Raw genomic sequence first — 57,671 nt, forward strand, 5'->3', positions numbered from 1 at the left:
ATATTATGCCTCACACTGAATGTATTGCGGGTGAAGAGCAGAAAAAATTTAATGTTCGTGATATTGCGCAACTGGTGCATCAAGGACAAGACTTAATTGTACAAGTGGTTAAAGATCCTTTAGGAACAAAAGGTGCTCGCCTTACCACCGATATTACATTGCCTTCTCGCTATTTAGTGTTTATGCCTGGTGCGTCTCATGTAGGCGTTTCTCAGCGAATTGACAGTGAAGAAGAGCGTGAGCGCTTAAAGCAACTCGTTGAAGAATATTGCGATGAAAATGGCGGTTTTATTATTCGTACCGCTGCCGAAGGTGTTGGCGAAAACGAAATTAAGCAAGATGCCGCTTTTCTTAAACGCCTATGGAATAAAATCATTGAGCGTAAGAAAAGAAATAAAACCCGCATTCAAATTTATGGCGAATTAGCTTTAGCACAGCGTATTTTACGTGATTTTGCAGGTTCTGAATTAGATAGCATACGAGTTGATTCTAAATTGACCTACAATCAACTACAGGAATTTATTGGTGAATATATTCCTGAATTAACCGCTAAACTTGAATTACACCAAGGTAATCAGCCTATTTTTGATCTCTATGGTGTAGAAAGTGAAATTCAACGGGCTTTAGAGCGCAAAGTTGAATTGAAATCAGGCGGTTATCTGATTATCGATCAAACAGAAGCAATGACCACTATTGATATCAATACAGGGGCATTTGTTGGTCATCGAAATTTAGAAGAAACTATTTTTAATACTAATATTGAAGCAAGCCAAGCCATTGCCCGTCAATTACGGTTACGTAATTTAGGCGGTATCATCATCATTGACTTTATTGATATGAATAATGATGAACATAAACGCAGAGTATTGGCATCACTTGAGCAAGCACTAAGTAAAGATAGAGTGAAAACAACGATTAATGGCTTCTCTCAACTTGGCTTAGTCGAAATGACACGTAAAAGAACGCGGGAAAGCCTTGAACATGTGCTTTGTGATGACTGCCCAACTTGCCAAGGGCGAGGTACGGTAAAATCAGTTGAAACAGTTTGTTATGAGATTTTACGTGAAATAGTGCGTGTGCATAAAACGATTGATGCAGATCGCTTCTTAGTTTACGCCTCCTCAGTAGTTGCAGAAGCATTAAAAGGCGATGAATCACATGCATTAGCAGAGGTTGAAATTTTTGTCGGTAAACAAGTGAAAGTGCAAACTGAGCTACTCTATAGTCAGGAGCAATTTGATGTGGTGATGATGTAATGGATTCGCCTTCCTAATGAATATGATGGCAGAAAGGAGACAAAAATGAAGCGGTTGCCTAAATACCTGTTAGTGATAACAGTTTTTTGCCTCATCGTTTTTGCCTTGGTATTAAGCGGATTTCGCTACTTTCTGCCACGCTTAGATAGTTATCGCCCTGAAATAGAATCGTATCTAACGAAGCAACTCAATAGCCCTGTCTCAATGACAAAGATCATGGGAGAGTGGCAGAATTTTGGCCCTGATATTCAAGTGGAAGGGCTGAATATTGCCAATAAAGATGTGAACGTTACGGCAGAAAAAGTCACTTTTTCTTTTGACGTATGGCGTTCATTATTCGCTTTTCGCCTTCATTTTCGTGAACTGACCTTTGAACAGTTATATGTTAATTACCATAGTCCTATTTTTACTGGGCAAAGTGGGGATATAACGTTAACTGAACCTGATGATATCTCTTCAATTTTCCTTGAACAGTTTGATCGTTTTAAACTGATTGAAAGCCGTTTTGTTTTTTTAACCCCTTCAGGAGATACCAGTACATTACATGTGCCTGAATTGATGTGGTTAAATCAGAAAAATCGTCACCGTGCTCAAGGTGAAGTCACTCTTGATACACCAATTAATCATTATGGAGGTTTAAAGGTACGCCTTGATCTCTATACCACAGAGAATGGTTTGATCGATAACGGTAAAGTATTTCTTACCGCAGATGACATTGATATCTCACCTTGGCTTAGTCAGTGGGTAAAAAATAATAGTGGCGTAGGTGAAGCCAAAGCGAGTTTGTCTAACTGGATTGAAATTACTCAAGGGCGTATTACTGGAAGTCAGTTGCAAATTCATCAAGGTGAAATGGACTGGAGTAGTGATGGAACCTCGCACGTATTAAATGTTGAAGACTTAATATTACGTATGAGAAGGCAAGAAAATGGTTGGCTTGCGGATATTCCTTATACTCGAAAAATTACTATGGATGGTGAAGAGTGGCCCGATGGCTATTTAGCGGTGCTTTATCAACCAAAAGAAAAACAGCATGATGAAGCATGGCGCATTCGTGCCAAAAATATTGAGCTAGATAGGTTATATGCTGTATTGCCACTATTCTCTTTTTTAACACCCGATTTTGTTCGTCAATGGCAGTATCGCCAATTTTCTGGTGTGGTTAATGATTTTGCATTGGATCTCACACCTGAACACTTTGAGCAAAGTGCAATTAATCTCTCTTGGGAAAATGTAGGTTGGAAGCGTTGGCAAGAGATCCCTTCAGTACAACATTTCAGTGGGCAATTAAAAGGCAGTATGCAACGCGGTGAACTTAATTTCACCCTAGCAAACAGTGAAATAGATACTGGAAAATTGTTTAAAGCACCGTTGAATATTGAAAAAGGGAAAGGCGCGGTTTATTGGACTCATTCTGGGGATGACTTATCTCTTTGGAGTGAAGGATTAGATATTCAAGCTACATCAGCATGGGTAGCGGGTGATTTTCGTTATGAGAAACAAGGTGAAGATCAGCGGCTTTCTATACTCTCAGGTGTCAGAGTCACAAATGCAGGAGATGCATGGCGTTATCTGCCAGAAGAGTATGTGGGTAAAGAGTTAACACAATATCTCTCAGATGCGATTATTGCGGGTAATATCGATAATGGAACCTTTATTTTCCATGGTGACCCTGCCGATTTTCCTTTTGATAATCACAAAGGGTGGTTCCAAGTTTATGCCCCTGTTAAACACGCAACCTTTAAATTTGATAGTGAATGGCCTGCATTATTTAATCTGGATATTAATCTAGATTTTAAAAATGATGGTTTATGGATGTCTTCTGCACAAGCGAAAGTGGGTAAAGCAACAGCCACGAATTTAAGTGCAGTGATTGAAAGTTATCGACAAGAAAAGATCTTAATTAATGCGGATATTCAAGCCACAGGTGACGAGCTGAAAGAGTATTTCTTAGATTCCCAAATGGCGAGTATTGGTCATACACTTGAAGAGCTTAAAGTCGCAGGAAAAATTGACGGTACATTGAAATTAGATATTCCCTTTGGTGGTGAAGATGTGATTGCTTCTGGTGATATTAATTTAAAAAACAATGATGTCACATTGAATTTTATGGATACCACCTTAAAGGGCGTTAGCGGACAATTTCGTTATCACAATGACAAACTTGAGAGTGATACATTAACGGCTAATTGGTTTGGGCAGCCTCTCGCGTTCTCATTTACAAGTCACAATGATACGGATAATTATCAAGTTGATGTCGGCTTAAAAGGCCAATGGGATATTCAAAAAATTCAAGGTTTACCTAGCGATATTCAACAGAAATTTAGTGGCGTATTCCCATGGAATGGCAACGTTAATGTTAAGATCCCCGAAAAAGGTGATGTTGATTATCAAGTCGATTTAACCGGGAATATCAATGCATTAATCAGTAAGTTAACAGCGCCTGAAACACAAGACTTAAAAAATTCACCGCCTATTGTGATTTCTGCAAAGGGTAACAGTGAAACCTTAACCGTGAATGCCAGTGCTGAAAAACAGTGGAAACTTAATAGCCAGTGGGCATTAGGAAAACAGTTACGTTTGTTACAAGGCAATGTTGTTTCTTCTTCTATTAAATTACCAGAATTGAGCTCACAACAACGTTTAACTATCGCTCTTAAAGGATTAGAGGGTGATAAATGGTTGCCGACATTAATGGCTTTTTCATCTTTAACGCCATCTGAAAATAAAGTTACTTTTCCTGATAATGTGCATATCAGTTTGCCTAATTTAAATTTTGCAGGGCAAAAATGGAATAATCCTCAAACTGAAATTATGCGTGTTAGTGAAGGTGTAAAATTTGCATTTTCAGGAAGTGAATTACGAGGTGATGTGTTTATTCCTGAAGCATCGACACCTTGGCAAGTGAATATTCATTATCTCTATTTTAATGGTGCCTCTTCTGCCCAAGAAGACAAACCACTAAAAATGGCAAATGTTTCTGATCCTAAGGCATTGAAATTTTCCGTAAAAAACATTCCTTCTATTGATTTTGAGTGTCGAGAATGTTGGGTAAATGGTCTGCTTTTAGGGCAAATTCAAGGATCATTAAAGCAAAATAATGGCGCATTACTTTTAACGGGCGGTAAATTAGAAAATAGTAGTGGTGAATTGTCGGTTAATGGTGTGTGGTCTGAAGATAATGCAGGTAATAATACGACAAAGTTAACGGGGAAATTAAAAGCCGAAGAAGTTGATGAAATGGCCGCTTATTTCGGTTTTATTATCCCGATTATTCAATCCCCACTTGCTACCGATTTCTCGTTACAATGGCGAGATACGCCGTGGAATTTTGATCTTGCAACGTTAAATGGTGATATTAAATCTGTTTTAGGTAAAGGGCGGATAGAAAAAGTGAATGTCGGACAAGCGGGCAAGTTACTTCGCCTTGTGAGTTTCGATGCACTTTTACGTAAATTACAGTTTGATTTTAGAGATACTTTCAGCGAGCATTTTGAATATGACTCGATTAAGAGTGAAATTACGATCAATCAAGGTATTATGAATGCTGATAGTGTCAGAGTTGATGGTGTTATTGCCGATATTGCAATAAGTGGGAAAGTTGATTTACTTGAACGTAAAATGGACCTACAAGTTGTGGTAACGCCAGAGATTTCAGCAACAGTCGGTGTTGCTACTGCATTCGCTATAAACCCAATTGCAGGCGCCGCAGTGTTTGCGGCATCAAAGGTTCTGGGGCCACTTTGGAGTAAGATTTCAGTTATCCGTTATCATGTGACCGGAACAATGGAACAACCCAAAATTGACGAAGTACTGCGTCAGCTTAAGGAGAATCAGGCGTTATGAAAAAAGTTAATGTCGCACTTTTGCAACTTTGTAGCGGTAAAAACACAAAAAATAATCTGGCGCAAATTGAGCAACAGATTAAGCAATTACCCGATTCAGTGAAGCTTGTATTAACACCTGAAAATGCGTTACTTTTTTCAAACTCAAAAGATTACCATAAACACGCTGAAATTCAGGGTGATGGACCTTTACAAAATGCTATCGCTAAAATGGCTCAGCGTTATAACGTATGGATCTTAGTTGGTTCTATGCCATTGATTAGTCGAGACTCCCCAGACCAAATTACCAGCAGTAGTTTGGTGTTTGATGATGAAGGTGTTATTCGTGCGCGTTATGACAAAATCCATATGTTTGATGTCAGTATTGATGATGAGCAAGGCGAATATAATGAATCTTCTATTTATCAACGAGGCGAGCGCCTAACAGTCGTTGATACTCCAGTTGGGAAATTAGGTTTAACAATCTGTTATGACTTACGCTTCCCTGGTATTTTCCAAGCATTAAGAGAAAAAGGGGCAGAGATAATCTCTGTACCAGCGGCTTTTACCCGTTTAACAGGAAAAGCGCACTGGGAGCCTTTATTACGTGCTCGTGCTATTGAGAATCAGTGTATTATCTTAGCGCCAGCACAAGTGGGTACACATGATACGCGCCGAACTTGGGGTCATACCATGGCGATTGATGGCTGGGGGAAGGTCTTGAAAAAGAACCCTGATGCTGTTAGCGCTCTAACGCTGAATATTGGTGTCGAAAGTCTACACGGTATGCGTGAACAGATACGGGTTGTAAAACATAACCGCTTTCGCCCGAAACTGACCCACTTAATCAAAAAAGTTAAGGATAAAGAAGAATTATGAGTTTAGCTGTTGTCAGCGAAAGTCTGTTGGAAGCAAACAAACTTAGTTTAGATGATTTAGCATCAACACTAGAGCAGCTTGCACAGCGTCAAATTGATTATGGTGATCTTTATTTTCAGTCAAGTTATCACGAGGCTTGGATCCTCGACGATCAGATTATTAAAGATGGCTCTTACAATATTGATCAAGGTGTTGGCGTTAGAGCAATTTACGGTGAAAAAACCGGCTTTGCTTATGCAGACCAATTAACGCTTAATGCACTTAACCAAAGTGCTCATGCTGCACGAAGTATTGTTCAGGCTCAAGGTAATGGTCGTATCCATACTTTAGATGCTATTCAACATTCTCCGCTATACAGCTTAAACGATCCTCTGCAAAGCCTCTCTCGTGAAGAGAAAATTGCGCTATTGCATGAGGTAGATAAAGCCGCTCGAGCTGAAGATAAACGCGTTAAACAAGTTAATGCGTCATTAACGGGTGTTTATGAGCATGTGCTTGTTGCTGCAACCGATGGCACGTTAGCCGCCGATGTGCGTCCTTTAGTTCGTCTTTCAGTGAGTGTGCTGGTGGAAGAAGATGGCAAACGTGAGCGTGGCGCAAGTGGTGGCGGCGGCCGTTTTGGTTATGACTATTTCTTAACTAAAGTGGATGGTGAAAGCCATGCAATCACTTATGCCCGTGAAGCAGTACGTATGGCATTAGTGAATTTATCAGCGATTGCAGCACCCGCTGGAACAATGCCTGTGGTATTGGGCGCGGGATGGCCGGGTGTGTTATTGCATGAAGCTGTCGGTCATGGTTTAGAAGGTGATTTTAACCGTCGTGAAACCTCTGTATTTTCAGGTCGCATTGGTGAGAAAGTCACTTCTGAGCTTTGTACGATTGTTGATGATGGTACTCTCGAAGGTCGCCGTGGCTCTGTTGCTATTGACGATGAAGGTGTACCTGGGCAATACAATGTCTTAATCGAAAACGGCATCTTAAAAGGCTATATGCAAGATAAGATGAATGCACGTTTAATGGGTGTTGCACCAACAGGAAATGGTCGTCGTGAGTCTTATGCACATCTTCCTATGCCTCGTATGACAAATACCTATATGTTAGCAGGCAAATCTTCACCAGAAGAGATTATTGCCAGCGTTGATCGCGGTATTTACGCGCCAAACTTTGGTGGTGGTCAGGTTGATATCACATCGGGCAAATTTGTTTTCTCAACCTCAGAAGCTTATTTAATCGAGAATGGAAAAATAACAAAACCAATTAAAGGGGCAACTCTGATTGGTTCAGGTATTGAAGCCATGCAACAGGTTTCTATGGTAGGCAATGATCTCGCTTTAGATAAAGGGGTTGGCGTTTGTGGTAAAGAAGGACAAAGCCTCCCTGTTGGTGTGGGTCAACCAACGTTGAAACTTGATAAGATCACTGTGGGCGGTACTGCTTAATTTTTGTGATAGTTATTTATATGTACTAATTAAACTCCATCTTTTGATGGAGTTTTTTATCTCAGCGACAGTAAAGGTGCTAATTTATGGGTAAACGTTTATTACCAGTTATTATTGTTATTGCTGTTTTATTTGGTGTGCTTTATAAAGGTTTACTTCCTGAAACGAAAGTATCCTCCTCTACATCGTCAGTTTCTGTTCCAACATCATCGAACAATAACAGCAATAAACCAGCGCAAATTTCACTCTCTATTGATGAAAAAACACAAGCCAATGCAGTGGCTAATTATTTACAACGTCATCAACAGTTACCGAGTTTTTATCTCACTAAAAAACAGGCAAGAGAACAAGGTTGGAATGCGAAAGAAGGTAACTTATGTGAAGTTTTACCGGGAAGGGCAATCGGAGGCGATCGCTTTATGAACCGTGAAAAACAGCTACCAGAAGAGACAGGTCGCCAGTGGTATGAAGCCGATGTGAATTATCACTGTGGTCATCGTGGTAGTGATAGATTGCTTTATTCAAATGATGGGCTGATTTATGTTACCACCGATCATTACCGTACAATGACAAAGGTTGCCCCTTAATGAAACAGGTTATCTTCGATTTTAAAATACTGGTAGATAGAGATGCCTTTTATCATGATTTTGCACTGCAATTTCAGTTAGATGATAAATTTGGCGATAACCTAGATGCACTATGGGATGCGTTAGTGGGGGAAATAGAATTGCCGGTCAGTATTGTTTTCAAGCATTTACCTCATCATTCCCGTGATTTTCAACCTTTGGTGGAATTGATGCAAGAAGCACAAAATGAGCTTGGTAAAGACGTTTTAAGCTTTCATTGTGAACATAAAACGCAAAAGTAATTCAGAGTAGAAAATATGCCCTGAAAATCGCAGTGAGACTGAATTTACACTGCGTTTTCAGGATGATCAGGTTTTATGCTGATTCTGATAAATCTTTTAGATATTGAAATAGTAAGCGGAATGATTTTGGAGGCTTATTCGCTTCTTTTTCTTTTTTCGCATTACGGATAAGTGTGCGTAATTGTTGGCGATCAGCCATTGGATAAAGCGCAACAACTTCTTCAATCACTTCATTGCCACCTTCAACAAGGCGAATTCGCAGATCTTCTAGTTTGTGTAACACTAAGATCTGTTGGTTGTGGCGGTTTTTTAGTTTATCAAGCGCTTGGCGGATCGGATCTTCGTCCACATTGCGCAGTAGTTTTCCAATATATTGAATTTGGCGACGGCGTGCTTCACGCTGTACTTTTTGTGCTAATTGAATAGAGGCTAATAATTTCTCATCTAATGGTACACGCTCTAATTCTTGTGCACTTAATTCAACTAATTCAGTACCCAGTTTTTTGAGTGCTTCAGCATCACGTTTAATTTCACTTTTGCTGACCCAGATGATTTCGTCCTCTTCTTCCTCTTCTGACGATGTATCGTCAAATTCAGGATTGAGGTAATGCCACTCTTCAGGCTGCTTTGCCATAATAAAAATTCCTGTTGCAGAGTAAGCCGGGAGTGTGATTTGGTGAATGACCAAAAGCCCGACGGGTGATAACATTCATATATCTTCTATTGTAACTGGGAAAATCGCTTGTTGACCACCTGTCAATTGATTTACTTTGCTAAAAATAAGTAAAAAGTGGTGTTCTCCTTAGGAAAAATGGTTCTCAATGAATAATTCAGATCAGGTAAAACAGCTTGAAGACGCCGTCTCACTCGCATTAGAGCTGGCAGCAAAACAGTGTGATGGTGCTGAAGTCGCTATTAATAAATCGACAGGTATTAGTGTAAGTACGCGTTATGGTGAAGTTGAAAATGTTGAATTTAACAGTGATGGGGCTTTAGGCATTACGGTTTATCAACAACAACGTAAAGGTAGTGCATCTTCAACAGATTTAAGTCCTGATGCGATTAAGCGAGCTGTACAAGCTGCTGTGGATATTGCACGCTACACTTCAGTTGATCCATATGCAGGGCCTGCTGATCAAGAGCTATTAGCGTTTGATGCACCTTTCCTTGATCTTTACCATCCTACCGAAGTTACGGCAGATAAAGCGATAGAATTAGCATCAAGAGCAGAAAAAGCCGCTTTAGATAGCGATAGCCGTATTATTAATACCGAAGGAGGTAGCTTTAATAGCCACAGTGGAACCCGTGTATTTGGTAATAGCCTTGGCTTATTAAAAAGCTATTCATCTTCACGCTATTCTATGTCGAGTTGTGTTATTGCTCGTGATGGTGAAGATATGGAGCGCGACTATGCTTACACTATTAGTCGTCGTTTTGATGATCTAGAATCACCTGAATGGGTAGGTCAAGAGTGCGCTCGCCGTACTTTATCTCGCCTTGCACCTCGTAAACTACCAACCATGAAAGCCCCCGTTATTTTTGCAGCAGATGTTGCGACGGGTATTTTTGGTCATTTGGTTGCAGCAATCAGTGGCAGCATGATTTACCGTGAATCTTCTTGTTTACTTGATAGCTTAGGTAAGCAAATTTTCCCTCAGTGGCTAAATATTCAAGAACGTCCTCACTTAATGAGAGGTTTGGCGTCAACACCGTTTGATAGTGAAGGTGTGCGTACAACCAATGCTGAAATTATTAAAGATGGCGTATTACAAGAGTGGTTATTAACCACGTATTCAGCAAGAAAATTGGGTTTAAAAAGCAATGGTCATGCTGGTGGTATTCATAACTGGTATATCCCAGGACAAGGTTTATCGTTTGATGCACTGTTAAAAGAGATGGGAACAGGCCTTGTTGTTACTGAATTGATGGGGCAAGGTGTCAGTACAGTAACGGGTGATTATTCTCGTGGTGCGAGTGGTTTTTGGGTTGAAAACGGTGAAATTCAATATCCTGTAAGCGAAGTGACTATTGCAGGTAACTTAAAAGATATGTGGGCAAATATTGCCACTATGGGTGATGATATTGAGACGCGCAGTAATGTTCAGTGTGGCTCGTTATTATTACCAGAAATGAGTATTGCAGGTGAGTGAGTTTTAGACACTTATCGCAACCTTTAATCTCAGCCCGCAATGGGCTGAGATATCGCGTTTATCTGTGTGCTTTTCAATTTGAGAAGATAAAATAAGACGCGAACCTTCAGCTATGTTTAACGGTGTAATTCACCCGCAGCTTCAGGTTGGTATAGAATTTCTAATACTTTAACCTTGGTTTCAAGGCCATTTGGCAGTTTCCAACTGATCTCATCATCAATCGCTAAACCCAGTAGCGCAGCACCCATTGGTGCCATAACGGAAAGTTCAGTAGTGCTGTCTTTTAATGAAGCGGGATACACTAAAGTACGAGTACGCTCTTCATTATTTTTTAAGTCCATAAAACGGACTTTGCTGTTCATTGTGACAATATTAGCAGGGATATCAGCTGGTGTAACAATGTCAGCACGATCTAATTCTTCATTCAATGCTTCAGCAATCGGGCTATCTGCAAATGCCGGTTGTTCAAGTAATGAATCTAAACGTTCTGCATCAAGTTCGTTGATGATAATTGTTGGCTTTGTCATACCACACTCCAATTTATTCCAATGCAAAACAACACCCCCACGGGTGAGGTGGGGGTGTTGTTAAACTCATATAAGAGATAATAGGCGGTTCTGTATAAAAAAGAAAGAGACAGTGATCACAGTCTCTTTCGGGTTATTTAGTTAAGAAATGCTAATCTATTGTTTTCTATTACGATTATTCTTCATCAAACCCCGATTCAAATAATGCGATAATAGCATCAATAGCTTCATTTTCATCACCACCAGTGACTTCTATATCAATTTGACTGCCTTGCTCTGAATCTAACATCAGCATAGCAATCACACTATCCGCTTGTGCTTCAACCCCTTCGTTGTTGCGTAAAATGACGGTTGATTGAAATGTTTTGACTAAATCAAACAACTTCATTGCAGGTCTTGCATGCATACCGAGTCTATTTTTAATCGCAACTTGCCGATATTGGGTCATTTGCGTTTTTCTAGTGTTCTATGGCGTGATTGTACGTTTTTCCCTCTAGAGCGAAAATAGTCTGCGAGTTGCTCAGCAACATAAACAGAACGGTGTTTACCCCCCGTACAACCAATCGCAACCGTCAAATAACTACGGTTATTGGTTTCTAACATCGGCAACCAAAGTTCGAGATAGCTTCTAGTTTGATAAATAAAGTTATGAACTTCGGTGTGTCTATCTAAAAACGCTGCGACAGGGCGATCTAGACCTGTCATTGGGCGCAGTTTCGGATCCCAATGTGGATTCGGTAAGAATCGCACATCAAAAACATAGTCTGCATCAATAGGAATACCATGCTTAAAGCCAAACGATTCAAAGACCATCGTTAGCTCACGTTCACGTTTGCCTAATAAGCGGGTACGCAGCATCTCTGCAAGCTCATGAACTGACATTTCAGATGTGTCAATGATGAGATCCGCGCGTGATCGTAATGGCTCAAGCAGATCACTTTCGGTATCAATGGCAACTTCTAATGAAAGATTCTTGGTTGAAAGAGGGTGAAGACGTCGAGTATCACTATAACGACGAATTAAGGTATTTCTATCTGCGTCTAAAAATAAGAGTTGTGGAGAGTATTCAGCGGGTAAACTTTCCAGCGCTTTTTCGAAGATCTCCGGCGACTCTGGCATATTTCGGACATCAATACTGACTGCGGCAGCAGAAGCATCACGTTCAGCCAGTGTTTTTGCGAGCTCAGGTAAAAGATCAACAGGCAAGTTATCAACACAATAAAATCCCATGTCTTCAAGCGCACGCAAAGCGACTGACTTACCTGAACCAGAGCGTCCGCTGACTATCATCAGCACCATGAGGTAGCTCCCCTATAATTTCCCAGTGATGAATATCATTCCACTGTATGCTATTCGCGTCCTACTAAACCCGTAGGGGTTATTCTGTGATAATCTGATAAAGCTCTTCATCACTTTGTGCGGAGCGTAGTCGGCGACATAAATTTTTGTCTGCCAACTGTTTTGCAATCAAAGACAGTGTGTGTAAATGTTCCTTACATTGTGTTGCAGGAACGAGTAATGCGAACAACAAGTCGACAGGTTGATTATCAATAGCGTCGAAGGCAATAGGTTCGCTTAGGTGAAGAAACACACCAACTACTTTTTCTGTTTCATCACTTTCAATACGTCCATGAGGGATAGCTAAACCGCCCCCAATCCCTGTTGTACCGACTTTTTCACGCGTCAATAAGGCTTCAAATATCAGTGTTTCGGGTAAATTAAGTGCTTTTGCCGCATTTTCACTGATAATTTCTAACGCGCGCTTTTTACTCGTGCAATGTACATCATTATGCGTACATGCCAGAGAAAGTACGTCGCTAATATTCATCTTTGTATCGTTGTTCATTGTCTTATTCACTTAGACCAGCAAACCAGATGCCACAACGTGACATCTGGTTTTTCGTTACTGATATTGATTAGGCGTTGGCTTAAACCGAGTCATAAACAACGCAGTAACTTCGCCGATTGTATCCCCATTTCACAATGGGAAATGAATTAATGTTGTCTCAGTTTATCTTTGTGTTTGGTTAATTGACGAGCCAGTTTATCCATTAATCCATCAATTGCTGCGTACATATCTTCTGCTTCAGCAGAGGCATGCAATTCACCGCCATTAACTTGAATGGTCGCTTCCGCGATTTTATTAACTTTCTCGACTTTCAGGATAACCTGAACGTTATTAATTTTGTCAAAGAACTGAGGTAATTTCGCGCTTTTTGCTTTGACGGTATCACGCAGAGCATCGGTTAATTCAATATTATGACCAGTGATTTGAAGTTCCATAGTGTCTTCCTTCTCAATTATGCTCAAACCAACTCTTTGCGTTGATTTGAAGGCGGGATGGATAATGACTCTCTATACTTCGCAACAGTGCGTCGAGCAACTTGTATTCCAAGTTCTGCGAGCATATCAGCCAGTTTACTATCACTAAGTGGTTTCGCTGGATTTTCTGCTGCGATTAGTTTCTTCACTAAAGCCCTGATTGCTGTTGAAGAGGCTTCGCCCCCGCTATCAGTATTCACATGGCTAGAGAAAAAATACTTCAATTCGAAAATTCCTCTTGGGCAATGCAAAAATTTTTGCGTTGTCACTCGAGAAATGGTGGATTCGTGCATTTCAACCTGTTCAGCAATGTCTGCTAACACAAGGGGTTTCATATGCTCTTCACCCAATTCGAAAAATGCCTGCTGTGTGTCAACAATGCAATGAGCGACTTTTAATAATGTCTCATTACGGCTTTCTAAACTTTTTATCAGCCATTTGGCTTCTTGTAAATTGTCTCGAATAAATTTTCCATCGCTTTCATTTTGAGTCGATTGACCCAATGCTGCATAAGTCTCATTTATTCGTAGGCGAGGAATGCTATCTGTATTTAACTCAACTTGCCAGCGTTCACCTGATTTTTTTACCAGTATATCTGGAATAACATACTCTGACTCGCCTGTATCAATACTTAATCCGGGCTTAGGATCAAGAGACTGGATCATCTCAATAACAGATTTTAGTGTCTCTTCGCGTAATTTCGTTTGACGCATCAATTGACGAAAATCACGGTTACCTAACAACTCTAAATATTGGCTAATGACTAACTGCGTTTCTTTAAGATAGGGTGTTTCCGTTGAAAAAGCGGATAGCTGAATCAAAAGACACTCTTTTAAATCACGAGCAGCAACACCAATAGGATCAAAGCGTTGAATACGTTTTAATACGGCTTCGACTTCATCAAGCTCTAATTCATCATCGCCCATTCCAACAAGGATGTCATCTGTTGTGACAGTTAAATATCCTGTTTCATCAATAGCATCGATAATACTTATCGCAATTGCTCTGTCTGTATCTGAAAATGGAGTGAGATCAGCCTGCCATGTTAGGTAATCTTGCAATGAGGCAGTTGTTTCACCTTGATACAGTGGAAGCTCATCATCAGTATAGTCATTACTGGTGCCAGAAGGTGTGCCTGCGGTGTAGATCTCTTCCCATTGCGTATCTAAAGGGAGATCATCAGGCATCTCTTTTTGCTCTAAAGCATCCAGCGTGTCGAACTCTTCAACTTCGTTTTCAGTTGTTGTTTCTGTTGTAGAGTCTGACTGATTTTCTGTATGAGAGGTATCATCTGAAACGGGATCTTGTTGATCGTCGTCTTGTTCTAGAAGTGGATTAGACTCAAGCGCTTGCTGAATTTCTTGTTGTAATTCAAGCGTCGAAAGTTGCAACAAACGAATAGCCTGTTGTAGCTGTGGCGTCATTGCCAGTTGCTGACTAAGACGAAGTTGCAGACTTTGTTTCATAATAATGCGATGAGTCCTTTGCTGTTGTCATCCATGACAGAGTAAAAGTGAATCAAAGATTACAGGCGGAAGCCTTCACCTAAGTAAACACGTTTAACTTGCTCATTTTCAAGAATTTCTTCTGGTGAACCATGAGCGATAAGGTGACCTTGGCTGACGATATAAGCACGTTCACACACATCTAATGTTTCACGAACGTTATGGTCAGTAATCAGTACACCTAATCCATAATCACGTAGATGCTGGATAATTTTTTTAATATCTAATACCGAAATAGGGTCAACACCGGCAAAAGGTTCATCTAATAAAATGAATTTAGGGTTTGCTGCCAATGCTCGCGCAATTTCAACGCGACGGCGTTCACCCCCTGATAATGATTGCCCTAAGCTGTTACGTAAGTGGCTGACATTAAACTCTTCTAGCAGCTCTTCTGCTCTATCTTTTCGTTCTTCAGGCGTTAAATCATGGCGAATTTCTAAGATCCCCATAATGTTGTCATAAACGCTTAAGCGTCTAAAAATAGACGCCTCTTGAGGAAGATAGCCAATGCCTTTACGTGCTCGTTCATGTAACGGTAACAGCGTAATGTCTTCATCATCAATTGTAATACTACCTGCATCACGAGCGACAATGCCAACAACCATATAGAATGTGGTTGTTTTACCTGCACCATTTGGCCCAAGTAAGCCGACAATCTCACCTGAATTGACGTTCAGGCTTACATCACCGACAACGGTGCGCCCTTTGTATGCTTTCGCTAAATTTTCAGCTTTTAACAGCGCCATAAAGTGTTACTTACCTTTGTTGTTAACACCAGGGCCTTTCTCTTGCAACTGGGAAGGCAGTAAAACAGTAGTCACTTGTTTACCTTTACCGCTAAAAGCTTCCATTTGCTGAGTTGGGACGAGATAAGTGATCTTATCACCGGTGATATTACTGTCTAATTGTTCAAGATAGGCTTTACCCGTTAAGGTCATTAACTCTTTATCCATTTCATAGGTCATTTTTTCGCCACGACCTTTGATAGGTTTACCATCATCTTGTAACTGATAAAAAGTCACTGGGTTACCAAATGCTTCGATTACGATCCTTTTGGAGTCACCGCCTGGGCGTGTGACAACAACTTTATCTGCACGAATATCGATAGATCCTTGTTTGATCACAACATTTTGTGTAAAGGTTGTGACGTTTTTTTCTAGATCAAGCGATTGTTTCTCTGAATTCACAACAATAGGTTGTTGTGTGTCATCTTTAAGCGCCATCGCAGGTACACTTATCGCTAAAAGTGTACCAATAATCAGTGTATTACGGATTTTTTGATTCATTAGGGATCTCATAATAGGTGTTTACCTTTTCAATCAGCTCTGCACGTTTCTCGCGCAGATTGCCTCGCATTTTTAAGCCGACTGATTTCAGTCCGACGCCGATAATAGTCACTTCATCATCAGAGGAAACATCCTGTGTATCCAAATTTGCGATAGCATTGTCTGTGCTTATTCTCTGTAGTTGAGAGTCATCCGTTAAGCTATCAATTTGAACATCGCCATAAAGATAGAGCATTTTACTGTTTGTTAGCTTGGCTTTATTTGCGCGTACTGTCCATGTTGCATCCCCTGTCGGTGAATAGGTGGTTAAGACAGGGTTAGTAAACCATGTAAACTTTTGCTGAGCATAATTTTTGACATCATCAGCAACAAGTTTATATCCGAGTATACCCGTTGGCTCGTAAACAAAAGATATCGATGATTTGGATTGATAGGTTGGCTGACCATCATCAACAATCTCACCATCACCGAATTCAGTGTTATTAGTGTAGTTCCAGCCAATCAGCCCAAGGGCGATAATGGCAAGAATTAAGGTAAACCAGGATTTTAATTTATTCATTCTGTATCGTTATACGTTAAATCGAAAGACCTTTAGCTTCTTCAAGCCGACCTTGCGCTAAAAGGATTAAATCACACAATTCTCGTACTGCACCACGACCACCCGCAATGCGGGTTACATAATGAGCACGAGGTGTAAGTAATGGATGAGCATCAGCCACGGCGACAGAAAGTCCCACTTTTTCCATTACAGGTAAATCAATCAGGTCGTCACCAATATAGGCTGTTTGTTCAGGTTTAAGGTTTAGTGTATCTAACAGTTGTTGATACGCCAAAAGCTTATTATGCTGACCTTGGTAAAGATATGTAATGCCAAGGGTTTTAGCACGATCTTCTAACAGTTTAGACTGACGACCTGTAATGATAGCAACCTCAATGCCAGATGTAAGCAAGCAACGGATGCCATACCCATCACGGACATTAAAGGCTTTTAATTCTTCGCCATTGTTGCCCATATAAATGAGTCCGTCTGACATCACACCATCAACATCACAAATCAGCAATTGGATTTTTTCTGCTTTTTTGATGATTTGTTCACTTACTGCACCATAACAAGTTTCTATCATTGTATTCATTTTTATCCTTCGAACGTTATGACTATCTTATACAACACCAGCCTGTAATAAATCATGCATATGTAAAACACCTAACAGGATATCACTATCTTGTTCTGTTACTAATAGCGAGGTGATGTGTTTTGCTTGCATTAAATTCAGTGCTTCAACCGCCAAACAATCTGGGCGAATACGAATACCGCCTCTTGTCATAACATCTGAGATTTTTGCATTGTTTAGATCTATCCCTAAATCAAATATTCTTCGTAAGTCACCGTCAGTAAAGATACCGTTAATCAGCATACTGTCATCGCAAATGACGGTCATACCTAATTTTTTACGGGTTATCTCGACAAGTGCTTCACGTAAAGTGGCATCTTTGGTGACACGCGGAATATCTGCCTCTTTATTCATTAAATCACTGACATGAAGGAGTAATTTACGGCCTAATGCACCGCCAGGGTGAGAAAGCGCAAAATCTTCAGCGGTAAAACCACGGGCACGTAAAAGTGCGATAGCTAGCGCATCCCCCATAACTAAAGTTGCAGTTGTACTGGTTGTTGGGGCAAGCCCTAAAGGACAGGCTTCTTTAGGCACTTTGATACAAAGATGAATATCAGACGCTTTCCCCATTGTACTTTGAGGAGTGCGTGTCATACAAATCAGTGTTATCTGTTTACGTTTAAGTACCGGAATAAGCGCGAGGATCTCGCTGGCTTCACCTGAGTTTGAAATCGCTAGAACGATATCTTTTTCTGTCACCATACCTAAGTCGCCATGACTTGCTTCACCGGGATGAACAAAGAAAGAAGGTGTTCCTGTGCTGGCAAATGTTGCTGCGATTTTATGCCCAATATGCCCTGATTTACCCATACCCATGACAATAACACGACCTTGACAGTGGAAAATTTTTTCACAGGCAAGAGTGAAGTCATCGTTGATGTATTGTTCTAGTTCAGCTAACCCATCACGCTCAATATGAAGGACTTTTTTACCCGCTTGCTGAAAATCAAACTCGGTCATTTTTTTGTACCATTTATTTTAGGTTAAGAGAGAATGTGCAACGCACAACACCGTAATATAAACAATAAAGCAAACTAACAAGAATATCCCTTTTCCTCGATTAAGACGTTGTTTACGACCTAATGAAAAGAGAGAAAACAGTAAACTGGCAACACCAAGGACCGCAAAGCTAAAATAAAATGTATTGAGATTAAATGTGCTTGGTGAGAGTAATGCAGGCATTCCCAACACAAAAGTTAGATTGAAAATATTAGCGCCTATAATATTCCCTAATGCTAATTCATTCTCGCGTCTTAGTGCTGCCACAATGGTTGTTGCTAACTCAGGTAGGCTTGTTCCAATAGATAGCAAGGTTAAACCAACAAAAAATCCACTAAGATGATACTGTTGCATTAAAATAAAGACATTATCTAATATCATTTGGGTCGCAACTGGGATAATAAGTAAAGCAATAACAACCCAAAAAAGTGCAACAGAATTACGAGGATTTGTCTGTAATTCAAAACGCGTTAAGGTTTCTAAAGGTAATACGTGACGCTCTTGTGTTAGTGTTTTGTGCATCGTTTTTATCATTAGAAAAATCGATGCAAAACCAATAAAAAAGAGCAATGTACCTTCTCTAAGCCCTAAGTTTCCGCTAGAAACAATAATACCAACGAGCATGATGACTATAATCATCAAGGGAAGCTCTTTTTTTAGCACTGCGGATTGAATATTCATGGGATAAATCATCGCGCCAATACCCGCGATGAGGAGAAGGTTGGTGAGTGTAGAGCCAATGGCTGTTCCGATAGCGATATCAGGCAAGTTATGAACAGCGGCATCCGTTGAAACAAAAAGCTCAGGCAGTGAAGTACCAGTACCTACAATTAAGATACCGATAACGGCTGGCGGAATTTTTAACGATTGCGCAAAAACGCTCGCACCATAAACTAATCGGTCTGATGCATAAACGAGTAACATCAACCCAAAAATTAAAAGAGACAAAGTAATCAACATGCCATCAGTTTTCCAACAATGAGCGAATAAAGAAAAAACCAATAAGACAGGGCTGATAAAAAAACATATTGTCAAAAGGTTTTGCTAATTAACCATATTTTGACTAGCCAAGCACGAAAAGTAAAATTAACCGTGCAATAAATTGCTAAATAGTGGTGATTTCTTTGTAACATGGCGAATGACCTGCCAAAATAGCGTAAAAATTTGTTTATGCAGACAGGCTTGAGGATGTTTTATTCATGAACGCACAATCTGACAATCTAATTGAAGTGCGCAATATGAACTTCACTCGCGGTAGCAGAAAGATTTTCTCTGAGATCAATCTTGTTGTGCCGAGAGGTAAAGTAACTGCGATTATGGGCCCTTCAGGGATTGGTAAAACAACCTTGTTACGCCTAATGGGAGGACAAATCCTTCCAGATAGTGGTGAAATTTGGTTCGATGGCGACAATATTCCTGCGCTATCACGCTCTGCGTTGTATCAGGCAAGAAAGAAAATGAGTATGCTTTTTCAATCAGGCGCACTGTTCACAGACATGAATGTGTTTGAAAATGTGGCATTTCCATTAAGAGAGCATACAAATTTACCTGAAGCATTGATCCGTACAACGGTGATGATGAAACTTGAAGCCGTGGGTTTACGTGGTGCTGCAAGTTTAATGCCTTCTGAATTATCAGGGGGAATGGCGAGAAGGGCAGCATTAGCAAGAGCTATTGCGCTTGACCCTGAACTGATTATGTTTGATGAGCCTTTTGTAGGGCAAGATCCTATCACAATGGGTGTGCTTGTTAAGTTAATTGATGAGTTAAATCATGCGCTTGGTGTGACTTGTGTTGTTGTTTCGCATGATGTGCCCGAAGTATTAAGTATCGCAGATTACGCCTATATTGTTGCGGAGCAGAAAGTGATTGCTCAAGGCAGTGCACAAGAATTACAGGATAATCCAGATAGGCAAGTAAGACAGTTTTTAGATGGTATTGCTGATGGCCCTGTACCTTTCCGTTTTCCTGCGGGAGATTATCAGGACGACCTATTAGGACGAGGAAATTAGTACGTGGTAAATTTATTATCTCGCATTGGTGCTAGAGCATTGGCGATTTTTGCTACCTTCGGGAGAGCCGGTATTATGCTCTTTCGCGCATTAGTGGGTAAGCCTGAATTTCGTAAACAGTGGCCTTTGTTAATGAAGCAACTGTATAACGTTGGTGTCCAATCCTTATTAATTATCATGGTGTCTGGGCTGTTTATTGGCATGGTGTTGGGATTACAAGGCTATCTTGTTTTAACCACCTTTAGTGCTGAAGCTAGTCTTGGCATGATGGTCGCACTCTCTTTATTAAGAGAATTAGGCCCAGTCGTTACGGCATTATTATTTGCAGGTCGTGCTGGCTCAGCCTTAACAGCTGAAATTGGCTTAATGAAAGCCACAGAACAAATTTCTAGTTTAGAAATGATGGCCGTCGATCCTTTAAGACGTGTCGTTGCGCCCCGTTTTTGGGCAGGTCTTATTAGTATGCCATTGCTTTCACTTATTTTTGTTGCCATCGGTATTTGGGGCGGTGCAATTGTGGGTGTGGATTGGAAAGGGATCGATGAAGGCTTTTTCTGGGCATCTATGCAGGGTGCTGTTGAATGGCGACTCGATTTAGTGAACTGTTTTATTAAAAGTGTCGTTTTTGCCATTACTGTCACTTGGATAGCGCTCTTTAACGGGTATGACGCAATCCCAACATCAGAAGGGATTAGCAGAGCAACAACACGTACTGTTGTTCATTCATCGTTAGCCGTATTGGGTTTAGATTTTGTGCTAACAGCACTGATGTTTGGGAACTAAGTCATGCAAAGTAAAAAAATTGAAGTTTGGGTTGGTCTATTTGTTCTGATTGCGTTAGCTGCCGTGATTTTCTTATGCCTTAAAGTAGCTGATATTAAAGAAATGGGTAATCAACCGACTTATCGTGTTTATGCCAGCTTCGGTAATATTGGTGGGTTAAAAGAGCGCTCACCCGTTAAGATTGGTGGTGTGGTAATTGGTCGAGTTTCTTCTATCACTTTGAAAGAAGAAGATGAAGGTAACTATCGCCCTGAAGTCGTGCTCGATATTTTGAGCATTTATGACCACATTCCAGAAAGTAGCTCACTGTCTATTCGTACATCTGGTTTATTAGGTGAGCAATTCCTTGCATTGAATTTAGGTTTTTATGATGAAGCATTAGATTCTACTCTGTTAAAAGACGGAGGACGGATCACAAATACCAATTCAGCAATGGTGCTAGAAGATCTTATTGGTCAATTCCTTTATAAAACCGGTGATGGTGATGATTCAGCTAAATCTGAATCTAAACCGACAGAAGAACACTCTGCATTACCTTAATCATTAATTCCTATACGATGCACTTATACATTTAGCTAAATTTAGCGTAATAAATGCATCGTATTATTGAAACCCTATTTGAGGAGAAGCGAACGTATGTTTAAACGCTTATTGATGGTCGCACTATTAGTGATAACGCCTTTTGCCATGGCGGTAGATAAAACCAATCCTTACGCATTGATGGAAGATGCAGCACAAAAGACCTTTAGTAAATTGAAAAATGAACAGCCGCAAATTCGTAAGAACCCAGAGATTTTACGTCAAATTGTTCAGCAAGAATTACTGCCTTATGTACATATTAAATATGCGGGTGCATTAGTGTTAGGGCCGCATTATCGTAATGCAACACCTGCGCAACGCGATGCTTATTTCACTGCATTTGAAGCGTATCTTGCTCAAGTTTATGGTCAAGCATTAGCGATGTATGAAGGTCAAGAGTACCGTATTGAACCAGAAAAACCTTTTGCAGATAAATCAGCTCTAACTATTCGTGTCACTATTATCGATACAAATGGTCGCCCGCCAGTTCGTCTTGATTTCCAATGGCGTAAAAACAGTAAAACAGGTGAATGGCAAGCTTATGATATGATTGCTGAAGGTGTCAGCATGATCACAACAAAACAGAATGAGTGGTCAGATATTTTAAATTCTAAAGGTGTTGATGGTTTAACAAAACAGTTAGAAATCAGTGCTAAAACACCAATCACACTGGATGAGAAAAAATAACATGTCAGCTTCGTTAAATTGGGAAAAAAAGGAGGGTGTCCTCTATTTCCAAGGAACGCTAGATCGTGAAACGTTATTGCCTGTTTGGCAGCAACGGAAAGCATTATTAGCTGATATTAATATCATTGATATTTCTGCCTTAGGACATATTGATTCAACAGGATTGGCACTTTTTGTTCACTTAAAAGCAGAAATGGAAGAGCAAAATCGTCAATTTATTATTCGAGGTGTAAGTGAGCGTTTTCAGACCTTAATTACACTCTATGATCTTGATGAAATTATGAATATTGCCTAATACAGATATTGAGTAAAGGTATTAAAAAGCCCCCTTCGTGATACTTTTATCATTAAGGGGGTTTTTGATGGTTTAAGAGTAGAGCGGATTCCATTAGGATAGACGACTGATTATTATTTTAACGTTGAGATTGAGCAATTATGGATACAAATGAAATCAAACAAGTATTAATGGACAGCCTGTCTTTAGATGAAGTCATCGTCAATGGTGATGGCAGTCATTTTCAAGTTGTCGTTGTTGGCGCAATGTTTGAGGGAATGAGCAGAGTAAAACAACAACAAACCATTTATGCCCCTTTGATGGAATATATCGCCGATAACCGTATTCACGCTTTGTCTATTAAAGCCTACACACCTGAAGAGTGGAAGAGAGATCGTAAACTTAACGGGCTTTGATTCAGTAGGTATACAGCGTACAGCAAAATAAAAAGAGAGTTCTACAGATGGATAAATTTAGAGTACAAGGGCCAACCTGTTTATCAGGTGAGGTCACTATTTCAGGCGCAAAAAATGCCGCACTACCAATCCTGTTCGCTGCGATCCTTGCCGAAGAGCCAGTAGAATTAACGAATGTTCCTAAATTAAAAGATATCGATACAACGATTAAGTTACTTAATCGCTTAGGAACTAATGTTGAACGTAATGGTTCTGTTTTCGTTGATGCTCGTAATATTAATGAGTTTTGCGCTCCTTACGAGTTAGTAAAAACCATGCGTGCTTCTATTTGGGCTTTAGGTCCGCTGGTGGCTCGTTTTGGTCAAGGTCAGGTTTCTTTACCGGGTGGCTGTGCCATTGGTGCTCGTCCTGTTGATCTTCATATTACAGGTTTAGAGCAATTAGGCGCAGAAATCACTCTGGATGAAGGTTATGTGAAAGCACGCGTTGATGGGCGTTTAAAAGGCGCACATATTGTCATGGATAAAGTGAGTGTGGGTGCCACTATCACTATTATGACTGCTGCGGTATTAGCTGAAGGCAAAACCATCATTGAGAATGCAGCAAGAGAGCCTGAAATTGAAGATACAGCAAATTTCCTCAATACATTAGGCGCTAAAATCAGCGGTGCAGGTACTGATAGCATTACTATTGAAGGTGTAGAGCGCCTTGGTGGTGGTACTTATCAAATCCTACCAGATCGTATTGAAACAGGTACTTTCTTAGTTGCTGCTGCGATTTCTCGTGGTCGTGTTGTTTGCCGTAATGCTAAACCAGACACATTAGATGCTGTGTTGGCAAAATTACGTGAAGCAGGTGCTGATATCGAAGTGGGTGAAGATTGGATAAGCCTTGATATGCATGGTAAACGCCCTAAAGCGGTAACATTGCGTACTGCGCCGCATCCGGGTTTCCCAACCGATATGCAAGCACAATTTAGCCTTTTAAACTTAGTGGCTGAAGGCGCAGGAATGATCACTGAAACTATTTTTGAAAATCGTTTTATGCACATTCCTGAGTTAATCCGTATGGGCGCTCACGCCGAAATTGAAAGTAATACTGTGTTATGCCACGGTGTTGAAAAACTGTCAGGCGCACAAGTGATGGCAACAGATTTACGTGCTTCTGCAAGCTTAGTACTTGCAGGTTGTATTGCTGAAGGCACAACTATTGTCGATCGTATTTACCATATCGATCGTGGTTATGAGAATATTGAAGCTAAATTACAAGGATTAGGGGCAAAAATAGAACGTTTGCGCTCTAATGACTAATTTATTTTAGTTATCCTTTTTTAGCCATTTAAAACCATAGTGCATTGTTGTGCTGTGGTTTTTTTTGCGCATTATTTCAATAGAACTCTCAATAGAATAGGATAATTCATAAGGCATTTCTTTCGTGACAAGATACAGTAAGAAAAATAGACCTGTTTTAGAGAAACCTCTATGAGCTAAAAGGAAGGAACATGTATGCAGGTAACAAGGAAACAAGAGCGCCTAGTTCGTCAGGCATTGGATGAATGGCAAAAATCTGGTGCAATCTCGACACAAGAACATCAACAATTAGGAAGTACGTTGCATCGTATTCCTTTCGATTGGAAAAGATTAAGCCGCTACGCATTTTGGATAGCAATGGTCTGTTTGATTATTGCTGCTGGAAGTATTTTTAGTGACAGTGCATTAGTCTATTATTTAATTGAGATTTTTAGTGTTTCTGAAATTATGCGGGTGATCTCTCCTGCACTTATTGCTTCAGCTCTCTACTTCTGGGGATTTAAACGTCAGCGAAAAGAAACACAGTGGCATTACAGTACTGAGTTTATTCTCTTTTTAGGTGTGATGTTTACGGCTATTTTCCTTTGGCAATTGGGAGAATTACTGGATACAGGAAGTGGCCATATTGCCCCTCTCTTTTTAATTGGCTGTGTCATTTATGGTGCAATTGGATTTATCAGTCGTTCCTCGCTGGTGTGGTTATTCTTTTTATTGATGTTAGGAAACTGGTTTGGTGCTGAAACGGGGTATGTCTCCGGTTGGGGCGCTTATTGGTTAGGGATGAACTATCCTATCCGCTTTGTCTTCTTTGGCGCAGTATTATTAGCAGGCTGTTATTTCCTACAAAATGTATTGGCACACCGTCGTTTATTTACCATGACAAAAATAATGGGACTCACTTATCTGTTTATTGCGCTATGGATAATGTCTATTTTCGGTAATTACGATCCAGATACGTGGTATCGCACTTCAAGTGTGAATCTGTTGCCTTGGGCACTATTATTTGGTGTTGTCGCTGTTATTTGTATTTATATTAGCCTTAAAACAGATGACGGTATGTTAAGGGGGTTTGGCCTAACATTCCTTGGTATCAACCTTTATACCCGATTCTTTGAATATTTTTGGGATAGCTTACACAGTGCGATTTTCTTCTTTATTTTGGCGATTTCACTGATTTTAATTGGAAGAAAAGCTGAAAAAATTTGGCATGCTGTTGAGAATAACTCAATCGCTAATAAAGAGAGTAAGAGCGAATAGTATAATAAAAAATATACTGATTAGTAATGTGGTAGGAGAGCCAATCCTATGGAAAAGCGAAGTTGTCATCTTCCTTTAGAAGTGAGCTGTGTTGCGTGTCATTATTTTGTTTTCAAAGATAAAGATGAGGTATTTTTTGAGATCTGTCCCGTATGTGGTTGGCAAAATGATGGTACTAAAGAAGGTCAATATAGCGGTTGTAATCACAGCACATTAGAGGACTATCGTAATACCGAAAGTTTTAAAGAAAGCTGCTTACAAAGTGCGACGTTTTATATGAAATCTCCCTACTAGCCAAAAATAGGGAGATTTTTTGCTAGTTATGATTCTGGTTGGTATTCAGAGATAGTTACATCAACATTTATCTCATTACCTTCTCGTAATACCGTGACAGGTAATACCGTGCCGGGGCGCGTTTCTGCGATGTAATCCATCATTTCCATCGCGGAAGTCGCTGGTGCATGATTAATACTAAGGATGATATCGCCTGTTTTTATTCCGGCTTTATCCGCAGGACCATTTGGTGAGATCCTAAAAATACGCAACCCTTGGATTTGCTTAATATCTGTATTTGATGAGCGAATTCTTGGTAATTCTTTTGCTGTAATACCAATAAAGCCACGGATAACACGACCATCACGAATTAGCTTATTCATAATTTTAACTGCAAGTTCGGTTGGAATAGCGAAGCCTAATCCCTCAGCAGTAGGGCGGTATCCGTTATAGGTTCCTGAATCAAACGTCATGGTATTAATACCTACTAGTTCACCTTCAGTATTAATTAATGCTCCGCCAGAATTACCTTCATTAATTGAGGCATCTGTTTGTAGGAAATTTTGGTAACGGGTTGGACTTAATCCAACGCGACCTGTAGCACTGATGATCCCTTGTGTAATAGTTTGCCCAATATTAAATGGGTTACCAATAGCCAGTACAACATCACCAACATGAGAAATGCGTTTAGTATTAATGGGGATTGTAGGGAGTTTATCGGCATCAATTTTTAATACCGCAAGATCGGTTAAAGGATCGGAGCCAACAAGCAGGCCTTCATAAAGATCACCATTTTGGAGCGCGATAAGGATCTGATCAGCATTATTGATAACATGTTGATTTGTCAGAATATAACCACGACCATCCATAATGACACCAGCGCCTAAAGATGTTAGCTCACGGCCTTCTTGAGAAAAGCTCCCCATTGTACTGCTATAAACATTAACAACCGCAGGGGCTGCTCGTCGTACTGCTGTGTTATAGCTAAAAGGCGCATTAAGAAAATCGCCATTCAGTAGGCGTTCAATAAAAATAGGGCGAATTGAAGGAACTGCAATCAAAAGAATTGCTGCGGTGAGAAGACCAATTAGAGTTGATCGCAGTAACTTAGTTAACATAAAAATCCTGTATTTATGTCTGACTGTGAAATTATTCGCGTAGAAGCGGTGAGAATAGCATAGTTTAACTTATGAAAGCATCGCTCAGCGCATAAAATCCCCTTTTAAGCCAATGGATCTTATCAAAAATAGGTATAAAAAAAGCCCTATAATGGAAATTATAGGGCTAAAGAAATCAATAAATTAGATAGGTGAAAAGCTTACTTCTTAGCGCGGTGTATTACGTAACAACAGGTAAATTTCTTCATTACCACGTTGAATATTCAATGCAAGAACAGGCGGTTTAGCGTCAATTGCTTTGCGTAAATCGCCGAGTGATGTAATTGGCGTATTATTGATACCAATAATAAGGTCGCCTTTTTGTAAACCAGATGCCGCAGCTGCGGAATCTTTCTCTACAGAATCAACAGCAACTGCTTTAACTTGTTTGTTTAAGTAATTACTTAATGTAGCGCCTTGTAGTGCCGGAGAGAAGTTATCTGCGCGCGTTGCATCTGCCGATTGTTTCTCTAATGTCACTTTAACATCCATTGGTTTACCTTGACGAATTAAACCAATTAGGATCTCTTTACCCGGTGGTGTCGTACCCACTTTAGCTCTTAATTCAGCAAAGCTATTGATACGTTTACCATCAACTGAAATTAAAACGTCACCCGGTTTAATACCGGCTTTTGCCGCGGATGAATCTGGCATTACTTCGCTAACAAAGGCACCGCGTTGTGCATCAATATTAAAGGATTTCGCCAGATCAGAATTCATTTCTGTACCACGAATACCTAAGATGCCACGCTTAACTTCACCATGAGAAATGAGTTGTTGGCTAAGATCACGCGCCATATTACTTGGAATGGCGAAGCCGATACCAATGTTGCCACCACCCGGTGCTAAAATAGCGGTGTTAATTCCGATTAACTCACCATTCAAGTTAACGAGTGCGCCACCAGAGTTACCACGGTTGATTGAAGCATCGGTCTGGATAAAGTTCTCTAAACCTTCAAGATTTAAACCACTACGGCCTAATGCGGAAATAATACCGGATGTTGCTGTTTGGCCTAAACCAAAAGGGTTACCTACTGCAACTGCAAAGTCACCAACACGTAATTGATCAGAGTCCGCCATTTTAATTGCGGTTAAGTTAGTGGGTTTTTCAATTTGCAGTAATGCGATATCTGTTTGTGGATCGCTACCAATTAATTTTGCACTAAATTCACGACCATCATTAATTTGCAGTTGAATTTTATCTGCACCATCAACAACGTGGTTGTTTGTTAATACGTAGCCTTTTTGTGCATCAATAATGACACCTGAGCCTAAGCCTTCAAAAGGGCGAATACTTTGCTGTTGTGATGGGAAGTTTGGACCAAAGAAGAATTTGAACTCTTCAGGCACTTGCTGACTTTGTACTCGTGTTCCTGAAACATGCACACTGACAACAGCAGGTAACACTTTTTCTAACATTGGTGCAAGGCTTGGCAGTTGTTCACCTGATGGCATAACCGCAGGCAGCGCGGCCATACTGGTTGCTGGAATAGTAGAGAGTGAAAGTCCGACACTCATTGCTAATGCACTAAGTAATAATTTTCTTTTTTTAGTCAACATGAATTAGAGTCTCTTGATACAGTTATCAAAATAAAAGTTATTGCTCAAAATGAGCTTGATGTCACTAAGACCTGTACTGACAAAGGAAAGTTCATTAAGACATGATGTGCTTTGCTTCCTTTTACACGGATTTACAAGACAAAAGCTATCTTTAAAACCATAGCAAATAATTGTCATTTTATGATGTTTATTAGAAAGAAAAAACGCCACAGAAATGTGGCGTTTTTAATATTAACTGTCTTTTTTCTCTGTGGGTCTGAACAATCCAGATGCCCCTTCGGAGTAATCACGAGGTGGCATTTTTATTGGAGATTGATCATTTGCTGCTTCTGATTCACTTAATCGGTAATTAAATGGATTTTCTTGAGCTGGCATATCAGGCATGAGCTCATTAGAACTTTTTGCCATATGTTGATAAAGCTGACGGTAGTCTCTCGCCATGTTATCTAATAGTTCAGCACTTCTAGCAAAGTGGCTGACAAGCTCATTGCGATAAGTATCAAGTTCTTCTTTTTTCGTGTCTAACTCTGCTTTGATAGCATCTTGTTGGCGAAGGGTGCTGTTACCGTAACGCATTGCAAGTGCGCCGATAATAAGACCGACAACTAATCCAATCAGTGCATAAACCCAAACCATGGCAACTCCTTTTCATCTAATAGTGAGGACGATGGATTTTTATAACATCATAACCGCTAAAAGGCATGGGTGGAATAATATCCTTAAGCTTAATATAAAATTCGTGTGTTACGTTGATGTTAAAACCATTCTTAATGCTTATAATAGAGCCATTCGACAGACACAAATTAGTATGTCAGAAAATTAAGGATAAGAGGGCATTCATGACTGTTAGTACGCCATTATCACTTTATGAAGCCGCATTGAAGCAAGGTGATTATCAACCTGATGATGTTCAGCGAAAAACGGTTCTTCATCTTCAACAGATATACCATGCATTATTAAAAGAGACTCCACCAGAAAAAAATTCGCTAACACAACGATTGTTCGGGCGACTTCGCACAAAAAAACAGATTGTTGCACCAGAACGTGGTTTATATATGTGGGGCGGTGTTGGGCGAGGTAAAACATGGTTGATGGATATGTTTTATCAAAGCTTGCCGACAGAACGAAAACTTCGCTTACACTTCCATCGCTTTATGTTACGTGTTCAAGAAGAACTAAAAAACTTACAAGGCCATGAAAATCCGTTAGAAATTATTGCTGATGGCTTTAAAGAGCAAACTGATGTGCTCTGTTTTGATGAGTTTTTTGTTTCTGATATTACTGATGCGATGATTTTAGGTACATTACTTGAAGCATTATTTGTCAGAGGTATCACGTTGGTAGCAACGTCGAATATTCCTCCTGATGAACTTTATCGTAATGGGTTACAGCGTTCTCGTTTTTTACCTGCAATAGAACAAATTAAACAACACTGTGATATTTTGAATGTGGATGCAGGGATTGATTATCGGTTAAGAACATTAACGCAAGCACATCTCTTTTTATCGCCATTAAACGATAAAAATCGGCAAGAGATGGATAGAATTTTCATGCACTTGGCAACCAGCGAATCACAAGTTGATTGTACCTTAACCATCAATCATCGCCCCATGAAAGCAAGAAAAGCATCTAGTGGAGTGCTCGCTATTAACTTTTCAACCTTGTGTATGGAACCACGTAGCCAGCTTGATTACATTGAGCTTTCTAAGCATTACCACTCTGTTTTGTTATATGACATGGAACAAATGGGGACATTAAATGAAGACGCTGCACGTCGGTTTCTTGCGCTTGTTGATGAGTTTTATGAGCGTAAGGTAAAACTTATTATTAATGCAAATGTAGAAATGAACGAGATTTACCAAGGTGATTTTTTACGTTTTGAATATCAGCGTTGCTTGTCCCGTTTGCAAGAGATGCAAAGTGAAGAATATTTAGTACAACCCCATCTCGCTTAATTTTTAATTCTTGAAGAAAGTCATCTTTCATTATGGTAGGATGACGCAGGTTAGGTTGCTTGATGTTTTTTTCTATGAAAATAGAAAGCATTAGGCAGCTTACAAGCGCTCTGGAAAGGAACAATTCTTCTCTTCAGGTAGCAAGAATTTATCAGTCAAATCAGAAAAAAGTGCCAGATTCGTTTTTTTCGCTGAAATATTGAAAAAGAATTCAATTGTTTTTCAATTATGACTCGATTTTTTTTTCTGACTTCTCTATAATCTTGCGACCCCACGTTGCAGCAAGTTTTTTATTTCCCAAAAAACTCGCATTTTAGAGTCAGCAGTGCTACTCGAAGGGGTAGGTTTGCTGGACACAAGAGTCGTGTGAACCTCAATAGTATTTGAACCGAGCGTTCACCAACGTGTAACTAAACATTGGGTAATTTTCAATAATGAAAACTTTTACAGCTAAACCAGAAACCGTAAAACGCGACTGGTACGTTGTTGATGCAGACGGCAAAACTTTAGGCCGTTTAGCAACTGAAATTGCTAGCCGTTTACGCGGTAAGCACAAAGCGGAATATACTCCGCACGTTGATACTGGTGATTACATCATCGTTTTAAACGCTGAGAAAGTAGCGGTAACTGGTCATAAACGTACTGACAAAGTTTACTACCGTCATACTGGTCACGTAGGTGGTATCAAACAAGCGACTTTCGAAGAGATGATCGCCCGTAGTCCTGAGCGTGTAATCGAAATCGCGGTAAAAGGCATGCTGCCAAAAGGGCCTCTGGGTCGTGCGATGTACCGTAAACTGAAAGTTTACGCAGGATCTGAGCACAACCACGCGGCACAACAACCGCAAGTTCTGGACATTTAATCGGGATAATAGGCAATGGCTGATAATCAATACTACGGCACAGGTCGCCGCAAAAGTTCTTCCGCACGTGTCTTCATTAAGCCAGGTAGCGGTAATATCGTAATCAACAAACGTAGCCTAGAAGTTTACTTCGGCCGCGAAACAGCACGTATGGTTGTTCGTCAACCGCTGGAATTAGTTGATATGCTGGGTAAATTAGATTTATACATCACTGTTAAAGGTGGTGGTATTTCTGGTCAAGCTGGCGCGATCCGTCACGGTATCACTCGTGCACTGATGGAATATGATGAGACTCTACGTTCTGATCTGCGTAAAGCTGGTTTCGTAACCCGTGATGCGCGTTCTGTTGAACGTAAGAAAGTGGGTCTGCGTAAAGCACGTCGTCGTCCACAGTTCTCTAAACGTTAATTTGTTATCTTTTAGATATCAATTTGATGTTGAAAACCCGTCTTCACAGGCGGGTTTTTTATTTTTGACTTATTTGTGTTTATTAATAATAAAAACATAATGTTGCTAATACATTGAGGCTGTTACTCATAAAACTGGCTTTATGTAAGATAACGATAGTATTAAAAAGCCTATTTTTTAGATGTTATCTCTAAATAATTTCATTTTTTGATATTATAATCTTACTTTTAAGATAGTGTGGCATATTATGTTGAATTATTTGCATTAGCCCCCCTAAGTGGCATGAATTCTGGTAGAATAGCGGGCTTTGGTGTCTTTCTTTCTATGACTTCATCATGTTGCCAATGGGTATATTGATCGTAATACCAGTGATGAGTTTGAAAGTCATACCAAAATTATTATGACAATAATGATTGTTAAATGATTATTTTGGTATTACTTGATAATGATATGTGCCGCAAAGACAGGTGAGTTTTTAACCCTGTAAAATATGATTATCCCACGATAACACTGTTATACAGGTAGTTACCCAATGCAGTTAATAACTTAAATGTTTATTTAGGTTTACTGCGTTTGTGTGCTTGTCTTTTAGGAATGGGGAAATGAAAAAGGCATTGTGCTAATTCATTTCTTTAATTGATTAACTTGGAGGTTTTCATGGCTGTCGCTGCCAACAAACGTTCGGTAATGACTTTGTTTTCCGGTCCGACTGATATTTTCAGCCATCAGGTCAGAATTGTCCTAGCGGAGAAAGGTGTCAGTGTTGAAATTGAACAGGTTGAAGCTGGTAATCTTCCACAGGATCTTATCGATCTAAATCCTTACCAAAGTGTACCGACTTTGGTTGATCGTGAGCTGACTCTGTATGATTCACGCATCATCATGGAATACCTTGATGAACGCTTCCCTCATCCTCCTTTAATGCCAGTTTATCCTGTTGCTCGTGGTAGCAGCCGTTTAATGATGCATCGCATCGAGCATGATTGGTATTCTTTAATGAACACCATCGAAAAAGGAACTGAACAGCAAGCAAATGCTGCTCGTAAACAGTTAGCAGAAGAGCTACTGGCTGTATCTCCTGTATTTAAAGAATATCCTTACTTTATGAGTGAAGAGTTCAGCTTAGTTGATTGCTACCTTGCTCCTCTGTTATGGCGTTTACCAGTACTTGGTGTAGATTTAAGTGGTGCTGGTGCTAAAGATGTACAAATTTATATGCAACGTGTTTTTGAACGTGATTCTTTCCTCGCGTCATTAACCGAAGCAGAGCGTGAGATGCGCTTACCTTCAAGAGGGTAATTAAGTATGGAGATTATGGATATGTCTCCGCGTCGTCCGCATTTATTACGTGCGCATTATGACTGGATCATCGAAAACGATTTAACACCACATTTAGTTGTTGATGTGAATGTCGTTGGTGTTCAAGTCCCAATGGAATATGCGCACGATGGTCAAATTGTACTAAATATTTCATCTCGTGCAGTAGATGACTTAGAGTTAACGCCGTATCAGGTTTTATTTAGTGCAAGCTTTGGTGGCATACCTCGTAAAGTACGAGTGCCTATGGCTGCTGTTATGGCTATTTATGCGAGAGAAAACGGTGCGGGAATGATGTTTGAGCCAGAGCCTGCTTATGAATCTGGTGCATCATTACAGTTTGCTGAAGATGATAGTGAAGAGAACAACATAGCTCCGGCTAGCGAAGGTTTATCTCTTGTCACTGATGAAGCTGTTGAAGCTGATACCTCTTCACCAGATGATGATCCAGAGCCACCTCGCCCAGCGGGTCGTCCAGCACTGCGTGTTGTAAAATAAGAGATTATCTTATTTGTATTAATGAAAAACCCAGTTCAAATGAACTGGGTTTTTTCTGCACAAAAAAAGCGCTCTATATTGCTATTGAGCGCTTTATGGGATTGTATTACTGAAAAATTATTTCAACAGTTCTTCTAAACAACCAGTGTAAAGATTAACTGCAGTCATTAATTGTTTTTCGTCGAAGTCAAAGCCGGCTTGGTGGTGACCAGCTGTTCTGTCGGCACCCACAACGAAGTACAGTGATTTACCACCACAACGTTGTACACGTTTTGCTAATACTGTTGCATCTTCACTACCACCGAATGGGCGAGTTGCAACCGCCGTTAGCTCAGAATGTTTACCCACAACTTTAGTCATCACATCAATCAGTTCTTGGTCATTCGTCAGATCAACGGCTTCACCCATGATTTCGCTTTCCATTTCTAACTGGAAGCTATGTGCTGCGCCTTCAGCCATACGTACTGCATTTGCAGCCATAAAGCTGTTGATCTCTTCGTTTTCACCACGAACTTCAATTTGCATTTCAGCATTAGCTGGGGTGACGTTACGGCCTTCACCGGCTTTTAATACACCGATATTGATACGTGACATCCCTTTACCATGGCGAGAAATACCCAGCATTTGTGTTGCTGCGTGGCAAGCACCCGCTAATGCATTACGGCCTAATTCTGGCTCTGCACCTGCGTGAGATGGTGCTCCTTTAAAACGGAAGTCATATTTAGTGGTACATAAGAAATGTGTTGGGTTAATAACAATTTCACCACTGTTTGCGATAAAGCCTAAGTGCGCACCTAAGAAGTAATCTGCATCATCAGCGATACCACTTTCAGCCATCGCACGAGCGCCACGAACACCTTCTTCTGCTGGTTGGAATAAGATTTTAACTTTACCGATGACTTTATCTTTATTTTCAACTAGCCAGTGAGCAACACCTAAACCGATAGAAATGTGTCCATCATGACCACAAGCGTGCATTTCGCCAGCGTGGCAAGATGCAAAGTTTTCGGCATGAGGACGGTGTTTAGTTTCGGTTGCTTCGTTAACACCAACACAGTCGATATCAAAACGTAGTGCGACTGTTGGACCTGCTTTACCACTGTCAAAGATAGCCACACAGCCAGTTAGCTCTTTCATTTCATCAAGCAGAGCTTCATCAACTTTATGCTCTCTGGCAACGGCTAGGCCTTTTTCAACGACTTGACGGCGGCGGCCAAAAGCAAATTCTTGATTGATAACGTCTGGCCCAACTTTAACTTCTAAACCTAAGCTACGTAGTTCTTTGACGATTTTTGCTGTGGTTAAAAATTCTGACCAACCAATTTCTGGATATTGGTGAAATTCACGACGCCATTTAATTAATTTTTCTAGTGTAATTGCTGACATATTCATTTCTCCACTTATAACATGAATAACGCAACAGCGATGACGCCGATAATCATACCCGGTGCAGTACGTTTTGCGATTTCCATAGGGTTTACGTTTGCAAGACCAGCACAAACAATTGCTGCACCTGCCAGTGGTGACATAGTACGACCTAACGCACCAGATAATGCCGCTGCCATACCCATGTCTGGGATTTCATAACCGAATTGTGCAGCATGAGGTGTTACTGTTTCGTTGAATGCGAATGCTGCTGCGTCACCAGAACCTGTGATAATACCCATTAAGAATGGCCCTAAAGTACCACCCCAGCGAGCGAATTCAGGAGAATGAGTTAAGAAGTTGATGAACGCGTCGATTAAACCAGATGCTTTCAGACCTGCGGCGAATACCGCTGCTGCAATGATGATACCTAATACATCACCATAAGCATTACCCATACCTTTAAAGAACTCTTTCGTAATTTGAGCAGGGTTAGTTAATGTGATGAACAGAGCATAGATAGAACCGATTAACATTGCCGCTGGTACAGACAGTTTAAATGTACTGAAAGACTCGAAGAATGGCAGAATTAACAGGATTAATGGAATAAAAGGTGCTGTTGCATATAAGTAGTTAGGGCGAACAGCTTCTGATGTTGCTTGTGCTGATGAAGATGATGCATCACTGGCAGCAGAAGCCATTTTGAACTCTTTTTTCACTAAAGCGACAACTGCCAGTGAAACTGCTGCGATACCACCAGCCATTAAGCTATATGGGCTATGGCGAGCGATTAAATCAACTACTTCCATATTTGCCATGTTAGCAACGAAGGCGTTATGCGACATACCTGGGCTTAACATTGAACCGATAGTACCACATAACACTGCACCACCAGCGATAGCTGGGTGAATACGAGCTGCGATTAATAATGGAATGAGTGTCGCACCTACCGCTGCCGCACAACCTGCTGCTGATGGGATTGCGATATTAATAAAATACGTTACGACAACCGTAGCTGGAATAAGAAAGAAGCCCAGACGAGTCATTACTTTTGATAAAACATGAACCAGATGCATATCGCATTTGGTATATTTCATAACATAAGCAAAACCCATACTCGAACAGATTGCTTGAATTAATGATGAAGACACCATGCGCTCACTAAATGCGGTAAACGCATCTAATGGGCTCAGACTTAAAATACAGAGTAATAAACCCGCACCGATTAGCACCATTCGGGTTTCATATTTTTTTATTAGCAAATAGACAGTTACGATAATAACGGCTACCGCTATAAGTTGCATCACCATAGTGATCCCCTAGTTAATTATGACAATACTATTAATTGTGAAAACGAACCTAACATCAATAAATTATATTTTTCTGTAAAGTTATTAGGTGACTCCATTATGAAGTTGGTAGGTTGACAATATTTGATTGTTATCAAATTTAATAGCCGAAATAAAATCTATTTTTTTAGACTGTGATGTTATTAACAAATGCAGTAAGACAATGATCATTAAAAGATGACGAAAAAGTTAAATAAAAAGAGATAAAGTAAAAAATACGAAAATAAATTATATTTACTATAGATAAAGAGTGTTATTTTGATACAAAAAAGAATATCGCTTTTTATCAAAATATTACTCTATAAATTATATTAAATGGTAATGAGAATGATTATTTAGTCTGATATCTTGATGATCCTTAAATACTATTTATTAATTTCACCGATAATTTTGAAAAATTATCCCACTTAAATTAAATGGGATAATAAACAAGAGAAATTGTTATTTTAAATAACGAAAATAAAAATATTTAACATGATAAATATTGCAATATTCCTTCGGCAGCCTCTCTTCCTTCTGCTATTGCTGTTACCACAAGATCAGATCCTCGTACAATATCGCCCCCAGCAAACACTTTAGGATTTGTTGTTTGATTTGGTATTTCTTGATTATCTGAAATAATAATTCTACCTGAAGATGCATATTCAATATTATTTTCATCTAACCAGGGATAATGTGCAGGTTTAAAGCCAAATGCCAGAATAACTGCATCAGCAGATAACAAATGCTCACTTCCTTCAATCGGCGTTAATGTTTTATCGCCTTGAGTTTTAATAACGCGAATACCAACCACTTTATTTTGGTTATCGACTTCAATATCTATAGGTTGAAGATTAAATAAAAATTCGCCACCTTCTTCTTTGGCATTTTTTACTTCGCGTTTTGAACCCGGCATATTGCTTTCATCACGGCGATAAACACAAGTGACTTTATTTGCACCTTGTCGAATTGCAGTGCGCACACAGTCCATTGCGGTATCGCCACCTCCTAATATCACTACATTTTTATCTTTAAGGTCAATATAAGGTGTTTGAGGATCTTCACCATAACCCATTAAATAACGTGTATTACCAATTAAATAAGGTAGGGCACTATAAACACCATTAGCATTTTCATTAGGAAAATGACCGCTTAAACTGTGATAAGTGCCCAATCCTAGAAATACAGCGTCATATTGTGTTATTAGGGTATTTAGGGCGATATCTTTGCCTATTTCCGTATTAAGGCAAAACTCGATACCCATTTCACTAAATAATTCGCGGCGTCGGATCATCAGTGATTTTTCGAGTTTAAAAGAGGGTATCCCAAATGTAAGTAACCCCCCAATTTCTGGATGTTTATCATAAACAACAGGTTTCACACCTTGTCGAATTAGAACATCTGCACAGGCAAGACCCGCAGGACCTGCGCCGATAATCGCAACCTTTTTATCGGTCATTGTGACGTGAGAAAGATCGGGACGCCATCCTTGTGCTAAGGCGGTGTCATTGATGTAACGTTCAAGATTGCCAATTGTAACGGCACCAAAATCATCATTAAGCGTACAGGCGCCTTCACAAAGCCTATCTTGAGGGCAAACGCGACCACAAATTTCAGGTAAACTGTTTGTTTGATGTGAAAGCTCTGCTGCCTCAATAATACGTCCTTCGTTTGCCAGCTTTAACCAATTAGGAATGTAATTATGAACAGGGCATTTCCATTCACAATAAGGGTTCCCGCAACTTAAACAGCGATCAGCTTGTGCGGAGGCTTGCTGTGGTGAAAAGGCCTCATAGATTTCAACAAACTCAATTTTGCGAATTGCTAATGGTTTTTTAGTCGGCTCAACACGATTTAAGTCGATAAACTGATACACATTCTGACTCATAATATTCTCCTATTGTGCCTGAACGCGTAATTCAGCAGATGAACGACGAGGATGACCAAGTAGCGCATTGACATCACTGGATTTTGGCTTAACTAACTTAAAGTGTTGTGACCAATATTCCCACTGTGAAAGTAATCTTTCTCCTTGCTGTGAGCCTGTTAGTCTGACATGTTCTGCGATCATGCCACGTAGATGTTCAGCGAGAATGGCAAAAGATGCAACAGGAAGCAACTCAATCGACGAAGTGTTGATCCGTTGCGATAACGTGAGATCTTCATCTAATAAATAGGCAAATCCCCCCGTCATTCCTGCACCAAAGTTAATCCCTGTTTTACCCAGAATGCAGACAATACCGCCAGTCATATATTCACAGCCGTTATCACCAACGCCTTCAACGACAGCAATCGCACCAGAGTTTCTGACGGCGAAACGTTCACCTGCCAAGCCAGAGGCATAGAGTTTTCCGCCTGTTGCGCCATAAAGGCAGGTATTGCCCATAATGGTTGCGTGATGGTTTTTAAATGCAGAGCCAACTGGAGGCGAAATTACAATACGACCTCCTGCCATGCCTTTGCCTACATAATCATTAGCATCACCCACTAAGGTTAATTCAACGCCTTGTGCATTCCATACACCAAAGCTTTGACCTGCGGTTCCCGTAAAATAGAGTTTAATTGGTGTGGCAGATAAGCCACTTTCACCCTGTTTTTTAGCAATAATGCCTGATAATGTTGCTCCCACAGAGCGGTCTGTATTACGAATATCAAAATAGTATGTTTGGCTTTTTTGCTGTTCAATAGCGTCACTGGTTTGAGCAATAATACGCTGATTTAATTCGCCTTTATCATAAGTATCATTATTTTCCTGACAATAAAGCGCATTGCCTGATGGTGAAGTTGCTGTTTCTAACAACCCACCCAAAGAGAGTTTTTGCTGTTTACTACTAACACCTTCTAGGCATGAAAGCAGATCCGTTCGACCGATTAAATCCGTAATTTTTCTCACGCCAAGTAATGCCATTAACTCACGGGTTTCTTGCGCAATAAAACGAAAGTAATTAATAACGCGTTCTGGTAATCCGTGATAGTGGTGACGACGGAGCGTTTCATCTTGGGTTGCAACACCCATTGCACAGTTATTTAAATGGCAAATGCGCAGATATTTGCAGCCTAATGCCACCATTGGACCAGTACCAAAACCAAAACTCTCTGCGCCTAAAATCGCCGCTTTAATAATATCTAGACCTGTTTTTAATCCACCATCGACTTGTAAACGAATTTTATGGCGTAGACTATTTGCCACTAACGCTTGTTGAGTTTCAACTAAACCGAGTTCCCACGGACTACCTGCATATTTTACGGACGTTAAAGGGCTTGCACCTGTACCGCCGTCATAACCTGCAATGGTTATCAAATCCGCGTAAGCTTTGGCAACCCCAGTAGCAATGGTGCCCACACCGGGTTCTGACACGAGTTTTACAGAAATCAGTGCAGTTGGATTAATCTGTTTCAAGTCGAAAATAAGCTGTGCTAAATCTTCAATAGAGTAGATATCGTGATGCGGTGGCGGTGATATTAAGGTAACACCGGGCACGGCATAACGCAGTTGCGCAATATAAGGTGTCACTTTATCTCCGGGAAGTTGTCCTCCTTCTCCGGGTTTTGCCCCTTGTGCTACTTTGATTTGTAAAACATCGGCACTCATTAGATAAGAAGGCGTCACGCCAAAACGACCCGAGGCAATTTGTTTAATGCGTGAGACTTTATTCGTACCGTAACGAGCTGGATCTTCGCCACCTTCTCCTGAATTTGAATATCCTCCTAATGTATTCATCGCTTGTGCAAGCGCTTCATGAGCTTCGCGGCTTAGTGCCCCAATTGACATTGCGGCGGTATCAAAGCGTTTAAATAACTCTGTTTCAGGTTCGACTTCTTCAATCGAGATAGGCGTTGTCTTGTTATTGAGAACTAGCATATCGCGTAAGGTTGTAATTGGGCGCTGTTGCACAAGGTTTGCATAATGTTGATAGTCAGTATATTCCCCGCTATTTACGGCTTTTTGTAGTGCTTGAACGACATCAGGGTTATAGGCGTGGTATTCCCCTTTATGAGCGTATTTTAATAAACCACCCGCTTCTAAAGGATGACGAGTTAACCAAGCCCGCTTAGATAAATTAAATAAGTCGTGTTCAAAATCGCTAAAATCAGCACCATTAATCCGATTATCAACGCCCGCAAAACAGAGTTCGACAACGTTATCATTTAATCCAACAGCTTCAAAAAGTTGAGAGCAACGGTAAGAAGCAACGGTTGAAATACCCATTTTGGACATGATTTTATACAACCCTTTATTTATGCCGTTGCGGTAATTCAGCATCACTTGGGCATAGCTTGCTTGCAGGATTTTTTTATCAACACGTTGAGCTAAAGATTCATAAGCAAGATAAGGATAAATAGCAGTAGCACCAAATCCGAGTAATACGGCGAAATGGTGAGGATCACGGGCGCTGGCAGTTTCGACAATGATATTGGCATCACAACGTAAATTATTATCTACCAACGCTTTTTGTACAGCGCCAACGGCCATAGGTGCCGGAATAGGTAGTCGTTCTTTAGTGATATTTCTATCTGATAAAACCAATAATACCGCACCACGGTGAACTTCCTGTTGTGCTTTTGCGCATAATTGGCGTAATGCTGTTTCTAGGTTGCATTCTGTTGGTTGATAAGTGATATCAAGATAAACAGATTGGTAATAAGGATTTTCTTGGTTAATAAGCTGTTGGAAGTCGCTATAAAGCAAAATAGGCGATTTAAAACTCAGCCGATGTGCTTGACCTTCTGCTTCGCAAAACACATTCATCTCGCGTCCAATGCAGGTCGCTAAAGACATGACATGCGCTTCTCTTAATGGATCTATGGGAGGATTTGTTACTTGCGCAAATTTTTGTCTGAAATAGTCATAAATAAGACGAGGGCGTTGAGAAAGTACAGCAAATGGCGTGTCATCGCCCATTGAGCCAGTGGCTTCTTGCCCGTTTTCTGCCAGTACATGCAAAATGCTTTCAAGCTCTTCTTGGCTATATGCAAATTGTTTTTGATAAGTGGCTAATAACGTGTCATCAAAGGCGCGTTGTCCTGTGGCTTGTTGTTCTGGTAACTCTTCAAACGGCGTTAAACGTCTGACATTGCGCTCTAGCCACAGTTTATAAGGATGGCGTCTTTTTAAATCTTCATCGGTTTCGGCAGAGTGCAAAATGCGCCCATGATGAGTATCAATAACCATTAACTCACCGGGACCAACTCGTCCTTTTTCTCGCACTTCATCAGGCTGATAATCCCAAATACCAATTTCAGAAGCACAAGTGATGATGTTATCTGTGGTGATAACGTAGCGAGCAGGGCGTAAGCCGTTTCTATCTAGCGTACACGCGGCATAACGACCATCTGATAATACAATGCCCGCAGGGCCATCCCAAGGCTCCATATGCATTGAATTAAAATCAAAAAAGGCGCGAAGATCTTCATCCATTTGTGGATTATTTTGCCATGCAGGTGGCACTAACAGTCGCATTGCACGAACAATATCCATACCGCCATTGAGAAAAAGTTCTAGCATATTGTCGAGTGAACTTGAATCTGAGCCACTTTCATTCACAAAAGGGGCAGCACTTTGTAGATCAGGAATAAGTGGAGTATGGAATTTATAGGCACGAGCTCTAGCCCATTGGCGATTACCTGTAATGGTATTAATTTCACCGTTATGCGCTAAATAACGAAAAGGTTGTGCAAGAGGCCATCTAGGGGTGGTGTTAGTTGAAAAACGCTGGTGGAATAAACATATTGAAGATTCCATGCGTAGATCAGCAAGATCGGTAAAAAAACGCGGTAGATCGATGGCCATACAGAGGCCTTTGTAAACCGTCACCAAATTAGAAAGACTACAAATATAAAAATCATTGTCAGTAATGCGCTTTTCAATGCGTCTGCGGGCAACAAAGAGTCGTCTCTCAATATCACTTATCCGCCAGCCTGCGGGGGCATTAACAAAAACTTGTTCGATTAAAGGAAGAGACGAAAGGGCAATACTACCTAAAATATCAGTGTTAATAGGCACTTTACGCCAGCCGACAATGGAAAGCGTTTCACGTTGTAGCTCTTCTTCGACGATGAGACGGCACTGTTTAGCAATATTGGGATCTTGGCTTAAAAATAGCATCCCTACGGCGTAATTTTTTGCTAGATGCCAGCCTTTTTCTTGTGCAACTAATTGGAAAAAACGCTCTGGTTTTTGTAAGAGTAATCCGCATCCATCGCCGGTTTTACCATCAGAAAGAATAGCACCACGATGTTGCATTCTGGCAAGACCATGTATGGCATTTCTGACAATCTTATGGCTGGCTTGCCCTTCAATATGCGCGATCAACCCAAACCCACAATTGTCTTTTTCCTGTGTCTTTTGATAGAGCATTTTTTTGCTTCCTACTTAGTTTACTGGGCACCTCAAAAAAGAGCGCAAAAGGAACGTTTTGGCTCAAAGTATGTAGGTAAATTTATGGGTGCTCAGTCGGGTGATGTTGTGTTTGCCTAGCTTGGTGTGTTTTTTATATTGCTATGCAATGCCTTTTCAACTTATCGATAAATAAAAATCAGGTCAATGTGTAGGGATATTTGACTGAGATGAAATAGATAAGGAAATTTTTATTTTAATATATTGATTAATAACTAAATTATTCTATTTTAAAATAGTATGGGAGCGATTTTTTAATGTGAGCTATATCACTTTATTTGGGCGATTTAGCTTTATCTCATCCTTTAATGATAAAAACGGGTAGTGAGTTATTCTAATGAATATATTGATTTTGGAGTTTTATTGTTTTTATACATTTTGTATAAAAAAAGACAAATTGCATTTTTTCTAATAAGGTCTATTTATCGTTGATATTGCTATCGTCTATGTTGCTTGGTTTTGTATTATTTTTATGAATGCCTATATCCCGAATAGACTCGTTGAGAGAAAATAGAGGGTTAAATCAAACAAAGTAATGAGAAATAATCACTCTTAGCAAGATTTCTGAATGTTCGCCACTGCGCCAATTCATTTTTGGGTTATCATTCCATAGATTCAATATATTGGAGTTTTCAATGAAATTGCTCAAAGGGCTTGCCCAATACTACGTTGACTTAATGATGAGGCTGGGGCTAATTCGCTTCTCATTGTTGTTAGCTTCTGCATTAGTTGTTTTAGCGATGGTTGTTCAAATGGCGGTGACATTCTTGCTTGCAGGTGATGTTACCAGTATTGACCTTGTTCGCTCTATTTTCTTTGGGCTGATTATTACGCCTTGGGCTGTCTATTTTCTCTCTGTTGTGGTTGAACAACTTGAAGAGTCACGACGCCGTTTATCTCGTATGGTGGATAAACTAGGTGTAATGCGCCAGCGCGATTTAGAGCTTAACTCTCAATTAAAAGAGAATATTGAGCAATTAAACTTGGAAATTCAAGAGCGTGAAAAAGTTGAAAAAGCACACCTTGAACTACTAGAAAAACTAAAAAGTGAAATGAAGCGCCGTGAATTGACGCAAATCGAGCTTGAACAGCAATCCTCACTTTTACGCTCATTCCTAGATGCCTCTCCTGACTTAGTTTATTACCGTAATGAAGATAATGAATTTTCAGGATGTAACCGTGCGACGGAATTACTGACAGGTAAAAGTGAGAAGCAACTTATCGGTTTAACACCACTTGATGTGTATGACGAAGATATTGCGATAAAAGTGATGGAAACGGATGAAAAAGTCTTCCGTCATAATGTGTCACTCACTTATGAGCAGTGGTTAGTTTATCCTGATGGTCGCAAGGCTTGTTTTGAACTGCGCAAAGTACCGTTTTATGATCGAATTGGTAAACGTCATGGCTTAATGGGCTTTGGACGTGACATTACAGAGCGTAAGCGCTATCAAGACGCGTTAGAGAACGCGAGCCGTGATAAAACCACCTTTATCTCAACAATCAGCCATGAATTGCGTACACCGCTAAATGGCATTGTTGGATTAAGCCGTATCTTATTGGATACCGAGCTTTCACCAGAACAACTCAATTACTTAAAAACGATCCATGTGAGTGCGATTACGTTAGGGAATATTTTTAATGACGTGATTGAGATGGACAAAATTGAGCGTAGAAAAATTCAGTTAGATAATCAGCCAATTGACTTCACTGAATTTATTTCTGATTTAGAAAACCTGTCTGGATTGTTAGTACAGCCAAAAGGATTGAAATTCACACTTGAAGCAGAAGAAACGCTACCGCATAAGATAACCTCTGATGGGACTCGATTACGCCAGATCTTATGGAATCTCATTGGTAATGCGGTGAAATTTACCCAAGAAGGTGAAATCAAAGTCCGTATTTGGCAAGAAGCGCCAGATAAGTTGTTCTTTGAAGTAAAAGATAGCGGAATTGGTATTCCAAAAAGTGAGCTTGAGAAGATCTTTGCCATGTACTATCAGGTCAATGATAGTCAAGGTGGTCGTTCTGCAACGGGAACAGGTATCGGACTTGCTGTCTCAAAACGCTTAGCACAGCATATGGGCGGCGATATTCGTGTTGAGAGTGAGTTAGGTGAGGGTTCTACCTTTACCCTCTCTATCGTCGCTCCTGCGATTGAAGAGCACCATGATATCGAAAGTGATGATGAGTTCTTATTACCTGCTTTAAATATTCTGCTTGTTGAAGATATTGAACTTAACGTGATTGTTGCCTGCTCTGTTTTAGAAAAATTAGGTAATACCGTTGATGTAGCAATGACAGGACAAGAAGCGTTATCGATGTTTAAGCCTGATGAATATGATTTAGTGCTATTAGACATTCAATTACCGGATATGACAGGGTTTGATATTTCAAGAAAATTACGCCAAGAATTTGACAGTAATGAACTTCCTCCGCTTATCGCTTTAACAGCAAATGTTTTGAAAGATAAAAAAGAGTATTTGGATGCGGGAATGAATGATGTGCTAAGTAAACCACTTTCTGTGGATGCACTTACCGCGATTATCAATAAATTCTGGGGTGATGGTGCGGTTTCTGTGCCATGTAATGAGTCATCGGAATTGTTGAATAAAAATGAAGAGTTGTTAGATATAGACATGCTGAATCAATACATCGAACTTGTCGGACCTCAATTAATCACTGATGGTCTAGATGTTTTTGAAAAGATGATGCCAAGTTATATGTCAGTCCTTGAATCTAACCTAACAGCTCGTGATGAGAAGGGAATTTCAGAGGAAGGACATAAAATTAAAGGGGCTGCTGGTTCTATTGGTTTAAAACATTTACAGCAACTCGCTAAACAGATCCAATCATCGGAATTACCCGCTTGGTGGGACAATGTGCAAGAGTGGGTAGATGAGCTAGAAAGAGATTGGAGAAAGGATGTGGAAAGTTTAAGAAATTGGTTATCAGACACTAGAAAAAAATAACCCCAACCGAAGGTTGGGGTGCGCGAATACTGCGCCAACACCAGGGAAACTTTTCTATCCGCTTTTTTTGATTCTCATTACATAGGCGAATAGGATGAAACTATTCCATACATCATACAAGCAACAAAATAGCAAAGATAAGTTTTTTTGTTACAAGAAACATTTAAATATGTGATGCCGATTGGTGTTTACACCTATAAATGGGTAACTAGTAATCTACTACAAACGGAGAAAGATATGAAATCAATTGCGGTAATTTTAAGTGGCTGTGGTGTATTCGATGGGAGTGAAATCCATGAATCAGTGCTCACAATGCTTGCTTTAAGCCAAAATAATGCTGAGGTTCATTATTTTTCACCTAATGATTTACAACCAACTGTAATTAATCATATTACAGGTGAAGAAAAATCAGAAAAAAGGAATATGATGGAAGAATCTTCTCGTATTTCTCGTGGGAAAATCTCCCCTTTATCAGAGGCAAAGGCTGAAAACTTTGATGCGGTCATTATTCCTGGTGGTTTTGGTGCAGCGAAGAATTTATGCAATTTCGCAACAAAAGGGAGTGACTGTGAAATTAACAAAGATCTCTTAAGATTTGTACAAGCGATGCATCAGCAAAATAAGCCATTAGGGCTAATATGTATTGCACCTGTAATGTTACCAAAAATGTTAAATTCTCCAGTAAAATTAACAATTGGAAATGACGCGGAAACCGCTCGTGCAATTGAAAAGATGGGCGGCATCCATATAGATTGCCCTGTTGATGATATTGTTGTTGATGAAAAACATCGTGTTGTCACAACTCCTGCGTATATGCTTGCACAATCTATTGCACAAGCACAGGTAGGTATTGAGAAACTGGTTAAGAAAGTCCTTGAGATGGCATAAATAGTAGGTAAAAACAGCAGATGGTACTGGTGAGAAAGTTAAAGAAACTATTAATTATTTTAATTGCTTTATGGCTGTTAACAGTTGTGCTGTTTTCTTTTTTACCTGTACCTTTTTCTGCTGTTATGGTTCAAAGACAAATTTCTGCTTGGAGTGAGTTTGATTTCTCTTATGTATCACATTCCACTTGGGTAAGTGAAAACGAGATAGCTTCCGTGATGTATTTAGCCGTTATTGCTTCTGAAGATCAAAATTTTCCCAAACATTGGGGCTTTGATTTTGATGCTATTGAGAAAGTTTTTAAAAAAAATCATAACAACGGTAAAACATTACGTGGTGCATCGACTATTTCTCAGCAAACAGTCAAAAATCTCTTTTTATGGGATGGTCGTAGTTGGATAAGAAAAGGGCTTGAGACTGGAATGACGCCAGTTGTCGAGCTTATTTGGTCAAAAAAACGTATTTTAACGGTGTATCTGAATATTGTTGAGTTTGGTGATGGGATCTTCGGTGTAGAGCAGGCTTCACAACACTATTTTAGAAAGCCAGCGAAACAACTTACAAGCTATGAAGCTGCATTATTAGCCGCAGTATTACCTAATCCGCATATTTATCACGTAAATAAACCTTCTGCTTATACCCTAAAACGGCAACAGTGGATCTTAAATCAGATGCGGCTAATGGGTGGAACATCCTTTTTAAAGAAAAATAATTTGTAACACCTTTATAAGGTTGGAAACACTTTATTTTCTGGCTCTGCGATTTTTTCTGACATTTGATTTATTGTCGATGGATCATTAGCTTGACGAGATTGAATCCGAAACTGTGACGGTGTCATGCCGTATTTACGTTTAAAAGCATCACAAAAATAAGCATTGCTTCCAAAGCCACAACGATGGCTGATTTGAAATACAGAATAATTAGAGAATGTAAGGTAGTTTAAGGCGATCCCCATTCTGACATCTAATAGTAATTGGCAGAATGAAACACCCTCTTTATTTAAATGCCGACGTAATGTCGATGGTGTCGTAAACAATGTTTTTGCGACATCTTCTAAATGCCATTTTCGCTGTGGATCTTGTGTTATCAAGTGTGTAATGGCCTGATTTTTCGGCTCATCATAGTTAAAACGAAAGATATTTAGAATATCCACACCTGCCTGATGTACCGCCATTAAAATAAAGAATAAACACTGCTGCATAAACATGGTTTCTTGTGATGGAGTGCCATGTGGTAGCGGTAAACACTGTTTTAAAATGCCAAAATTACTTTTTATCACTTCAGGGGTCAATAAATGGTAAGAAGGAAGGTGGCTTGTTAGTGGCGAGCTAGATTTAATTAAAGGTTTTAGTAAGGAGAAAACAGACTGAAGCTCTGTTTCACACAACACAAGAGTGTGTAGTTCAATAGATTTATGCGTAAATTGGCTGACAATATCGCAAGAAACTTGACTGTATTTCGGAATAATAAGCGTTAAATGGCTAGATACATCAATAGTTTGCCCATTGATGCAAATCGTACCTTTTGCGCCACTAACCATCGCTATCATCGGGTTTTCGATGTAAAACGTTTTTAAAGACATTTGGTTAGAGGACAGGATGTGTTTGTATTCCATGATCTCCGATATACCGTAGGCAAGTTAAGCATTAATCATTACTTAAATGAACAATACTCAAAATTAGCTCATTTGTTGTATAAACTGATAAGCCACGTCTAGAATAATAAATAGAGAGATTATTCTAATTTAAATTAGTGTTGTCATGCAAAGCCGAATGAGGGCGAAGCAGAATATAATCTTGTTGATAAAACATGACAATATAGATATTTGCTCATTTTTTACATTTATTTTAAACAGTGTCATTTTTTCTAAATAAATTGTTATTTATTCAAAACACATTTTTCGTAATAAGGTGTAGAATCGCGCGTCACAGACGAAGGAGATTATCCTGTTCTTAGGATATCACTGTTTGTCTTTTATCCACACCCTATCCAACATTCATTAGCTTATTTTCTATTTGATTTTGAATGACTCAATCTTATGGATAGCGCTGTATGTATTCACGTATTTTCCTGATTTATTGATAATTTTGCCGAGTTGGCAGGAGTGAGTATGTCTGACTTTTCAGGGAAGGGTTGGCTTGCTGAAATCGTTTTACGTTATGAAGTAAAACGCGAAATAACACGTCTTACAGAAAAGCGCCATATCGGCCCATTAATGGTTCAGCGTCCTTTTTATCCTGAGCAAGGTATTGCACACACTTATTTGCTTCATCCCCCAGGTGGTGTGGTTGGTGGCGATAAACTATTGATCAATATTGATGTGCAGCCTCAAGCGCACGCGTTGCTCACAACACCCGGAGCCACTAAATTTTACCGTAGTGCAGGCGGTGTTGCTCGGCAAGTTCAAACCCTAAAAGTGGCAGCTAATGGCTTTTTAGAATGGTTGCCTCAAGAAAATATCTTTTTTCCTGAAGCTCAAGTTTGCCTAGAAACGCATATTCATATTGCCTCTACAGCCAGATTTATTGGCTGGGAAATCCAATGTTTTGGTCGCCCCGTTTTAAATGAATGGTTTGAAAATGGCAATGTAAAAGGGCGTTTAAATTTCTATATCGATGAAAAGCTGACATTAACTGAGTCGCTTTTTGTCGATGGTTTACAAAAAAGATCGGCTGCCATGCGTGAATTTCCGATGTTAGGGTCACTTTATATTTATCCTGCATCTGATGAACTAAAAAGTGTTATTCAGCAGAGATTAACGGCTTTTTCAGCACCCCAAAACAGTGTGATTGAATATGGTTTAACGGATGTTGATGGCATTTTAGTTTTACGGTTATTAGGCTCGCAAACAGAGCCGATGATGGCGTGTTTTGCACAAGTTTGGCAAACCGTAAGAGAACACTGGTTAGGTTATTGTCCTGAGCCGCCTCGTATATGGGCGACATAATCGTTAATTTTAGGAGCAGAAATGGAATTAACACCAAGAGAAAAAGATAAATTACTGCTTTTTACAGCGGGTCTTGTTGCTGAAAGACGTTTAGCGAAAGGGCTCAAGCTTAATTATCCTGAAGCGGTTGCATTGATCAGTTGCGCCATTATGGAAGGGGCGAGAGAGGGTAAAACCGTTGCCCAATTGATGAGTGAAGGGCGCACTGTTTTGACTGCGGACCAAGTCATGGAAGGTGTGCCAGAAATGATAAAAGACATTCAAGTGGAATGTACATTCCCTGATGGTACAAAACTTGTTTCTATTCATGATCCTATTGTGTAGGTGACAACATGATACCTGGTGAAATTAGAGTTAACCAAGCATTAGGCGATATCGAACTTAATGCAGGTCGAGAAACAAAAAAAATACAGGTTGCCAATCATGGCGATAGACCCGTGCAAGTCGGCTCTCATTATCATTTTTATGAAGTGAATGAAGCGTTGAAATTTGAACGAGAAGACACATTAGGTTTTCGTTTAAATATTCCAGCGGGCATGGCGGTTCGTTTTGAACCGGGTCAAAGCCGTACTGTTGAATTAGTGGCTTTTGCAGGAAAGCGTGAAATTTACGGCTTTCACGGCAAAGTGATGGGTAAATTAGAGAGTGAGAAAAAATGAAAACTATCTCACGTCAAGCTTATGCGGATATGTTTGGTCCAACAACGGGTGACCGTCTGCGATTAGCCGATACTGAGCTTTTTCTTGAAATTGAAAAAGACTTCACCACTTATGGCGAAGAGGTCAAGTTTGGTGGTGGTAAAGTTATTCGTGATGGTATGGGGCAGAGCCAAGTCGTCAATGCTGAATGTGTCGATGTGCTTATTACAAATGCCATTATTTTAGATCATTGGGGTATCGTAAAAGCGGATATCGGTATTAAAGATGGCCGCATTGTGGGTATCGGTAAAGCGGGTAATCCGGATGTACAGCCTAATGTGGATATTGTTGTAGGGCCTGCCACAGAAGTGGTTGCAGGCGAAGGTAAAATAGTTACCGCAGGTGGCGTTGATACGCACATTCACTTTATCTGCCCTCAGCAAGCACAAGAAGGTTTAGTGTCTGGTGTCACCACGTTTATTGGTGGTGGTACAGGGCCAGTTGCTGGAACAAATGCAACCACAGTAACCCCCGGTATTTGGAACATGCACCGTATGTTAGAAGCGGTTGATGAACTCCCGATTAACGTTGGCTTATTCGGTAAGGGCTGTGTGAGTCAACCGCAAGCAGTTCGTGAGCAAATTGAAGCGGGTGCTATTGGTCTAAAAATTCATGAAGACTGGGGCGCAACACCAATGGCAATTCATAACTGCCTTAATGTTGCCGATGAAATGGATGTGCAAGTTGCTATTCACTCTGACACTTTAAATGAAGGGGGTTTCTACGAAGAAACCGTGAAAGCGATAGCCGGCCGAGTGATCCACGTTTTCCACACCGAAGGCGCGGGTGGTGGGCACGCACCTGATGTAATTAAATCAGTCGGAGAGCCGAATATTCTCCCCGCTTCAACCAATCCTACAATGCCTTATACCATTAACACGGTAGATGAGCATCTTGATATGTTGATGGTTTGCCATCACCTTGATCCTTCTATTCCTGAAGATGTGGCTTTTGCTGAGTCGCGCATTCGCCGTGAAACCATTGCAGCAGAAGATATCTTACATGATATGGGTGCTATTTCTGTTATGTCGTCGGACTCGCAGGCAATGGGGCGTGTAGGTGAAGTTATTCTTCGTACTTGGCAATGTGCACACAAAATGAAATTACAACGTGGCACATTAGAAGGTGATACCGCTGAAAGTGATAACCATCGTATTAAACGCTATGTAGCGAAATACACTATTAATCCTGCTTTAGCGCATGGTATCGCACATGAAGTCGGTTCTATTGAAAAAGGGAAATTGGCTGATTTAGTTTTATGGGATCCAGCTTTCTTTGGTGTGAAACCCGCATTGATCATGAAAGGTGGCATGGTGGCTTATGCACCAATGGGTGATATTAATGCCGCTATTCCAACACCTCAGCCTGTGCATTATCGTCCAATGTATGCATGTTTAGGTAAAGCGAAATATCAAACGTCGATGATCTTTATGTCGAAAGCAGGGATCGACGCAGGTGTACCTGAAAAGCTAGGTTTAAAGAGCTTAATTGGTCGTGTTAAAGGTTGTCGTAATATTACGAAAGCTTCGATGATCCACAATAGTTATGTGCCTCATATCGAGCTTGATCCTCAAACTTATATTGTGAAAGCTGATGGTGTGCCATTAGTGTGTGAACCTGCAACGCAATTACCCATGGCACAACGCTATTTCCTCTTTTGATTAGCGTTTTACCGAGAATGTAGAGAATGAAGAGATTTACTCAACTTATTGATAAACAAAAAGTGCTTGAAACAGCAATGTCAGAAAAACAGGCGCTTACTTTGTGCTTAACGATGGATGAACGAACCAAAAGTCGTTTAAAAGTGACATTAAGTGATGGACAAGAAGCTGGGCTATTTTTGCCTCGTGGTACGGTGCTAAAAGAGGGCGATATCTTACTGTCAGAAGATAATACGCTGGTAACGATTGAAGCTGCAAAAGAGCAAGTTTCGACTGTATATAGTGACGATCCGCTATTATTGGCTCGTGTTTGTTATCACTTAGGTAATCGTCATGTTCCATTACAAATTGAAGCGGGGTGGTGTCGTTATTTTCATGATCATGTTTTAGATGATATGGCGAGAGGCTTAGGCGCTAATGTGGTTGTGGGTTTAGAGAAATACCAACCTGAACCGGGTGCTTATGGTGGATCGTCAGGTGGTCATCATCACCATCATCACTCTCACGACGATCATCATCATCACTAATTATTTGAATAAGGGAGCCTATTGATGCTTGCAGATCTACGCTTATATCAATTAGTCAGTCCTTCTTTACCTGTGGGATCGTTTACTTATTCTCAAGGGTTAGAGTGGGCGATTGAAAAGGGGTGGGTTTGTTGTCCTCAAACATTAGCGGATTGGCTAAGTACCCAAATGACCAGCACTTTAGCAACGTTAGAGCTCCCTATCTTACGGCGATTACAAGAAAATTTGGCACAAGCTAAAATGAGTGAAGTGAAATATTGGTGTGATTTTATTGTCGCAAGTCGTGAAACTAAAGAGTTAAGACAAGAAGAGCGCCAACGAGGTATCGCTTTTGCTCGTTTACTTCCTCAATTAGATATTGAGTTAGATGAAATTTTACAAGCGTGTGTAAAGCAGACACAACTTATGGCGTTTGCGTTAGCTGCTGTGAAATGGAATATTTCCTCTGAAAAGTTATGTTGTGCTTACGCTTGGGGTTGGCTTGAAAATACTGTGATGTCAGGAGTAAAACTGATCCCATTAGGACAAAGTGCAGGGCAGAAAACATTGTTTACATTAGCAGAGCAGATCCCTGCAATTGTTGAGCAATCCGCACATTGGCCAACGGAAGATATTGGGAGTTTTACACCCGCGCAAATTATTGCCAGTAGTCGCCATGAAACACAATACACTCGACTTTTTCGTTCATGAGACATCTATATGCAAGAATATAATCAACCACTACGTATTGGTGTGGGAGGTCCTGTTGGATCAGGAAAAACCGCACTGCTAGAAGTTCTTTGTAAAGCCATGCGCGACACTTATGAAATCGCGGTTGTGACTAACGATATTTATACTCAAGAAGATGCCAAGATCTTAACGCGAGCTGAAGCATTAGATGCGGATCGTATTATTGGTGTTGAAACGGGAGGTTGTCCTCATACTGCTATTCGTGAAGATGCATCAATGAATCTTGCAGCGGTTGAAGAATTAGCTATGCGCCACAAAAATCTGGATATCGTTTTTGTGGAAAGTGGTGGTGATAACTTAAGTGCGACATTTAGCCCAGAGCTTGCTGATTTAACCATTTACGTAATTGATGTTGCCGAAGGTGAAAAGATCCCTCGTAAAGGTGGCCCTGGTATTACCCACTCTGATCTGCTCGTGATCAACAAGATCGATCTAGCGCCTTATGTTGGTGCATCATTAGAAGTGATGGAAGCAGACACAGCAAGAATGCGTCCTGTGAAGCCTTATGTTTTCACAAATCTAAAAGAAAAAGTGGGTTTGGAAACTATTATCGATTTTATTATTGATAAAGGGATGTTAAGACGCTAACAGCTTGTTGAGTAAAGGCGAGTTTTAGTTGAAAAAGAAACTGAAAGTATCGGTCATTTTACTATAAAGACCGATACTGTCAGGATAATCTAAAAACGATATTACTAATGGGATCAGTTAAGGTAAGTAAATGCGGTGGTTACTTTTACTACCCCTTTGGTTTCACTGGCAATTTTTGCAACAGCAGCCCCTTCTTGGCGGGTTAAAATACCAAATAAGAACACTTCACCATTTTCAGTGATCACTTTTACAGAAGAAGATTTTACTGAATCACTGCCTAAAATTTGAGAGCGCACTTTGGTTGTTAACCATGTATCTGAAGATGCTGTGCCTAATGTCACAGGCTCACCTTGGCGAACTTCGTTGTAGACGTTATTCACCCCTTCAACCTGACTTGCGACTTGTTTTGCCGTATTCGCAACAGACATATCAGGGCTTTGACCTGTTAACAGAATATTGCCTTGATAAGCGGTAGCTACAATACGTGAATTGCTTTTCTTGATCTGTTCGTTTTTGTTTAGAGCACCAGAAACACGAGCTTCCAAGGTACCATCGTCAACTTGTTGCCCTAATGAACGAGGATCGGTTGCAGTTTTACCCGCAACTGCGGCCGTGCCGACAACAGCTGCGCCGATACAACCTTGCAGTAAAAGTGCAGAACACAGCACTGCAGTGATAGGAAGCAATTTCATAGTAACTCCTTAGTCATCCTGATGTGGGAATAATGTATTATCAATCAAATCACAGAGACAATTAACTGTTAGCATCTGAACTTCCTGTATTCTGACGGTACGTTGAGATGGAATACGAATTTCAACGTCTTGAGGGCCTAATAACCCAGCAAGCTCTCCGCCATCATAACCTGTTAATGCAACAATGGTCATATCTCGTGTAACAGCGGCTTCAACGGCTTTAATAATACTTCTGCTGTTACCGTGCGTTGAGATAGCAAGTAGCACATCTCCTGCTTGTCCTAATGCACGCACTTGTTTTGCATAGATTTCATCGTGCTGCTGATTCCCCATAATTGCAGTCATCACAACGCTATCTGTGTTTAACGATAATGCAGGCAAGCTTGGGCGCTCAGTTTCAAAACGATGGATCATGCTTGCGGCAAATCGCTGTGCTGTTGCTGCTGAGCTGCCGTTTCCACAGCTTAATATTTTATGGCCGTTTAACAAAGATTGAACCATCATCATGGCGGCTCTGGAAATGGCATCTGGTAATGCTTCTGCTGCTGCAATTTGAGTTTGAATACTCTCTGTAAAGCAGACTTTGATTCTATCAAGCACGTTAAGACCTATATAATCTAATTTAACGAATAAATTCCGTATAATCGAGAATGTTTTTTAACCATATTAGCTGGCGTTGATTAAATGCACAAATATCAAAACGACAGTCTGAAGTCTCGATACTTTCTTGGCGTTGAGCTAACCAACATCTTGCTGTACGCCATAAGCGACGCCGTTTTGAGGTAGTAATAGAGCTTATTGCATCACCAAATAAGATGTTACGTCTAAAACGAACCTCAACAAATACCCATGTCCTCTTTTCCTGCATAATAAGATCAATTTCTCCACAGGGATATCGGACATTACGCTCAATCAATATTAATCCTTGTTGGCGTAAATATTTTAGCGCTTTTTTCTCATAGTATAGCCCTAAAAAATAAGGACTTTTAGAAAAAATCATCCATGATTTCCTTCTTTATCTCACACATAAAATAAACCGCCTTTATGGCGGTTTATTTTAATGATAACTAAATATGCGTATTACTGTACAACAGGTTCAATTTTACCTTGTTTAAACTGCATCCAAGGAAGTTCTCTATAAACAGTACAGTTGTTTTCAACACGCAATGAACCTGAAATACCATTAAAACGTAATGTGCCTTTTGTCAGGTCATTGTAATTGTTTGCTAATGACCATGCATCAATTCCCATGGCATAAAGACGCATTAATGAGTAATCGTTCGCAAATTTGCTTGATGCCTTTTGCATTAACGGCAAATTAGCGCCAGTCATCAATGGAATATCACTAAATTGAATACCATCCATCTCCATACGGAAATCAGGGCCTGTTCCACCTTGGTTACTACGCGAACTAACATAAATTGGTGGACGCTTTTGGGTACTGATTGCCATATCAATCATTGGTTTAATTAAGGTTAATTCATCGCTAGTCGCAATGATGTAAACCGAATCAATAGCACCACTCGCAGATGGAATAGATTGCGTTTCTAATGGCAAAGGTGCATTAGCTGTTGGTAGTACAGGTGTACCAGTCATACGAATACCCACACCACGGTTAATAGAGGCTTTTAAGCTATCAACAGAACTAAATGTTTGTTGTAAAACGGTGCCACCACCCGTGCGTTGCCACTCATCAGCAAATGTTTGTGCCATTCTTTGGCCAAATTTATTATCAGGAACAATAATTAATGGGTTTGATTTTTGTTGCTGACGTAAATGTTGTGCCGCATTACGTGTTTCATCTTCTGGTGAAAGCGAGAAGAAGCAAACCGTGGTTGCAGAAGGCACATTATCTAACTCATTGAGTGCTAATACAGGTAAACCACTTTGAAGCTCTATCGTCTTCATGACTTCAGGTTTTAGCAGTGGGCCGACAATTAAGTTGGCTCCGTCTTGCTGTACTTTCTTCAATAAAACGTCGATAGATTGGCTATTGGTATCATAAACAATCACTTGACGAGAGTTTTGTGCAACAGGATCTAAGCGTAATGTTGTATCACCAGAAAATGTTGAGCTCTCTTTTTCTTGATCTTGAGTCGCTTGCGTATTTTCGGTTGTTTCTTTTGCTGTATCTGTTGCAGGTGTCTCTGTATTACTGATGCCTAATTCTTCTAAAATTGATGCAAGGCTGTCGTCATTTTTAGGTGCTTGTGGCGCTGGCATAGCTTGAGGTTGCGGTAAACCACTTTGTGCATCAAGAAAACCTTGGCGAATAGCTTCACCAAAGACTTTCGCTTGCCCTGTTAAAGGCAATAATAATGCGATTTGGCTACTTGTACTCACAGAGGGTTGTGAAAGACGTAATAATGATGCTGGAAGGGTTAACGCAGCTGGATTACGAGGATAGCGAGTCTGCCATTCTCTGACCGCTGTGGATAACTTATCAGCGTCATCTTTGTTGTATTCATAGGTATTCAGTAAATCTAACCAACCTTGCAGTGTATTTTCATCTGCTTTGATAACAACGCCACGGCGTTGCTCTGGTGTGAGTTTGGTTAGCGTGAGCCATGTATCATCAATATTTTTCTGATGCAGTTGTGGATCAGTAATTAATGTTTCTAACCCAATATAGGCTCTAATAACATCTAAAGATGCTAGCCCTTGAGCATCATCAATCACTTTTTGAAATTGTTTCATCTCCATTTCTGCTTTTGCAGCTGGAGTGAGAGGTTGTTCTTGTTGCCCCGTCAGGGTACAACCTGACATAATCAACGCAGAGAGTATCGCAGTATAGGATAAACCTGTTTTAAAACGCACAAAAATTGAGGAAAGCATACTGTACCCAGTGATGTTTTATAATTATGCTCAATTTTAAATCGGTCATTCGGAATAAACAATGAATCAACCTAATCGAGCAGCGGTAACGACATCCACACTGTACATAGTACCCACACCTATTGGTAATCTGGGCGATATCACCCAGCGGGCACTTGATGTGCTGTCTCATGTCGATTTAATTGCTGCAGAAGATACCCGTCATACAGGGCTTCTATTACAGCACTTTGCCATTAACGCACGTTTGTATGCGTTACATGATCATAATGAACAGCAAAAAGCGGATCAATTAATTAGCAAATTACAACAGGGGCTAAGTATCGCATTAGTCTCTGATGCAGGTACACCATTAATTAACGATCCTGGCTATCATTTAGTCAATCAATGTCGTAAGAATGGCATCAATGTTGTGCCATTACCCGGCGCTTGTGCTGCTATTACGGCACTTTCTGCAGCAGGGCT

At 40.2% G+C, this 57,671-nt stretch carries 57 protein-coding genes (2 of these 57 cut by a window edge); 32 read left to right on the forward strand and 25 right to left on the reverse strand.

The window, feature by feature from the left end; genetic code table 11:
• The 6 genes from rng to CBE70_RS15090 form a co-directional block, all read left to right on the forward strand.
• On the forward strand, positions 1-1,256 hold the 3' portion of the coding sequence (gene rng, locus CBE70_RS15065; RefSeq protein ID WP_100159965.1) for a ribonuclease G. It extends 214 nt beyond the left edge of the window; only the last 1,256 of its 1,470 coding nucleotides appear in the window; the start codon falls outside the window, past its left edge; it ends in the stop codon at positions 1,254-1,256.
• A 45-nt stretch (positions 1,257-1,301) separates the two neighbouring features.
• Complete coding sequence (yhdP, locus tag CBE70_RS15070) at positions 1,302-5,102, forward strand: AsmA2 domain-containing protein YhdP (protein WP_100159966.1); 3,801 nt, start codon at positions 1,302-1,304, stop codon at positions 5,100-5,102.
• Positions 5,099-5,959, forward strand: a complete 861-nt coding sequence (gene nit1 / locus CBE70_RS15075) for a deaminated glutathione amidase (RefSeq protein ID WP_100159967.1) — start codon at positions 5,099-5,101, stop codon at positions 5,957-5,959. Before yhdP ends, nit1 begins: the two co-directional genes overlap by 4 nt.
• Positions 5,956-7,401, forward strand: coding sequence for a metalloprotease TldD (gene tldD, locus CBE70_RS15080; RefSeq protein WP_100159968.1), 1,446 nt, complete (start codon positions 5,956-5,958; stop codon positions 7,399-7,401). The genes nit1 and tldD overlap by 4 nt, the downstream gene beginning before the upstream one ends.
• 86 nt (positions 7,402-7,487) lie before the next feature.
• Entirely contained in the window at positions 7,488-7,988 is a 501-nt protein-coding gene (locus CBE70_RS15085) for a ribonuclease domain-containing protein (RefSeq protein WP_100159969.1), read from the forward strand.
• Positions 7,988-8,269, forward strand: a complete 282-nt coding sequence (locus tag CBE70_RS15090; protein WP_100159970.1) for a barstar family protein — start codon at positions 7,988-7,990, stop codon at positions 8,267-8,269. Before CBE70_RS15085 ends, CBE70_RS15090 begins: the two co-directional genes overlap by 1 nt.
• A 73-nt stretch (positions 8,270-8,342) precedes the next feature.
• Here CBE70_RS15090 and yjgA read toward each other — a convergent pair whose 3' ends face one another.
• Positions 8,343-8,903, reverse strand: coding sequence for a ribosome biogenesis factor YjgA (yjgA, locus tag CBE70_RS15095; protein ID WP_088495963.1), 561 nt, complete (start codon positions 8,901-8,903; stop codon positions 8,343-8,345).
• Between the two features lie 187 nt (positions 8,904-9,090).
• On the opposite strand from yjgA, the gene pmbA reads away from it, so the two are divergent.
• On the forward strand, positions 9,091-10,419 hold the full coding sequence (gene pmbA / locus CBE70_RS15100; RefSeq protein WP_100159971.1) for a metalloprotease PmbA: 1,329 nt from the start codon (positions 9,091-9,093) through the stop codon (positions 10,417-10,419).
• Between the two features lie 116 nt (positions 10,420-10,535).
• Here the strand turns inward: pmbA and rnk are convergent, their stop codons facing one another.
• From rnk to CBE70_RS15160, 12 genes are all read right to left on the reverse strand, one after another.
• A complete protein-coding gene (gene rnk, locus CBE70_RS15105; protein WP_075671465.1) occupies positions 10,536-10,946 on the reverse strand; it encodes a nucleoside diphosphate kinase regulator in 411 nt (136 codons plus the stop codon).
• A gap of 175 nt (positions 10,947-11,121) precedes the next feature.
• On the reverse strand, positions 11,122-11,394 hold the full coding sequence (gene npr, locus CBE70_RS15110) for a PTS phosphocarrier protein NPr (protein WP_100159972.1): 273 nt from the start codon (positions 11,392-11,394) through the stop codon (positions 11,122-11,124).
• Positions 11,391-12,245: an RNase adapter RapZ gene (gene rapZ, locus CBE70_RS15115; RefSeq protein WP_064718868.1), complete on the reverse strand. Its 855-nt coding sequence runs from the start codon at positions 12,243-12,245 to the stop codon at positions 11,391-11,393. Before rapZ ends, npr begins: the two co-directional genes overlap by 4 nt.
• 79 nt (positions 12,246-12,324) lie before the next feature.
• Positions 12,325-12,792 carry a PTS IIA-like nitrogen regulatory protein PtsN gene (gene ptsN, locus CBE70_RS15120; protein ID WP_023582879.1) on the reverse strand — a complete coding sequence of 156 codons (468 nt, stop codon included), beginning with the start codon at positions 12,790-12,792 and terminating at the stop codon, positions 12,325-12,327.
• 149 nt (positions 12,793-12,941) lie between these two features.
• Positions 12,942-13,229: a ribosome hibernation promoting factor gene (gene hpf / locus CBE70_RS15125; RefSeq protein ID WP_036913954.1), complete on the reverse strand. Its 288-nt coding sequence runs from the start codon at positions 13,227-13,229 to the stop codon at positions 12,942-12,944.
• A 23-nt stretch (positions 13,230-13,252) separates the two neighbouring features.
• The gene (rpoN, locus tag CBE70_RS15130; protein ID WP_100159973.1) at positions 13,253-14,734 is read right to left on the reverse strand and encodes an RNA polymerase factor sigma-54; all 1,482 of its coding nucleotides are present in this window, start codon (positions 14,732-14,734) and stop codon (positions 13,253-13,255) included.
• A 59-nt stretch (positions 14,735-14,793) separates the two neighbouring features.
• On the reverse strand, positions 14,794-15,519 hold the full coding sequence (gene lptB, locus CBE70_RS15135; protein ID WP_006535352.1) for an LPS export ABC transporter ATP-binding protein: 726 nt from the start codon (positions 15,517-15,519) through the stop codon (positions 14,794-14,796).
• A 6-nt stretch (positions 15,520-15,525) separates the two neighbouring features.
• Positions 15,526-16,059 (reverse strand): lipopolysaccharide ABC transporter substrate-binding protein LptA, encoded by a 534-nt coding sequence (gene lptA, locus CBE70_RS15140; protein ID WP_075671459.1) that lies wholly within the window; start codon positions 16,057-16,059, stop codon positions 15,526-15,528.
• Complete coding sequence (gene lptC / locus CBE70_RS15145; RefSeq protein WP_075671457.1) at positions 16,040-16,618, reverse strand: LPS export ABC transporter periplasmic protein LptC; 579 nt, start codon at positions 16,616-16,618, stop codon at positions 16,040-16,042. Before lptC ends, lptA begins: the two co-directional genes overlap by 20 nt.
• A gap of 16 nt (positions 16,619-16,634) precedes the next feature.
• Complete coding sequence (gene kdsC, locus CBE70_RS15150; RefSeq protein WP_023582875.1) at positions 16,635-17,192, reverse strand: 3-deoxy-manno-octulosonate-8-phosphatase KdsC; 558 nt, start codon at positions 17,190-17,192, stop codon at positions 16,635-16,637.
• Positions 17,193-17,219: 27 nt separating this feature from the next.
• Positions 17,220-18,194 (reverse strand): arabinose-5-phosphate isomerase KdsD, encoded by a 975-nt coding sequence (gene kdsD / locus CBE70_RS15155; protein ID WP_075671453.1) that lies wholly within the window; start codon positions 18,192-18,194, stop codon positions 17,220-17,222.
• 18 nt (positions 18,195-18,212) lie between these two features.
• Positions 18,213-19,193 carry a calcium/sodium antiporter gene (locus CBE70_RS15160; RefSeq protein WP_023582873.1) on the reverse strand — a complete coding sequence of 327 codons (981 nt, stop codon included), beginning with the start codon at positions 19,191-19,193 and terminating at the stop codon, positions 18,213-18,215.
• Between the two features lie 239 nt (positions 19,194-19,432).
• Between CBE70_RS15160 and mlaF the strand changes: the two genes are divergently transcribed.
• The 9 genes from mlaF (at position 19,433) to CBE70_RS15205 (ending at position 25,845) form a co-directional block, all read left to right on the forward strand.
• On the forward strand, positions 19,433-20,245 hold the full coding sequence (mlaF, locus tag CBE70_RS15165; protein ID WP_100159974.1) for a phospholipid ABC transporter ATP-binding protein MlaF: 813 nt from the start codon (positions 19,433-19,435) through the stop codon (positions 20,243-20,245).
• A 3-nt stretch (positions 20,246-20,248) separates the two neighbouring features.
• Complete coding sequence (mlaE, locus tag CBE70_RS15170; RefSeq protein ID WP_100159975.1) at positions 20,249-21,028, forward strand: lipid asymmetry maintenance ABC transporter permease subunit MlaE; 780 nt, start codon at positions 20,249-20,251, stop codon at positions 21,026-21,028.
• Between the two features lie 3 nt (positions 21,029-21,031).
• Positions 21,032-21,568, forward strand: a complete 537-nt coding sequence (gene mlaD, locus CBE70_RS15175; RefSeq protein WP_100159976.1) for an outer membrane lipid asymmetry maintenance protein MlaD — start codon at positions 21,032-21,034, stop codon at positions 21,566-21,568.
• Between the two features lie 96 nt (positions 21,569-21,664).
• Positions 21,665-22,294, forward strand: coding sequence for a phospholipid-binding protein MlaC (gene mlaC / locus CBE70_RS15180; RefSeq protein ID WP_100159977.1), 630 nt, complete (start codon positions 21,665-21,667; stop codon positions 22,292-22,294).
• Position 22,295: 1 nt separating this feature from the next.
• Positions 22,296-22,589, forward strand: a complete 294-nt coding sequence (mlaB, locus tag CBE70_RS15185; RefSeq protein WP_100159978.1) for a lipid asymmetry maintenance protein MlaB — start codon at positions 22,296-22,298, stop codon at positions 22,587-22,589.
• A gap of 140 nt (positions 22,590-22,729) precedes the next feature.
• Positions 22,730-22,984, forward strand: coding sequence for a BolA family iron metabolism protein IbaG (gene ibaG, locus CBE70_RS15190; protein ID WP_006535338.1), 255 nt, complete (start codon positions 22,730-22,732; stop codon positions 22,982-22,984).
• Positions 22,985-23,031: 47 nt separating this feature from the next.
• Complete coding sequence (murA, locus tag CBE70_RS15195) at positions 23,032-24,294, forward strand: UDP-N-acetylglucosamine 1-carboxyvinyltransferase (RefSeq protein ID WP_088493805.1); 1,263 nt, start codon at positions 23,032-23,034, stop codon at positions 24,292-24,294.
• 195 nt (positions 24,295-24,489) lie between these two features.
• On the forward strand, positions 24,490-25,551 hold the full coding sequence (locus CBE70_RS15200) for a DUF2157 domain-containing protein (RefSeq protein WP_100159979.1): 1,062 nt from the start codon (positions 24,490-24,492) through the stop codon (positions 25,549-25,551).
• 48 nt (positions 25,552-25,599) lie between these two features.
• Positions 25,600-25,845, forward strand: a complete 246-nt coding sequence (locus tag CBE70_RS15205; protein ID WP_100159980.1) for a CPCC family cysteine-rich protein — start codon at positions 25,600-25,602, stop codon at positions 25,843-25,845.
• A 26-nt stretch (positions 25,846-25,871) separates the two neighbouring features.
• Here the strand turns inward: CBE70_RS15205 and degS are convergent, their stop codons facing one another.
• The 3 genes from degS to zapG form a co-directional block, all read right to left on the reverse strand.
• A complete protein-coding gene (degS, locus tag CBE70_RS15210) occupies positions 25,872-26,942 on the reverse strand; it encodes an outer membrane-stress sensor serine endopeptidase DegS (RefSeq protein ID WP_100159981.1) in 1,071 nt (356 codons plus the stop codon).
• A gap of 207 nt (positions 26,943-27,149) precedes the next feature.
• The gene (degQ, locus tag CBE70_RS15215; RefSeq protein ID WP_088493801.1) at positions 27,150-28,541 is read right to left on the reverse strand and encodes a serine endoprotease DegQ; all 1,392 of its coding nucleotides are present in this window, start codon (positions 28,539-28,541) and stop codon (positions 27,150-27,152) included.
• A 231-nt stretch (positions 28,542-28,772) separates the two neighbouring features.
• Entirely contained in the window at positions 28,773-29,177 is a 405-nt protein-coding gene (gene zapG, locus CBE70_RS15220; protein ID WP_075671429.1) for a Z-ring associated protein ZapG, read from the reverse strand.
• Positions 29,178-29,380: 203 nt separating this feature from the next.
• On the opposite strand from zapG, the gene zapE reads away from it, so the two are divergent.
• The 5 genes from zapE to sspB all read left to right on the forward strand — a co-directional run bounded on the left by zapE (position 29,381) and on the right by sspB (position 33,582).
• The gene (gene zapE, locus CBE70_RS15225) at positions 29,381-30,496 is read left to right on the forward strand and encodes a cell division protein ZapE (RefSeq protein ID WP_100159982.1); all 1,116 of its coding nucleotides are present in this window, start codon (positions 29,381-29,383) and stop codon (positions 30,494-30,496) included.
• Positions 30,497-30,930: 434 nt separating this feature from the next.
• Positions 30,931-31,359 carry a 50S ribosomal protein L13 gene (gene rplM, locus CBE70_RS15230; protein ID WP_006535327.1) on the forward strand — a complete coding sequence of 143 codons (429 nt, stop codon included), beginning with the start codon at positions 30,931-30,933 and terminating at the stop codon, positions 31,357-31,359.
• A 15-nt stretch (positions 31,360-31,374) separates the two neighbouring features.
• Positions 31,375-31,767, forward strand: coding sequence for a 30S ribosomal protein S9 (gene rpsI, locus CBE70_RS15235; protein ID WP_004245284.1), 393 nt, complete (start codon positions 31,375-31,377; stop codon positions 31,765-31,767).
• A 657-nt stretch (positions 31,768-32,424) separates the two neighbouring features.
• Positions 32,425-33,066: a stringent starvation protein SspA gene (gene sspA / locus CBE70_RS15240; protein ID WP_023582862.1), complete on the forward strand. Its 642-nt coding sequence runs from the start codon at positions 32,425-32,427 to the stop codon at positions 33,064-33,066.
• Positions 33,067-33,072: 6 nt separating this feature from the next.
• Complete coding sequence (sspB, locus tag CBE70_RS15245) at positions 33,073-33,582, forward strand: ClpXP protease specificity-enhancing factor (protein ID WP_100159983.1); 510 nt, start codon at positions 33,073-33,075, stop codon at positions 33,580-33,582.
• A gap of 117 nt (positions 33,583-33,699) precedes the next feature.
• Here the strand turns inward: sspB and CBE70_RS15250 are convergent, their stop codons facing one another.
• The 4 genes from CBE70_RS15250 to gltB form a co-directional block, all read right to left on the reverse strand.
• On the reverse strand, positions 33,700-34,968 hold the full coding sequence (locus tag CBE70_RS15250) for an amidohydrolase (protein ID WP_100159984.1): 1,269 nt from the start codon (positions 34,966-34,968) through the stop codon (positions 33,700-33,702).
• Positions 34,969-34,982: 14 nt separating this feature from the next.
• Complete coding sequence (dcuC, locus tag CBE70_RS15255; RefSeq protein ID WP_100159985.1) at positions 34,983-36,257, reverse strand: C4-dicarboxylate transporter DcuC; 1,275 nt, start codon at positions 36,255-36,257, stop codon at positions 34,983-34,985.
• A 508-nt stretch (positions 36,258-36,765) separates the two neighbouring features.
• Positions 36,766-38,163 (reverse strand): FAD-dependent oxidoreductase, encoded by a 1,398-nt coding sequence (locus CBE70_RS15260; protein ID WP_100159986.1) that lies wholly within the window; start codon positions 38,161-38,163, stop codon positions 36,766-36,768.
• A 9-nt stretch (positions 38,164-38,172) separates the two neighbouring features.
• The gene (gene gltB / locus CBE70_RS15265) at positions 38,173-42,633 is read right to left on the reverse strand and encodes a glutamate synthase large subunit (protein WP_100159987.1); all 4,461 of its coding nucleotides are present in this window, start codon (positions 42,631-42,633) and stop codon (positions 38,173-38,175) included.
• Between the two features lie 674 nt (positions 42,634-43,307).
• On the opposite strand from gltB, the gene arcB reads away from it, so the two are divergent.
• The 3 genes from arcB to mtgA all read left to right on the forward strand — a co-directional run bounded on the left by arcB (position 43,308) and on the right by mtgA (position 47,251).
• On the forward strand, positions 43,308-45,644 hold the full coding sequence (arcB, locus tag CBE70_RS15270; protein WP_100159988.1) for an aerobic respiration two-component sensor histidine kinase ArcB: 2,337 nt from the start codon (positions 43,308-43,310) through the stop codon (positions 45,642-45,644).
• Between the two features lie 237 nt (positions 45,645-45,881).
• Positions 45,882-46,532: an isoprenoid biosynthesis glyoxalase ElbB gene (gene elbB, locus CBE70_RS15275; RefSeq protein ID WP_100159989.1), complete on the forward strand. Its 651-nt coding sequence runs from the start codon at positions 45,882-45,884 to the stop codon at positions 46,530-46,532.
• A gap of 20 nt (positions 46,533-46,552) precedes the next feature.
• On the forward strand, positions 46,553-47,251 hold the full coding sequence (gene mtgA / locus CBE70_RS15280) for a monofunctional biosynthetic peptidoglycan transglycosylase (RefSeq protein WP_100159990.1): 699 nt from the start codon (positions 46,553-46,555) through the stop codon (positions 47,249-47,251).
• 5 nt (positions 47,252-47,256) lie between these two features.
• On the opposite strand, the gene CBE70_RS15285 is transcribed toward mtgA, so the two are convergent.
• Positions 47,257-48,147, reverse strand: coding sequence for an AraC family transcriptional regulator (locus tag CBE70_RS15285; RefSeq protein WP_100159991.1), 891 nt, complete (start codon positions 48,145-48,147; stop codon positions 47,257-47,259).
• 495 nt (positions 48,148-48,642) lie between these two features.
• On the opposite strand from CBE70_RS15285, the gene CBE70_RS15290 reads away from it, so the two are divergent.
• From CBE70_RS15290 to ureG, 7 genes are read left to right on the forward strand one after another with little or no spacing between them, the layout of a single operon-like run.
• Positions 48,643-49,479, forward strand: coding sequence for an urease accessory protein UreD (locus tag CBE70_RS15290; RefSeq protein WP_100159992.1), 837 nt, complete (start codon positions 48,643-48,645; stop codon positions 49,477-49,479).
• Positions 49,480-49,500: 21 nt separating this feature from the next.
• Positions 49,501-49,803: an urease subunit gamma gene (ureA, locus tag CBE70_RS15295; protein WP_100159993.1), complete on the forward strand. Its 303-nt coding sequence runs from the start codon at positions 49,501-49,503 to the stop codon at positions 49,801-49,803.
• An 8-nt stretch (positions 49,804-49,811) separates the two neighbouring features.
• On the forward strand, positions 49,812-50,138 hold the full coding sequence (locus tag CBE70_RS15300; RefSeq protein WP_100159994.1) for an urease subunit beta: 327 nt from the start codon (positions 49,812-49,814) through the stop codon (positions 50,136-50,138).
• On the forward strand, positions 50,135-51,838 hold the full coding sequence (gene ureC, locus CBE70_RS15305) for an urease subunit alpha (protein ID WP_100159995.1): 1,704 nt from the start codon (positions 50,135-50,137) through the stop codon (positions 51,836-51,838). Before CBE70_RS15300 ends, ureC begins: the two co-directional genes overlap by 4 nt.
• Positions 51,839-51,864: 26 nt before the next feature.
• Positions 51,865-52,365: an urease accessory protein UreE gene (ureE, locus tag CBE70_RS15310; RefSeq protein ID WP_100159996.1), complete on the forward strand. Its 501-nt coding sequence runs from the start codon at positions 51,865-51,867 to the stop codon at positions 52,363-52,365.
• Positions 52,366-52,389: 24 nt separating this feature from the next.
• Positions 52,390-53,055 (forward strand): urease accessory protein UreF, encoded by a 666-nt coding sequence (locus CBE70_RS15315; RefSeq protein ID WP_198585732.1) that lies wholly within the window; start codon positions 52,390-52,392, stop codon positions 53,053-53,055.
• A gap of 9 nt (positions 53,056-53,064) precedes the next feature.
• Complete coding sequence (ureG, locus tag CBE70_RS15320) at positions 53,065-53,682, forward strand: urease accessory protein UreG (RefSeq protein WP_006535303.1); 618 nt, start codon at positions 53,065-53,067, stop codon at positions 53,680-53,682.
• Positions 53,683-53,795: 113 nt separating this feature from the next.
• Here ureG and dolP read toward each other — a convergent pair whose 3' ends face one another.
• The 4 genes from dolP to CBE70_RS15340 all read right to left on the reverse strand — a co-directional run bounded on the left by dolP (position 53,796) and on the right by CBE70_RS15340 (position 57,209).
• Positions 53,796-54,374, reverse strand: a complete 579-nt coding sequence (gene dolP / locus CBE70_RS15325; RefSeq protein ID WP_023582845.1) for a division/outer membrane stress-associated lipid-binding lipoprotein — start codon at positions 54,372-54,374, stop codon at positions 53,796-53,798.
• Positions 54,375-54,383: 9 nt separating this feature from the next.
• A complete protein-coding gene (gene diaA / locus CBE70_RS15330) occupies positions 54,384-54,974 on the reverse strand; it encodes a DnaA initiator-associating protein DiaA (RefSeq protein ID WP_004245257.1) in 591 nt (196 codons plus the stop codon).
• A gap of 22 nt (positions 54,975-54,996) precedes the next feature.
• Entirely contained in the window at positions 54,997-55,374 is a 378-nt protein-coding gene (locus CBE70_RS15335; RefSeq protein WP_100159998.1) for a YraN family protein, read from the reverse strand.
• An 80-nt stretch (positions 55,375-55,454) separates the two neighbouring features.
• Entirely contained in the window at positions 55,455-57,209 is a 1,755-nt protein-coding gene (locus CBE70_RS15340) for a penicillin-binding protein activator (RefSeq protein WP_100159999.1), read from the reverse strand.
• 61 nt (positions 57,210-57,270) lie between these two features.
• Here CBE70_RS15340 and rsmI point away from each other — a divergent pair, with 61 nt between their 5' ends.
• Positions 57,271-57,671, forward strand: partial view of a 16S rRNA (cytidine(1402)-2'-O)-methyltransferase gene (gene rsmI / locus CBE70_RS15345; protein ID WP_023582842.1) — the 5' end (the start) only. 478 nt of this gene lie beyond the right edge of the window; the window shows 401 of its 879 coding nt (coding positions 1-401); its start codon is at positions 57,271-57,273; its stop codon lies beyond the right edge, outside the window.

This window comes from Proteus columbae (assembly GCF_002777965.1).
Taxonomy (GTDB): Bacteria; Pseudomonadota; Gammaproteobacteria; order Enterobacterales; family Enterobacteriaceae; genus Proteus; species Proteus columbae.

Excerpts from the sequence above, each read along its gene's own strand:
- hpf (WP_036913954.1), bottom strand. The coding sequence starts at position 13,229 with ATGGAACTTCAAATCACTGGTCATAATATTGAATTAACCGATGCTCTG.
- kdsD (WP_075671453.1), bottom strand. The coding sequence starts at position 18,194 with ATGACCGAGTTTGATTTTCAGCAAGCGGGTAAAAAAGTCCTTCATATT.
- mlaD (WP_100159976.1), top strand. The coding sequence starts at position 21,032 with ATGCAAAGTAAAAAAATTGAAGTTTGGGTTGGTCTATTTGTTCTGATT.
- gltB (WP_100159987.1), bottom strand. The coding sequence starts at position 42,633 with ATGCTCTATCAAAAGACACAGGAAAAAGACAATTGTGGGTTTGGGTTG.
- mtgA (WP_100159990.1), top strand. The coding sequence starts at position 46,553 with ATGGTACTGGTGAGAAAGTTAAAGAAACTATTAATTATTTTAATTGCT.
- degS (WP_100159981.1), bottom strand. The coding sequence starts at position 26,942 with ATGTTAACTAAGTTACTGCGATCAACTCTAATTGGTCTTCTCACCGCA.
- lptC (WP_075671457.1), bottom strand. The coding sequence starts at position 16,618 with ATGAATAAATTAAAATCCTGGTTTACCTTAATTCTTGCCATTATCGCC.
- murA (WP_088493805.1), top strand. The coding sequence starts at position 23,032 with ATGGATAAATTTAGAGTACAAGGGCCAACCTGTTTATCAGGTGAGGTC.
- yhdP (WP_100159966.1), top strand. The coding sequence starts at position 1,302 with ATGAAGCGGTTGCCTAAATACCTGTTAGTGATAACAGTTTTTTGCCTC.
- dcuC (WP_100159985.1), bottom strand. The coding sequence starts at position 36,257 with ATGGTGATGCAACTTATAGCGGTAGCCGTTATTATCGTAACTGTCTAT.
- CBE70_RS15285 (WP_100159991.1), bottom strand. The coding sequence starts at position 48,147 with ATGGAATACAAACACATCCTGTCCTCTAACCAAATGTCTTTAAAAACG.
- rpsI (WP_004245284.1), top strand. The coding sequence starts at position 31,375 with ATGGCTGATAATCAATACTACGGCACAGGTCGCCGCAAAAGTTCTTCC.
- degQ (WP_088493801.1), bottom strand. The coding sequence starts at position 28,541 with ATGTTGACTAAAAAAAGAAAATTATTACTTAGTGCATTAGCAATGAGT.
- ibaG (WP_006535338.1), top strand. The coding sequence starts at position 22,730 with ATGGATACAAATGAAATCAAACAAGTATTAATGGACAGCCTGTCTTTA.
- ureC (WP_100159995.1), top strand. The coding sequence starts at position 50,135 with ATGAAAACTATCTCACGTCAAGCTTATGCGGATATGTTTGGTCCAACA.
- CBE70_RS15260 (WP_100159986.1), bottom strand. The coding sequence starts at position 38,163 with ATGAGTCAGAATGTGTATCAGTTTATCGACTTAAATCGTGTTGAGCCG.
- dolP (WP_023582845.1), bottom strand. The coding sequence starts at position 54,374 with ATGAAATTGCTTCCTATCACTGCAGTGCTGTGTTCTGCACTTTTACTG.
- sspB (WP_100159983.1), top strand. The coding sequence starts at position 33,073 with ATGGAGATTATGGATATGTCTCCGCGTCGTCCGCATTTATTACGTGCG.
- npr (WP_100159972.1), bottom strand. The coding sequence starts at position 11,394 with ATGACCCAATATCGGCAAGTTGCGATTAAAAATAGACTCGGTATGCAT.
- CBE70_RS15250 (WP_100159984.1), bottom strand. The coding sequence starts at position 34,968 with ATGTCAGCAATTACACTAGAAAAATTAATTAAATGGCGTCGTGAATTT.
- CBE70_RS15160 (WP_023582873.1), bottom strand. The coding sequence starts at position 19,193 with ATGTTGATTACTTTGTCTCTTTTAATTTTTGGGTTGATGTTACTCGTT.
- mlaC (WP_100159977.1), top strand. The coding sequence starts at position 21,665 with ATGTTTAAACGCTTATTGATGGTCGCACTATTAGTGATAACGCCTTTT.
- CBE70_RS15315 (WP_198585732.1), top strand. The coding sequence starts at position 52,390 with ATGCTTGCAGATCTACGCTTATATCAATTAGTCAGTCCTTCTTTACCT.
- lptA (WP_075671459.1), bottom strand. The coding sequence starts at position 16,059 with ATGAATCAAAAAATCCGTAATACACTGATTATTGGTACACTTTTAGCG.
- CBE70_RS15290 (WP_100159992.1), top strand. The coding sequence starts at position 48,643 with ATGTCTGACTTTTCAGGGAAGGGTTGGCTTGCTGAAATCGTTTTACGT.
- rnk (WP_075671465.1), bottom strand. The coding sequence starts at position 10,946 with ATGACAAAGCCAACAATTATCATCAACGAACTTGATGCAGAACGTTTA.
- mlaF (WP_100159974.1), top strand. The coding sequence starts at position 19,433 with ATGAACGCACAATCTGACAATCTAATTGAAGTGCGCAATATGAACTTC.
- mlaB (WP_100159978.1), top strand. The coding sequence starts at position 22,296 with ATGTCAGCTTCGTTAAATTGGGAAAAAAAGGAGGGTGTCCTCTATTTC.
- yjgA (WP_088495963.1), bottom strand. The coding sequence starts at position 8,903 with ATGGCAAAGCAGCCTGAAGAGTGGCATTACCTCAATCCTGAATTTGAC.
- arcB (WP_100159988.1), top strand. The coding sequence starts at position 43,308 with ATGAAATTGCTCAAAGGGCTTGCCCAATACTACGTTGACTTAATGATG.
- ureE (WP_100159996.1), top strand. The coding sequence starts at position 51,865 with ATGAAGAGATTTACTCAACTTATTGATAAACAAAAAGTGCTTGAAACA.
- ureA (WP_100159993.1), top strand. The coding sequence starts at position 49,501 with ATGGAATTAACACCAAGAGAAAAAGATAAATTACTGCTTTTTACAGCG.
- rpoN (WP_100159973.1), bottom strand. The coding sequence starts at position 14,734 with ATGAAACAAAGTCTGCAACTTCGTCTTAGTCAGCAACTGGCAATGACG.
- CBE70_RS15340 (WP_100159999.1), bottom strand. The coding sequence starts at position 57,209 with ATGCTTTCCTCAATTTTTGTGCGTTTTAAAACAGGTTTATCCTATACT.
- lptB (WP_006535352.1), bottom strand. The coding sequence starts at position 15,519 with ATGGCGCTGTTAAAAGCTGAAAATTTAGCGAAAGCATACAAAGGGCGC.
- rapZ (WP_064718868.1), bottom strand. The coding sequence starts at position 12,245 with ATGGTGCTGATGATAGTCAGCGGACGCTCTGGTTCAGGTAAGTCAGTC.
- tldD (WP_100159968.1), top strand. The coding sequence starts at position 5,956 with ATGAGTTTAGCTGTTGTCAGCGAAAGTCTGTTGGAAGCAAACAAACTT.
- CBE70_RS15090 (WP_100159970.1), top strand. The coding sequence starts at position 7,988 with ATGAAACAGGTTATCTTCGATTTTAAAATACTGGTAGATAGAGATGCC.
- zapG (WP_075671429.1), bottom strand. The coding sequence starts at position 29,177 with ATGGTTTGGGTTTATGCACTGATTGGATTAGTTGTCGGTCTTATTATC.
- sspA (WP_023582862.1), top strand. The coding sequence starts at position 32,425 with ATGGCTGTCGCTGCCAACAAACGTTCGGTAATGACTTTGTTTTCCGGT.
- ptsN (WP_023582879.1), bottom strand. The coding sequence starts at position 12,792 with ATGAACAACGATACAAAGATGAATATTAGCGACGTACTTTCTCTGGCA.
- elbB (WP_100159989.1), top strand. The coding sequence starts at position 45,882 with ATGAAATCAATTGCGGTAATTTTAAGTGGCTGTGGTGTATTCGATGGG.
- CBE70_RS15085 (WP_100159969.1), top strand. The coding sequence starts at position 7,488 with ATGGGTAAACGTTTATTACCAGTTATTATTGTTATTGCTGTTTTATTT.
- zapE (WP_100159982.1), top strand. The coding sequence starts at position 29,381 with ATGACTGTTAGTACGCCATTATCACTTTATGAAGCCGCATTGAAGCAA.
- CBE70_RS15200 (WP_100159979.1), top strand. The coding sequence starts at position 24,490 with ATGCAGGTAACAAGGAAACAAGAGCGCCTAGTTCGTCAGGCATTGGAT.
- CBE70_RS15205 (WP_100159980.1), top strand. The coding sequence starts at position 25,600 with ATGGAAAAGCGAAGTTGTCATCTTCCTTTAGAAGTGAGCTGTGTTGCG.
- ureG (WP_006535303.1), top strand. The coding sequence starts at position 53,065 with ATGCAAGAATATAATCAACCACTACGTATTGGTGTGGGAGGTCCTGTT.
- rplM (WP_006535327.1), top strand. The coding sequence starts at position 30,931 with ATGAAAACTTTTACAGCTAAACCAGAAACCGTAAAACGCGACTGGTAC.
- kdsC (WP_023582875.1), bottom strand. The coding sequence starts at position 17,192 with ATGAATACAATGATAGAAACTTGTTATGGTGCAGTAAGTGAACAAATC.
- pmbA (WP_100159971.1), top strand. The coding sequence starts at position 9,091 with ATGAATAATTCAGATCAGGTAAAACAGCTTGAAGACGCCGTCTCACTC.
- CBE70_RS15335 (WP_100159998.1), bottom strand. The coding sequence starts at position 55,374 with ATGATTTTTTCTAAAAGTCCTTATTTTTTAGGGCTATACTATGAGAAA.
- nit1 (WP_100159967.1), top strand. The coding sequence starts at position 5,099 with ATGAAAAAAGTTAATGTCGCACTTTTGCAACTTTGTAGCGGTAAAAAC.
- CBE70_RS15300 (WP_100159994.1), top strand. The coding sequence starts at position 49,812 with ATGATACCTGGTGAAATTAGAGTTAACCAAGCATTAGGCGATATCGAA.